Raw genomic sequence first — 57,671 nt, forward strand, 5'->3', positions numbered from 1 at the left:
CAAGAAGTGACCGGAGAGTCCACAGCGAGAGAACACCACGATGCAGTGGCCGGGAACCGATCAGCAGCAACAGGATCGGCTCCCGGCCGCTTTCGGTTCCTCGCCGGTTCGTGCGGCTTCAGGCGAACGTCGACTGACCGTCTCTGCTGCACACGCTCCCACCACTGCGCCCACCCCGCTCGACTCGCTCACCTGGGAAGGGTGTGATCGGTTTCTGCATGCATGGCATGATTGGGCAATGAGTTCTGATCACCAGCCGGCGGATTCCGCCGATCCCGGCGGTGCCCTGCTGATCCGCATCGCCGAGGGTGACCGGTCCGCATTCGAAGAACTGTTCACCACTCACTCCCGCATCCTCATGGCCGTCATCCTGCGAATCGTCAAGAGCCGAACACTGGCCGAGGAAGTCCTCCAGGACTGCTTCACCGAGGTGTGGACCCGGTGTTCGGGCTTCGACCCGGGGCGCGGCAGCGGACGGGCATGGCTGATCACCCTGTGCCGCAGGCGAGCCATCGACTGTGTGCGCAGCGTCCAGGCTCAACAGGACAGAGACTTCGCGGACGGGCTCCGCACCACCGCCGAAGCAAGCGACCAGGTGGAGCAGACCGTCATCGCCCGTGCAGAGTCGGACCGGACCGTCTCGGCTCTGCGGATCCTCCCGGATGAGCAGGCCGAACCGATCGTCATGGCCTTCTACCAAGGCATGACCCACACCCAGATCTCTGAGAATCTCCAGGTGCCCCTGGGTACCATCAAGTCACGGATCAGGGACGGAATGAAGAAGCTGCGAGAAGAGTTGGAGGCAAGCCGATGAGCGCAGATCGTGACTATCTGGCTGCCGGGCTGGCCCTCGGCGGGCTCAGCGACTCAGAACTCACCGAGGCTCAGGCGCTGGCCGATGCCGACGCCGACTTCCGCGCCGAAGTCGCCGCCTATGCCGACGTGATGGCCGACGCGGCCGAATCCGATGAACCGGTCGAGGTCAGCTCGGCGACTCAAGAGGCAATTCTGTCGATCCCCGAGAGCCATGCACAGGAACCGGCACCGGAGACCTCACCCGCTGTCGAGCCTGAGACTTCGTCGGTCGCTGCGGATGCCGCCACCGATGCACCGCCTGCACTGACATCGCTCACCGAACATCGGGAGACACGCCGACCCGTTAACCGCGATGGGGGCCGAGGTGAGCCGCAGTCCGGCCGCAGTTCCTGGTTGCCCTGGGCGGCAGCTGCGGCGGCGATCGTCGTCGCCGCAGGACTCGGCGCCACCGTCTGGCAGCAGAATCAGCGACAGAATTCCTTGGAAGAGGACTTGGCGGCGACTCAGCAGCAGCTCGATGACTCCGCTCGCCTCATGGAAGCCAGCGACCTGAAGACGAGCACCGCAGACATGCCGGAGGGCGGAAGCGTGACTGTGCTCTCCTCCGAGAGCGAGCAGCTCATCCGCCTCAGTCCGAAAGACATCGGGCGGCCACCGGCCGGAAAGTCGATGCAGATGTGGGTCATTGGTGCTGACGGTCCGGAAAGCGCCGGTCTGATGTCGGACGATCCGGTGACCATCGCCGGCGAGACGTTCGCCTCGGGCAGCGTCTTCGGCATCACCGTCGAGCCCGAGGGAGGCTCGAAGCAGCCGACCACGGATCCGGTTGTCGCCATCGACCTCTGAAGCTGTAGGGAGTAGGCTTCCTGGCATCGGCGGCGAAGGAGCTGTTATGTCCGATTTCGAGTGGGATCCGGAGACCTATCTGGCGCTCATGGCCGAGGAGATCCCCGACTACCCGCGTCTGCAGACGGAAGTGGCGGCTGCGGCAGCGACAGGAGCGCCGACGTCGATCCTCGATCTGGGCATCGGCAGCGGGCTGACCGCACAGCGCGTTCTCGAAGCCCTGCCAGAGGCGAAACTGCTGGGCGTCGACGCGAGTTCCGAGATGCTCGCCGCCGCCGAGGCGACCCTCGACCCCGAACGCACCCGACTGCAGTCGGGTCGCCTGGAAGAACCGCTGCCTGTCGGGCCGTTCGATCTGGTCATGTCCATGCTCGCCGTCCACCACCTCGACGGCCCCGGCAAGGCCGACCTCTTCGCCCGCATCGCATCGGTGCTCGAGACAGGCGGGAGGTTCGTCCTCGGTGATCTCGTCGTACCCGCCGACCCAGCGGACGTCGTCACGCCGATCGACTGGATCGACGACACCCCCAGTTCGCTCGATGAGCAGCTGACCTGGCTCGCCGACGCAGGACTGACCACCCATGTGCACTGGCAGCACCGGGATCTGGCCGTCGTCGTCGCTCAGAAGGACTGATCAGGCTTCGCCAGAGCCTTCGCCCCATTGCCTTCTCGCGGCGTCGAGATCCACACGAGTGCCCGGCACCTCACGGAACGACCCTCGGATGAGTCCTCTCAGCGCCTCGGCGTAGATCCCTCGCGCCGAAGTCTCATCGCGGCCGGAGACGATGCGACCGATGGAGCTGCGGGCAAGCAGGAGCACCGCCTCGGCGATGGATCGGGTGCCACCTTCAGGAATCGGGACGAGTCCCCAGACGGCGGCGACCGTCTCATAGATCCGAGCGATTCGCTCGATGTCCTCGGATTCGATTTTCGCCAGAAGCGTACCGACCTCAGAGGTGGGATCGTCGGCAGCGATCGCCTGGAAACGGACGAACGCACGCCACCGGTCTGATTCGAGGAGGATGTCGAGCTCTTCGTCCGCGGCCGAGCAGAGAAACTCAGCTGCGGCCTCGAGACGACCGGGAGTCGAACTCTCCGCGGCCCGCGCAAGCTCGAGCGCACGATCGGCGTTGAGGGTGGCCATCGCGTGCCCGCTCACGCACTGCTCGAGCGCAAAAGCGCCGAACGCCTCCTTGCCCCTCCAGATGCGATAGGCCGAGGCCCGAGAGACCTGCGCTGATTCGAGGATCACCTCCATCGGGATCTCGGGGCGCACCCCCCCGCCATGTTCGGCGACGTAGTCGATGATCGCCTCGGATACACGGATGCGCGTATCAGCCTCACTCCGATGCGTGCGTGCCATCGCCCTCCTTCGATGAATCGACGAACCATCAACCCTTGACTTGAGACATTATGTCTAAATAGAGTGACGAGTGCAATTGAGACACAATGTATCAACCAAATTCAGAACAGGACCGAACAATGAAAGCCATCCGCATTGCCGCATTCGCCGGCGGGACCGCCGCCGTCGCCGCGATCATCACGACCATTGCCAGCGCGGACCAGATCTCACACCTGCTCACCTCCGCGTACTCATACCCGAACCCATCCGGAACCAGCCTCGGCGAAGCGGCCTCATCGACGCTGACTTACCTGTTCGCGGCCGCCGGGGTGGCAGTCCTCGCCTCTCTCATCAGCTTCTCGGATACCGTGTCCCAGTCTCGCGCCGGGCGATGGACCGGGGGCGTGCTGATCGCCGTCGGATTCGCAGTGGCGATCTTCAACGCCGCACAGCCGGAGTTCCCACCCGCCGTGAAGCTCGTCTTCTTCCTTCCGCCTGCCGCGGGAGCACTATGGCTCGGCCTGGCGACACGGAGACGCGCCGAGCCCCGAACGAGCCGAGCATTGTGACCCCCGCCTCAGCGACCGCCTTCGGGCACATCGGCGAATCCCGCGATGAGGACGTCGAGTGCGAATTCGAATCGAGCGGTTGAGGGTCGACGTGAAGCCGCACTGACCGCCTCCGCGAGACGCGGGAAGTCCGCCTCGGAGATTCCCTCGAGATGTGCCGCTTGGCGCAGCTCGCCGCTCATGCCTCCGGCCGGTTCGCCACCCTCGGCTCGCACCACGCCTCTGCGGGCGGCCTTTCCAACCTCGGCATTGAGCGCGGCATGCATGAGAACGAACTCATGGATGGTGTAGATCATGTCGAGCCCGCGGCGAGCTGAGAACCCGGCGGCGCAGAGGAAGTCGACGAGTGCCTCCAACAGAGCAAGGTTTCCGGTGGTCACCGCCGGGCGGGTCATGACGAGATCGACGAGGTTCGGATGCTCGGACAGAGTGTTCAGCTGCGACCGGGCGTACCCCCTCAGAACGTCGTCCCACGGTGATCCGGCGATTTCGACTGGCGGCACGGAAGTCGATATCTGCTCGACGACGGCGTCAAGCAGCGCACCCTTGTTCGGGAAATGGTGGTAGAGCGCCATCGCCTCGACCTTGAGTTCGGCGCCGATCCTGCGCATCGACACAGAGGCCAGACCTTCTTCGTCGGCAATGGCAATCGCGGTCCTCACGATCGATTCCGGCTTCAGACCAGCATGCTGGCCCCGCGTACGCGACGCGCCGGACTCGCTCCGCCTGCCGCTCGAAGTCGCACCTGCTGCGCGATCACCTCGCTTCACCATGGCCGCCTCCCTCACGAACTCTCGGGTTTTCCTCCATTGACCTGCTCTACAGCGTAAAACTAGCATGAGAACTACGTTTTACGCTGTATAACACAAGAGAAAGGGCTCCATCATGAATAGGCAGTATTCTCGTTCGACCTACGTCGCCCTCTGGGTCGGACTCGGACTCACCGTACTGGCCATCGTCAGCGCACAGCTGGGCAGGCCGCTCATCGGCGAACACATCCGCAGCGGCTACCCATCGATGCCCCAGGATGAGATCACGTCAGGCGTGAACTTCTACGCCGCGTCCTTGACGATCGTCGGTGTGCTCGGCGTCCTCGGCTGGGTCGCAACGATCTGGCGAGCACATCGGGGCAGCCGAAGGATTCGGTGGGCAGCCGTGGTGCTCGCTCTCACCGGCACCTCGGTCGCGGCATTCGCCCTTCTCGTCCGGGACACTTCGGGAGACACCGGACTGCCGCCGCTCATCGGCACGATCGGGCTCCTCCCCTGCGCGGCAGGGCTTATCGCGGTCGTCCTCATGTTCACCCGAGCAGCCACCTCGGCGAACAACGATCCACGACGCCTGCACCGCTCACCACGCGCACGAACAGCATGAAAGGAAGAACCATGACACACCCCATCAGCTCCCAGACTCACACCCGACACGACTTGGCCGAGGCGGTACTCGAGGCCCACCGGGCAGGCATGCCCGGCATCATCGCCGAGGTGGTCGACCACGGAGAGACCGTGCGTGAATGCGCAGGGTTCGCCGAGGTCGCAGCGCAGACGCCGATGACGCCCGAGCTCCACCACCGGGTCGGCAGCATTGCAAAGACCTTCACGACGGTGACATTGCTGCGGCTCGTCGAGAAGGGGATCATCGACCTGGACGCTCCGATCGGCGGCTACCTCCCCGAGCTCATACCCGGAACTCGCGGGGAGGCGATCACCGTGCGGATGCTCGCGAATCACACGAGCGGACTCAACGAATACCTACCCGTCATCTATGACTCGCTGCGGGCGTTTCCGAACCTGGCGCAGACGAGTCCGCGCAGCCTCATCGAGCAGCAGTTCACCCGCTTCGACCGACGAGAGCTCATCAACATCGGCGTCGGAGCTCCTCCCGCAGGCGAACCCGGCGGCCTGCCCGGCAGATACTCGAACACGAACTATCTGCTCCTTGCCGAACTCATCGAGTCCGTCACCGGCACTTCTGCCGAAGAGCACATCCGCTCCGAGGTCATCGAGCCTGCCGATCTCCCCGACACCTACTTTCCGGTCGGGTCCGTGCTGGCGGCTGCGCATACTCATCTGTACGAGTCGTGGTTCGGCATGGCCGATCCGCCGGTCGACCTCACCGACTGCGACATGTCGTGGGTGGGTCCCGCCGCCTCATTGGTGTCGACGACGGCCGATCTCAATCGGTTCTTCGGTCTCCTCATCGACGGTCAGCTGCTTCGACCGGAATCGCTCGAACAGATGCAGAGCACAGTTCCGGTGATCTCGTTCGAGGGCACGACGATCGAATACGGGCTCGGCCTGCACCGACGCGAATCCGACGACGGAACCGTCTGGTGGGGACATGACGGTTCGGTGTGGGGCGGAGGAGCGCTCACATTCACCCGGGCGGACACAGGCAAGCAGGTGACGGTGTTCACCAATCGTCAGCGCTGGAACACTCTCGATGAATCCGGGCGCCCGCAGCCGCATCCGATCGACGCGGCGTTGGCTCGTGTCGTCACAGGGAGCATGGGCTGATCCGGTTACCGGCAGCCGCCCGGTCCCGCACGCTCAATCCCTCCACCGACTGCCGGAGCCGCGGCATCTGATTTCCCCACTGCGGCGGATACCGGCCGGGCACGTCACTGTCTAAGCTGGAAGGATGACGGAGGACAGGACGAGAGAACCACGGACCTCGGCACGCCTGTCGGCCGCGGCTCGCAAGCCGAACCGGTCCGACCTCTGGCTCGTTGCCGCCCTCACCGTCGGCTCGCTCATCTTCGCCGTCCTCTATGAGGGCAGCGGGTTCTGGGAGTTCAAAGCACCGCTGTGGGTTGTCTGCGTGCTCTCAATCGCAGTCACCGTTCCCCTGCTGTGGCGTCGTCGTTTCCCGAATTTCGTCGCATGGTTAATCACCACGCTCTACGTCACCGCGCAGATCCTGCAGATGATGGAACCCGGTGTCTCTCAGATCGTTCTCTTCACATCGGTCTACGCGATCGGCGCGTTTCGCTACAGTCAACGCGCAGCTTTCATCTCACGCTGTCTGCTGTGTCTGGCAATTCTCATCTATGTCATCGTCTCGGCGGCCCTGCAGTTCCAGGATCTCGGCGACCTGACTTTCGTCCAGTTCGCCGCGGCTACCGGGGTGACTTTCCTGATCAACACGGTCTTCTTCGGCGGCGCGTGGCTCTTCGGCAACCGCGCGTGGAAGCAGCGTCGACTGCTCGAGGAACTCCGCGCGGCCAACGAAGAAGTCCGCGAGCAGGAACAGCAGCTGACTCGGCAAGCCCTCGACCTCGAACGCGTGCGCATCGCGCGGGAACTCCACGATGGAGTCGCCCACCATATCGCCGGAGTCGGCATCCACGCCGCCGCTGCGCGTCGCAGCCTCGAGAAGAACCCCGACAAAGCCAAGGAATCGCTCCAGGTCATCGAATCCTCAACCCGCGAGACTGTCGACGAACTCCGTGCCCTCGTCTACACGCTGCGCGACACGGACTCGCCGGCCGACGTCACCGCCGCCACGGACGCCACAGCCGCGTCCGGTGGCCAAACGGCTGAAAAACCGGCCGACGCCGCGACGGCCGGATCAACGAAAGGCAACCCCGGCCTCGGCGACCTTCCGGAACTCATCGAATCGGCCCGACGATTCGACCAAACTGTCGAGTACACGACGATCGGGGCCCCTCGCCCGCTCACTCCGATCACCGAGATGTCGATCTACCGCGTGATTCAGGAATCCCTGACCAACTGTTCGCGCTACGCGGGCGCCGGCGCCGAGGTGGATGTGCGGCTGCGTTACGGCAGCACCGATCTCGAGGTGGAGGTCAGCGATGCCCGTTCTGCCGGAAGGCCGGCATCAGCAGCACCCGACAGCGTCCAGGCAGACTCCGGACTTCGTTCCACGAGCGAAGGGCTCGGCCTGGGTATCGTCGGCATGCGAGAACGTATGAATGCTCTCGGCGGCAGCCTCGAGGCAGGGCCGAAATCCCGCGGCGGCTGGATCGTGCGCGCGCGGATCCCCTACCCTCGCAGCACCGCAGGTCACTTGTCCCCCGAATCTCCAGCGAAGGCATCCACATGATCCGCGTCCTCCTCGTCGACGACCAGTCGATGGTTCGCACCGGTTTCCGCACGATCCTCGAAAGCGAGGACGGCATCGCTGTCGTCGGCGAGGCTGAGAACGGGCAGATCGCCATCGATAAGGCGCTCGAGCTGTCACCGGATGTCATCTGCATGGATGTGCAGATGCCGGTCATGGACGGGCTCGAGGCGACAGAGGAGATCGTCCGCCGCGGCGCCGCCGGAGCCGTCCTCATGCTCACGACCTTCGACCGCGACGACTTCCTGTTCCGCGCGCTCGATGCCGGTGCCAGCGGTTTTCTGCTCAAAACCGCCGAGGCTGAACAGCTCATTGACGCAGTGACCGCTTTGGCGGCAGGCGACGGTTTGCTCTCCCCCGAGGTCACTCGCCGAGTCATCGAACGGTCCGTGTCGACCCCGGAACCGACGGCACCAAGCGCGCCTGAACTCGAGTACCTCACCGACCGTGAGCTTGAGGTGCTGCGGCTGGTCGCGACCGGAGCCAGCAATTCCGAGATCGCAGGGAAGCTCTTCGTCGGTGAGGCGACCGTGAAGACGCATGTGTCGAACCTGTTGTCGAAACTGGGAATCCGTGACCGCATCCATGCAGTGATCTGGGCCTACGAACATGGAATCGCGAAGGTCGGGGGCTAGCCACAAGATTCCCCGCGTCGGACCCCGAAGAGACTCAGACCAAAAAAGACGCTGGAGGTGAGCCGCTGAAACAGCGGCTCACCTCCCGGATCATTCAGTCAAGGTCAGACCGACGGCGATTGATCAGTACGACCGTCAGCCCGCCAGTGAGAATCAGCGCCCCAGCTAGACCGAGGTAGAGCGGAATGCCGGCGGAACCGGTGCGAGGAAGATCGCCCCCACTGCTGCCGCCATCGTCACTTCCCTCACTGCCGCGATTTGCACCGTCGGTGCCGACTGAAGCACCTGCGTCGGCATGTGCGGCCTGGTCGGCCCGTGCACCGTCAGAGTCCGCAGCTGCGCTGGATGCAGCGCCGTCAACTGCTGTGTCCGCCGCGGTATCAGACTCGCTCGAGTCCGCCGCGGCGTCAGCCTTGTCCGAATCAGCTGCGGTGTCAGCTTGAGCAGAGTCAGCGGCAGTGTCGGCCTGAGCAGAATCCGCTGCGGTGTCGGCCTTGTCCGAATCAGCTGCAGTGTCCGCTTCGTCCGAGTCCGCAGCAGTGTCGGCCTTGTCCGAATCAGCTGCAGTATCCGCTTTATCCGAGTCCGCAGCGGTGTCCGCTTCGTTTGAGTCAGCAGTAGTGTCGGCCTCATCCGAGTCCGCAGCGGCGTCGGCCTTGTCCGAATCAGCAGCAGTATCCGACTCATTCGAGTCAGCGGCAGTGTCCGCCTCATTCGAGTCAGCAGCAGTGTCCGCTTCATTCGAGTCAGCGGCAGTGTCGGCCTTGTCCGAATCAGCAGCAGTATCCGCTTCATTCGAATTGGCTGCGCTGTCCGCCTCATCCGAGTCCGCCGCGGCGTCAGCCTTGTCCGAATCGGCTGCAGTGTCAGCTTGAGCAGAGTCCGCAGCGGTGTCGGCCTCATTCGAGTCCGCAGCAGTGTCGGCCTTGTCCGAATCTGCCGCAGTGTCCGACTCGTTCGAGTCCGCAGCAGTGTCGGCCTTGTCCGAATCTGCCGCAGTGTCCGACTCGTTCGAGTCAGCGGCAGTATCGGCCTCGTCCGAATCAGCAGCAGTATCCGACTCGTTCGAGTCCGTCGCAGTGTCCGACTCGTTCGAGTCAGCGGCGGTGTCCGCCTTGTCCGAATCAGCGGCAGTGTCCGCCTTGTCCGAATCAGCGGCAGTGTCCGACTCATTCGAGTCAGCGGCAGTATCCGCTTCATCCGAGTCCGCAGCGGTGTCGGCCTTGTCCGAATCGGCTGCAGTGTCCGACTCGCTCGAGTCAGCAGCAGTATCGGCCTGAGCAGAGTCCGCAGCAGTATCGGCCTCGTCCGAATCTGCCGCAGTGTCCGCTTCGTCCGAGTTCGCGGCAGTATCCGACTCGTTCGAATCAGCCGCAGTGTCGGCCTTGTCCGAATCAGCGGCAGTATCTGCCTCGTCCGAGTCAGCAGCAGTGTCGGCCTCATCCGAGTCCGCAGCAGCATCGTCGTCCGCCGCCTCACATTCGGCGAGCTCGTCGGCGGTCATTTCGCGGTCGCGAGTCTCGGTCGAAGTTGTCGACTCCCCCTCGACCCACTCCAAGGTGTCGGGGTCGAAAACGTACTCAGTCGTCGTCACTTCGCGAGACTCGGTCACCGTCCTGGACTCACAGTCTTTATTGGTGACGGTCCATTCAGTGGTGGAGACCTTCGGATCCGGTTGCTGCGGATCACATCCCGGACGAGTTCCGGTCAGGCGATGGAGAAGCACGATCGGGTTGGTCCCGTCCAGCTCCACAGTGGCGTTGAACGAATAGCTTGAGTTCGCTGGCATCGACCCGATTGTTCCGGTCGCACGGTCTGCAGAGACGGACATACTCGCCTGACCCACCGGAACCGTATAGCCATTGTTCTGCAGCTGCCCGTGGGCTGGCGAGGCAATCGCCGGAGCCCCGTCGGCGACGAACTTTCCACCGCTGACGATGCTCACATCGGTCGTCACATTCTCGAGGTCCACCTTCGTCGCCCCGTAGAGCCGCATCGTCGGTTTATCGCCGGCTTTCGGGTGGACTGGCATTCCCCAGCCGTCTGCGTTGATCTCGCCCTGCTTATCCGAGGTCTCGCCGTTGTAATACTTATCCCGCACGGTGATGTCGCCGTCATTGATGTTCCATATCGTGCGCCCGAGGTATTCGACCTGGCAGACGTCGAGTCCGTCGCTCGGTTTCGGCTCAGGAACCTCGTCTTCGTTGTAACCACATTTTTCGCCCGTGGCTTCAGCAGTGAGCTCGGCAGACGCGACGAACTGGTCCGTCTCCTTCAGCGGAACATTGAATGGGAGAGTGAACTGGAAGACTGTGGCTTCGCGTCGGCCCAGATCAGGCACCTCGACCGTCCACGATCCGTCCCCGTTGTCACTTGCTGTTGCGCGCTGCTTCCAGTCGTAGTTTGCGTACGAGCCTCCCCAGGCTTTCATCCTCGAGTTCGTCGATTCAGCGTCGAAGATCGCGGTGACTCCGTTGAGCTCTTCGGGGAGGTCCACCGTGATCTTGATGTTCTTCAGGGCCCTATCAGTGGCGAAAGGCAGCCGCCAGACCTGAGTCTGAGTGTCGTTGGACTGGCTGCCGTTATAGAAGTGGTTGAGCTCGAAGATGCCTTTGCCGCCGATGCGAGGAGTGACCTCCTCGATATATCCGCCATTGCTGAAGTGAGCAGGGTTGCCATCGAGATCGGTCATGAGTCCGGGGTAGTTCGGATCATCATTCTTCAGGTCTGTGTCAAGCACAGACGACGCCTTCCAATGGACGTTGCAACCGTCAGAGACGACACCGAGTTTCGTGCCTGTATTGGTGGCATAAGCGGTCGTGCTCATTCCGAGAACGAGAAATAGGGCCAGTAAGGACGCGACGATGAGCGGCGCGCCCGCAGAACGGGTGCGTTTCATAACAGGGGATTCGATTCTGTGAGAAAGGGAGTCGGAGGGGAGGGAGCGATGATCTGCCACGTATCGGCTGATGCACCTCACTCAGTGTAAAAGGGGGCACCACCACGGGGCCTTCACACGAATATGTCATTTGCATAACTATTTCTGTAATCTCAGTCATTGTGGCTTCCGTGACCGCACCCCTGCGGTCATCTGAGCCAACAGGCACATGGTCGCAGAAGTCGGGCGATAGTACCGAGATCCCGGCGTCCCACCAGTCGAGACTGCGGCAACAACGCGAGTAATATGTGGGTCATCGGACGGCCATTCGGTCGCCCACCGCTCCCCCACCTGACCCCACCACTGCGTTCACGGTCGAACCGACGCATCACAGCTCGTCCCCCTTGGCTGTGTCACTGCGACGACCGGAAAGGTAGCATCCGATGCACAGCTCGGACGATTTCGTCCCCGTCGACCCCGCCTACGACCGTCTTGTGCATTTGGCACCGACGCGCAGCCGAGAATCGAACCAGATCCTCGACCTGCTCCGCTCCGGCCGCTCCGTCATCGTGGTCTGTCTGACCGGCGACGGCGCCCTGGATTTCGGACGGTCGCTGGCTGTTGCTCTTGGTCGCCCCGATCAGTCCCTGCTGCGGATCAGTGCCCACACCACCACCGAGGAGGTCGCGGAGTTCGTCGACGCCGACAGGATCGCCGGGGGACCGAGAATCATGAGCGGGGCCCACCTGCTCACGGACGACACCGCGCACGTGATCGACCAGGCTCTCCACGTCTCTCGAGTACCGGTGGCCTACCTCGTCGATGGTGATCTTCTGCGCACGGTCCATCAGGGCGGCAACAGCGTGCTCAAGCAGATCGCCATGAGCTGGAGCGCCGGTGAAGTCGATCGCATCGATCTGGCGCCGCTCACCGGCAGCGAATCCATGGCACTCGTAGCGGGTCTGTCTGCGACCACTCCACTCGATGACCTGCAGCTGCGCACTTTGGCGGCACTGTGCGGAGGCAGACCCTTGGTCGCGGCCGACCTCGTCGCCTGGGCAGAAGAGGACCCCGACCGAGTTCCCCGCCATTACCCGCACGCCAGCTTCGATACGCCGTTCTTCGGCACCAGGGTGCTGTCGCGACTTGCTCCGCTGTATCCGCGGATGCCTGATTCCACACTCATCGCTGCTCGCCGCCTCGGCGATCTCAGCCCCATGCCCACCCGAACAGCCAAACAGCTCTTCGGGGATTCGGCTGTCTCCCGCCTCATCGACCTGCGTCTGGCCCGAGAGTTCGAGGTCAGCGGTCAGCCGTCGGTGGCGGTCCCACCTCTGCACATCGGTGCCATGGCCAACCAGCTCATCGGAGAAGCCGATTCCGCGGACGAGGAGAAATTCAATCGTCGGCTCGCGATCCTGTGGCAAGCCGGCTATCCGGTCGGTGAAGCTGCGGAGATCGGTCTGGCTCGTGATGTCATCGGTGAGGGCCGCGAGATCGACCGCTCCGATGCAGTGCTCTTACTCAAGGCGGCGCGCACACTCAATCGGCTGGGTGACCCGATGGAAGCATCGATCATGCTCCACCTGGTTGAAGATGTGGCCCGGAACGATGCGCCGATGTTGCTCGAATGGGAGCTACAGACGATCACAGCCCGACTCCTCAGCGGCGATCGAATTGGCGCGATCGCCCTCATCAGGTCCGGTGTCGAGCACGGACCTCTGGGCTGCGAGCGCGAACCGGTTCTGCTCGAGCTGCTCTTCACTGCGGCCGCGGCACTCGCAGGTGAACCCGAGCTTCCTCAGTGGTGGACCGATCACCTGCGAGACGAAGTCGATCCGGTCATTCCGGGTATCGCGAACCTCGTCACCTCGTTCGCCGGGAGTGGCATGACCCGCCTCGATGACGCTCGCGCGGTCGCCGATTCTCAGTCAGCGCCGGATGCTCTGCGCTTCGCCGCATATGCGGCTCTGTGCCAGTATCACCTCAAGACGGACAACGCAGAGGCACTCATCGCAGCCGCTAAGGAAGGCTACGAATACTACGTCGGACTCACCGGCTCCAGCCCCAGGTCACCCACGGGTTTCACCTACACCATGGCCTGGTACTTCATGGTCGGAGCGACGGTGAATTGCCTGTTGGCCGGAATCGAACCACAGCGATCTGAACTCATCACCCGTAAGCTGCTGGAAGCCGCGAGCGGGGCCTCCACCCACAGCGGCTGGCAGCTGAATGCGACGGCATCCTGGTGCATCGGCATCCAGCGCCTGCTTGATGGAGAGACCGATCTGGCCGCACGGGACTATGCGGCCGTCGCAGCCACTGTCACCCCGGCACTGCTGGCGGTGGGATGGGGATTGCGCGACACCCTCGGACGGTGGCAACGCAGCAATGCGCCGTACTATCGCCCGACGTCGGGCGATGGCTCGGTTCCGACGCAGGGCTATCGCTTCCACGATGGATTGGCCGCCTTCCTGCTGGGACCCGGGGCGTCGAATCCCGGCCCGATGCCTGCGTGGATGCATACCGTGTTCGCTCATGCGCGCGTCCTCGACGGCACCATCACCGCCGCCGAGGCGGTCCAGAGTCTTCCGGACGAATCCACCGACCTGAATCTGCCCGGGCCGCGTGCCGCGCGGCGGCATCTCGATGCCTCGGCCGCTGAGGACGCCGAGGCGCTCCTGGCCGCCGGTCTGGAACTGCGGTCCGTCGGATACCGGGGTGCCGCCCGCCACGCCTTCGCCGAGTCCAGGGCTCTGTTCCTCGCTCAACGTCTCAGTTCCCGCGCACGTGTGGCCGGCGAAGCACTCGACGCACTGCGACAGCGGGCTGCCACGCCTCCGGAAGATCCGCAGCCACGTGAGGACACCGCGATCTCCGATGCTGCGGCTCCAGCCGTCACCCTGACCGAACGGGAGCTCGAGGTGTGCCGACTCGTCGCCGAGGGACTGACGAATGTGCAGATCAGTCAACGTCTGGTCCTGTCAGTGCGCACTGTCGAGTCACATGTGCTGCAGGCTCGAGCGAAGCTCGGTGCCGAACGGCGCCGCGACATTCCGAAACACTTGCTCAAGCTCCGCGACACCGGCCGGATCAATGCCGTGGGAAGCGCGAAGGCTTAACCCTCGTCGAACGGGACTGAGCGTCCGCCTCGGCGGGGGTATCGGTCTTCGGCCTCTCGCCCTTCGGGCGGACCGGACGGCCTGACCACCAGACGTAGATTCCGGCTGCCACGAGACCCGTACCCATGATGACGATCCACCAAGGGAAGCCGGGCAGGTCGGATTCCGCGAGCCCGGATTCCTGGTCTGCGGCCGGGGTCGGGTACACGCGTTCAGCGGTGACGAGGATCCGTTGGGAGTTGATGCCCAAGGGCGTGCAGGTAACGAGCGTAACGAGGTCGCGGTCGGAGATCGTGCCCAGAGATTCGGTCTCGTCCGGGTCGACTACTTGGGTGCGAACCACCTGGTAGCTGAGCACCTGTCCGAACGTCGTCAGGGTGAATCGGTCGCCCTTGCCCACCTTGTCGAGGTTGGTGAACATGGTCGCGTCGGCCAGACCTCGGTGGCCGGTGATGACCGAATGGGTGCCGTCCCCGCCGACAGGCAGACTCGTGCCCTCGAGGTGGCCGAGCCCTTTGAGCAGGGTCGCGTCGTCGGTGCCGTGGTAGACGGGCAGGTCCACATCGATGGAGGGGATCCGCAGACGGGTCATCACTCCGGGTCCACCGTCGTCGAGCACATCCTCGTACGCTGGGGCACCCTCAGCCGAGGTCCCTTTCCCCGAAGGCAGCCGGTGGTTCGACTCCAACTGCGCACCGGACTCGAGAGCCTGGTTGTACGTGTGGGCGAGCGCGATCTGACGGGCGTTTTCGACTTTGTCGCCCTCGGCTGTCGTCGCCGATTTTCCGATGATCTTCGACTGGTCGAGCTGGGAGAACCACGCTGCCGCACTCGGGTAGGTCCAGATGCTCAGTCCGGTCAGAGCGATGAGCGCGATGACGAGGGAGAGAATCGGCACGCGCCAGCGGCGCCCGTCGGGGGACGGACGCCGCGTGGACGTGCCCGGCACGGCAGCCTCGGTGGAATGCCTGCCCTCAGGTGAGTGGATCACACCTGGTTCTTGCGGCGGTTGGCTGCGACGACGCCTGCACCGCCGGCGATGAGCATGAGGCCGATTCCGGCGATCATCGCGAGCAGCTTGCCGTCAGCACCGGTCAGCGGCAGTTCGGGGTGGCCCTGCTGGGTGTTGGCGAACTCGTACTTGACGGCTGCGGTGGTGGCGCCGGCCTTCACGGTCACCTCGTTGAGGGAGTCATCGAGGATGTAGCCGGTCGGAGCCTTCGTCTCCTTGACCCAGTACTTCTGCGTGGTGTCATCGTTGTTGCCGACCCACAGTGTGATCGTTGCAGTGCCGTCAGCCGCGGTCTTGACCGAGGCGACCTTGTTCTGTCCGTTCTTGTCGGAGAAGATGTCGAACTCGGCTCCGGCGAGGGTGTGTGCCTTGTCGCCGGCGACGTGCTTGATGATCTGCAGCGAGCCCCAATTCGTGCTCACGGCCGGGGTCTCGACGGTCGAATCGTTGGTGTTGACGAGCGCAGTGTTCTCGATGGTGCCATCACCCTGAGAGGTGACCTTCGTGGTGATGGTGGAAACGACCTTCTGACCGGCAGTGAGCTTGCCGAGTCCGACCTTGGTGAAGTTGATCGTCACGGTCTGACCGTCCCTGACGATGTTGTAGTCGGTGACTTCGGTGAAACCGGCCACTTTGGCAGATACGAATTCCAGGCGCGAGTCGAGCTGGTCGACGATCGAGAACTTTTTGTAGCCGTTGTTCGCGGCCGGGACCGGCGCGGTGATCGTCCAGTCGACGGTCGAACCGATGACGGGCGCAGTCGGGTTGGAGACTTCCTTCGTCGGCTGCGTCTTGTTCACCGAGTTCTTCGGGTAGACGTTGACGTCATAGAGCCATTTGCCGCTCGACTGCGACAGCGGCAGCGTGACGAGGAATGGATCCGTGGTCGAGGTCGCGTTCGTCGGAGCCTTGGTCTCTTCCACGAGGTAGAGACCGAGCGGCAGACCTTCGAAGGTCGCGAGTCCGCCGTTTGCGGTGGTCTTCGCGACGCCGTTGCCCAGCGAGAATCCGCCGGCCTTGACCTCGGAGGCCTTGAGCCCGCTGATGAGGTCCCAGCCTTCAGGGGTCTTCAGGTCGATGGCCTGGCCGCCCTTGGCCGTGACCTGCTTGACAGTGAACTCGGCGCCGTCGAGTGGGGTGCCGAGGTTCGAGGTGTCGGTCTTCACCGAGCCGTCGCCACCGTCGGTGCCGTAGGCGCCGTCGTACTTGTGAACGATGATCGAGCCGGAGCGACCGGTGTCGATGTTGCCCACGTTGCTGTCGGCCTGCGCCGTGCCGGTCATGCCGAGCACGCTCAGCGAGGAGATCGCGGCCACCGCGGTCAGATGCCGCAGAAGACCCAGTTTCTTAGTTTTCATTGTTTCCCTTTCAGTGCTTCCGGTTCCTGCGGCGCAGGCCCTTGAGAAGTGCGATGGCACCAGCGGCTGCGAGCAGAGCTGCTCCGCCGATGAGGTAGATCTGGCTTCCGGTTCCACCCGTGAGCGGCAGCGCCACCTGGGGCTTCTGCTCGTTGGTGTACGACCCGAGCGACTTGTCGAGTTCGGATCCGGAGACCGTGAACGTGTGAGGCGTGGCGTCGAGGATGTATCCGGCCGGGGCTTTCTTCTCCGTCAGCGTGTAGTCGCCCCATCTGAGACCGGTGACCGAGAGCTTGCCCGTTGCCGGGTCCTTGTCGGCTCCGGTGCATTCACTCGCCGAGGAGGCTGCGCAGTCCTCGATCGTGAGCTCGGACCCGTCCGGTCCGGTCAGGGTCCACACCGAACCCTTGAGAGCGGTGCCGGATTCGTCGGTCTTGCCCCAGGTCACGGCACCGGTCTTCGCGGTGTTCGTGACGGTGCAGGTGACATCGTCGCCGGACTTCAAGGTCACCGAGCTCTTATCGGAGGTGACTGTTCCGGAGCCGGAGGACGGCTTGCACAGCCAGTCGGAGGCTTCGTAGCCCTTCAGAGCGCCGGTTTCGGAGAGAGCGTACTTGCCCGCCTTCACCTTTGCCTTGGTCACTTCGATCGATCCTGTCTTGCCTTCGATCGTCTTGTTGCCCGAGGCTGCATCGCCAGCGGCTTTGAGCGTCCAGTCGGTGTCCTTGGCAGTGCCGGCGGCGGCCTTGTTGTCGACCTTCTTCACTAGGGTCAGTGCGGTGTCGCTGACCTTGTTGAGGTATGTGCAGTCGACGTTGTCGCCAGGCTTGATGCCGGTGAGGTCGGTGCTCTTCTCGCTCGTGAGCTTCGTCGTGGTCTTGGACCCGTCGATTCGAGTGATGTCGCAGCTGCCGCTCTTGAACTCAAACCCATCCTGCTGGGTCTCCGAGATCGCAACGGTGGCCCGACCTGTGGTCTTTGAGAACTTCAGCCCCCATTTCGCATTGCCGTTCGCGTCGGTCTTCTGCGCGGCAGTAGTGGGACTCGATGTCACCGAGTCGGTGGTGGCTGTCGCTTTCGCACCGACCGTCCAGTCCTTGCCCGGTTTCTTGTTCTCACCGTTCTCGTCGACGACGTCCTTGTGGATGGAGACGTTGGCAGTCAGCGGAGCATTGGTGATCGTGCAGACCACGGCGTCACCGGTGCTGGGAATGGTCACCGTGCCCGAGGTTCCGGTACCGGAGGAACCCGAAAGTGCCTTGCCATCGACGGCGCACGAGTAGGTGCTGGCGTAGTCATTGAGATTCGTCGTCGAATTGCCCGCTGTCTCCGCAAACGTGAGGTTTAATCCACGCTTCGACGGGATCGGCCCGATTTTGTCGTCCTGGACGTTTATGGCGTTGCCTGTGGTTGTCGCCGGCCCCAATTCGGAGCCGTCTTCTTTGAGCGAGAGAGAAAACTGATCGCCCGGCTTTGATCGTCCTCCTTCGACATATTTCTGCAAAGTGACTGTCGCGGGTGAGGAGCAGGTCGCGAGGTCCGTGCTGCCGAAGCTCGACGCACCCGAGAACCAGTTGCTGTCGGGATTTGTCCAAGCAGGAGTGTTCCAGCGTGAAAAGTTCGCTCCTGCACCGAGGTATCCGTATCCCGCAGCATCAAATGCGACACCGTTGACATCGGGCGTCGTCGAGTATGGCCCCGAAAAGGAGGCTGTCACCGTATTGGATCCGCTCGCAGTATCGAGGTTGTTTTTGGCCACCGAGAAGATGCTCGTCTGGTTGCTCATGCCGCGAACTACGAAAAGATTGCCCTCGCTGTCGAAAGCCATATCTCCGTTGGCGACCGATCCACTGACGATATTTCGATTGGTGTTGATTACACCTTTGCGACTGATCGCCTTGGTCGATGGATCATAAGCATAGATTCCAAACTTCTTGCCGTCGCTGGTAAATCCGCCGAAGAAGAAGACGCCCGTGCTGAGGTCGACAGCACCACCCACGAACTGGAATTCAGTTACTGCGGAACCGGTATTCGCATTGGTCGTCTTCCACGTTCCAGTCAACCTGTCGAGCGAATAGATGGTTGCGGTACCAGCATTGTTCGTTCGTTCATACCCATAGATCGTCGCCCCATCCTTCCCAATGCCAAGACCGTTGAAGCTCGAGAAGTTGCTGGCCGCCACTATTTCAGAAGAGCTGCCATTCTTAACTTCCCGAAGCGCGCCCTTCGCCGAGACCGAATAGACGACGCCAGGCTCGCAGGTGATCGAAACGGGTGCCGCCTGAGCCGGAGCGGCCGGCAGCACAATGGCGCCGCCGGCAGCAACCATGAGCACAGCTGTGAGTGCAGCCCACCAGGCGCGCACGCGCAGACCTAACAGGGTCATACATTCCTCATTTCGAAGTCGAGCAAGATGTTTCAGCTCGCTTCGAATCCCTGACCGCGCACGACTAAGTGCGATCAAGTTCGGGGATGGGGAGAGAGGAGCTGGTCGAACTCCTCCAAGCTATGGAATTGCAGACTCAACTACATTGCTCAGACCCCGCTCTTCAGCAATAGACAGGTAGTCCGAGGCCACCTGAGTAGTTTCGGTTTCGACTACTCAGTAGCTCGACTTTCAATTACTGAAGCATCTGCCCGGCCGCCGGAACACGGACCGATGGCGCGCGGCGAGCAGTCAGTCGCCGACGCTGCGGTCGATCATCTCGCGCACGATGTCCGCGTGTCCCGCGTGCCGGCTGGTCTCCAGGATCACGTGCAGGTACACCCACCGCAACGTCAACTTTCCGCCCGGCGGTACGTAGTCGAGGCTGTGCTGGGCGGCGATCTCTCGGGAGCGGTCGCACTCCTCCAGGTAGGCACCGATGACATCGTGCAGCTTCTCGTCCGGCTCCAACCGCAGGTCGGCCTCAGGGTCTGCGTCGGTCCACGGCGGTGTGGGCAGTTCCGCGGCGGGGATCTGCCCGATCTGCTCAGCGAACGCTCCCAACTCCACCCAACGCAGGTGTTTGATCAAGCCGCCGAGGCTGGTGCCGCTCGGCACTGGGCTGCGCCGAGCATCCTCCTCCGACAGGCCGCTGACTTTGCGCACGACGGCGTCGCGCAGATAATCCAGGAACGTCTCAAGCTGCTCGCGCTCGCTGGCGGCGACTACGCTGCCGAGGATCTCACTCGGTCTCGTCATGGGCTGAATGATACTCGCGTACCGAACCACGCAACAGGGGATATTCGGAGTCTTCGCAAGCGCCGACCGACCCCGATTGCACCCTCGATCGCGAAGAGCCGCGATCCCCCTCACGCAGGGTACCGAATTCACCCTCAAGACTGATCCGCTCAGGCCGGTCTCCGCATAGCGTTGAAGCATGATCACCTTGGAGAACATCAACCGCAGCTTCGGAGACAAGCAGGTGCTGCACGACCTCAGCTTCGACATCGGCGACGGCCGGATGACAGGCTTCGTCGGTTCGAACGGCTCCGGCAAGACCACGACCATGCGGATCATCCTCGGCGTCCTTGCCGCCGATTCCGGGCGCATCCTCGTCGACGGCACCCCTATCACCGCCGGCCACCGCAGCGCGATCGGCTACATGCCTGAGGAACGCGGCCTCTACCCCAAGATGCCGATTATCGATCAGCTGGTCTACCTCGCCCGTTTCCACGGTCTCACCCGCCATGCGGCGAAGAAGCGCGGGCTCGACCTCCTCGAACAGCTCGAGCTCAAGGGCGAGCCCACCGACACCCTTGAATCAGTCAGCCTCGGCAATCAGCAGAAGGTCCAGATCGCCGCGGCTCTCATTCACGACCCGCAGGCACTCGTCCTCGACGAACCGTTCTCCGGCCTCGACCCCGTAGCCGTCGAACGCACCCTGGGCGTCCTCACCGACTTTGCCTCCTCCGGCGCTCCGGTCCTCTTCTCCAGTCACCAGCTCGACCTCGTCGAACGTCTCGTCGACGACCTCGCCATCATCAATGACGGCCGCCTCGTCGCAGCTGGCACCACCGCGGAACTGCGCCGTCAGCGCAGCCTGCCCGAGTGGACGCTGCAGACGGATGCGGACCTCGGCTGGGTGCGTGGTCTGCCCGATATCTCCGTCGTCGAACTCGACGGAAATTGGGCCCGGTTCACAGCTCCGAACGCCGATACTGCCGAGGCGGTTCTGCGCAAAGCGCTCACCGTCTCATCGGTGTCGTCCTTCGCTCCGCACGAAGTCGCCCTCAACCGTCTCTTCCAGGAGGTCACGCAGGCATGAGCACCACCGATACGACCACCGCAGCCGACAGCACCCGCAAGGCTCCAGTCAGCACGAACCGAGCCGGTTTCACCACTGCCATGGGCCTGGTCATCGAACGCGAGATCATGGTGCGAATCAAGTCGAAGGCGTTCATGGTTTCGACGATCCTGAGCATCGTCCTCTTCGGCGTCCTCGTCGGGGTCTCCGGGGCGCTGCCTTCACTGTTCTCCTCCACGGACAAGGTGGCAGTCACCTCGGCGGGGGCGAAAGCCGTCGAGGGAATCGACGACATCGAGACCGTCGAAGTCGCTGACGTCGACGAGGCAAAAGCCCTGATCACCTCCGAGGAGGTCGAATCCGCCGTCGTCGAATCCCAGGATTCGCCGACCGGGGTCGCAGTGCTGTCCCTGCGCTCGGCACCGGAATCACTCATCGGGGCACTCAGCCTCACCCCTGAGGTCGAACTCCTCGATCCCGACGCCCCCGACCCAGCGCTCACCTACTTCATCGGGCTCGGCCTCGGCCTGGTGTTCTTCATGGCGGCGATGACGTTCGGGAACACGATCGCCTCGTCCGTAGTGGAGGAGAAGCAGTCACGGATCGTGGAGATCCTGCTCGCGTCCACCTCGGCGCGGGTGCTCATGTTCGGCAAGGTCATCGCGTGCACGATCCTCGCTTTCGCACAGATCGGACTCACCGCGATCGCGGTTCTCGCGGGCGCTGCCATCAGCGGAAACGACCTGGTGTTGGGCAAGGTCGCCGAACCGATCGCCTGGTTCGTCCCGCTCTTCATCGTCGGCTTCGTCATGGTCGCCGCCCTCTACGCGGCCGCGGCATCGATGGTGTCGCGCACCGAGGATCTGCCGTCGACGAGCACGCCGATCATGATGCTCATCTTCCTGCCCTATATGGGCGTCATCATCTTCTCGTCGAACGAAACGGTCATGGCGGTGCTGTCCTACATTCCGTTCTCCGCGGCGGTGGCAGTGCCGATGCGGGTCTTCCTCGGCACCATCGAATGGTGGGAGCCGCTGGTGTCCCTGCTCATCCTCATCGTCACCACGCTGCTCGCGCTGCTGCTGGCCACGCGGATCTTCGAGCGCTCGATCCTCAAGTCGGGACCGAAGCTGACCTGGGGACAGGCTCTCAAGCGGTGACAGCTTGACCGGCTGAGCGCTGCAGCCTCCTGTGACCTACAGCCAGCCGTTCTCTGCGGCGATCCGCGCGGCATCGGCACGGTTGCGGGCATTCGTCTTCCCGATCGCCGAGGACAGGCGATTCCGCACGGTGCCGGCAGACAGATACAACTGAGTGGCCACTTCATCGACGCTCGCCCCGTCCGCGGCCGCGCGCAGAACATCGGTCTCCCGCGCGGTCAGCGGTGACGCCCCGTGCATCGTCGACTCGACGACGAGTTCGGGGTCGATGACCGACATCCCGGCCATGACCCGGCGGATCCCCTCGGCGAGGTGGTCGACCGGAGCGTCCTTGACCATGAATCCGCTGACCCCGGCGTCCAGGGCGCGTTTGACCCAGCCGGGCCGCCCGTAGGTCGTGACGATGATGACCTTGACCTCGGGAAACGTGTCCTTGAGCGTGGCCGCGACGGTGAGTCCGTCGGGTTCGGGCATGTCCACATCGAGCAGCGCCACATCCGGTCGAGTCGCGGTGATCGCCGGTACGACCTCGGAACCGCGGGCACACTGGGCGACGACCTCGAAGTCGGTTTCCATGCCGAGCAGGGCGGCGAGCGCCTCACGGACCATGGTCTGATCGTCAGCGATGAGCAGCGTCGTCACCGGCCCCACCTTTCTCTGCGTTGAGTCCGGCATCGCCCGCGTCGAGTTCGTCGCCACCTTGGTCCCCGCGGGGACGCGCCAGGTCCGCATCCGGACCTTCGACGATGAGTTCGAAACCGGCGTCGGTCTGCTGCGTCCGCAGCCTCCCGCCGAGTGCGCGGGCCCGACTCCGCAGTCCCTGCAGTCCTGATCCGGCACCCACCTCGCCGAGGTTGAGCTCCGTGACCGGGTGCGCTGGGTCATCGCGGCGACCGTTGTCGTTGCTGATGGTCAATCGATTCCTCTCGAGAACGATGGTGGCCCGTCGGGCTCGGGCATGCCGGAGGATGTTCGTGCTGCCTTCACGCAGGCTCCAGGCGAAGAGTTCTCGCAGCCGTGGGTCGACGACATCGACCGAGGTGGGAGCCTCGACCGTGATGTCGGCGGCGCGCAGCGCACGAGTCGCCTCGACGAGCTCCTCGGCCAGGGAGATCGTCCGTGTCCCCTGCACTGTGGTCCGGACATCGGCCAGCGCACCACGGGCGAGTTCTTCGATCTCGGCGATATGCCGAGCCGCATCAGGCGAGCCGGCCGCTTCGAGTTTCGCGGCCAGCTGCGCCTTGAGCGCGATGACGGTGAGCGAATGTCCGAGCACATCATGAACGACTTGGGACACGCGCAAGCGTTCGGCCTCCCGCTCGAGTCGCCGGTTCTCCTCTTCTGCCGCCCGTGCCGCGCGGGCTCGGTCGCCTGCCATGAGTGCCATGACCATGGCGAACCCGGAGATCGAGATTCCGAAGGTGGAGGACCAATCGTGAGTCCACCCGGGGACGAGACGTTGGGCTGCCTCGGCGACGATGAGCGTTGATGCCGCAATGATGAGGCCGGGAATCACCCGGCGAATCGAGACGACGGAGAGGACGGAGATATAGGCGAGGAATGCCAGCGCCTGCTCACCGACGATGGGAACGGCCACCGCGGTGATGACGATCATTGCGACGATCGAAGCATTGACGATGATGAGCGCCTGGCGGGTACGGCGGGCGTGGGGATCGCGCATCGTGCGGGCGAAGGTGCCGAGACCGACCCCGCCGGCGATCATTCCGCCGTAGAAGATGACCGCGAATGCGACGGTGAGGCTCACGCCCCAGATCCGCTGTGCTCCGCCGAGCTGGAACGATGCGCTCAGGGGGTAGACGAGGAAGACGAGCCAGAAGAACGGAAAGAACCAACTCATGAAGTTGAGCGAACGCAGCCCGACAGGCGAGGACTCTGCCCTCGCCTCGCCGGAGGTGTCGTGCGTGGTCACTGTGGTCCTTCCTCGGTCACTGTGCCCTGGCCGTCATGCTGGTCGTCGTGTTCGCGTCGTTCACTTATGCGGTGTCGTGGCCCGTTCGCGACCATTGGCCTCACACTCGTGCGGTATCTCGGCGCAGGGCCCAGGCCGAACCTGCCACGAAGATCCCCAGCCACACGATCGCGCTGACGATCGCCCAATGATCGTAACCCCCGCCAAGCGGTGCGCGGGCGATTTCGCCGACCCCGTACGCCGGGGTGAAGCGGGCGATCGTCTGCAGGGTGTCGGGCCAGATCTCGAGTGGAACGAAGAGTCCGCCGATGAGCGAGAGGATGCCGAGGACCATGCTGGCCACCTGGATCGCGTTTTCGGCCGGCAACAGGTATCCGAGCATGACACCGAAAGCGGCGAAGACACCGGAGGCGAGGATGACGAGGAGACCGGAGGCGATGAGTGTGCCCAGTGGTGCGTGGACACCGGTGACGGCGGCAAGGACGAAGACGACGATGACGGACACCGCGCCGAGAGCCATGGACACGATCACTTTGATGAGGATGTAGGCCGCCGGATGCAACGGCGTCAGTGCGAGCTGCCGGCTCCACCCGAGCGCGCGTTCGATGGCGACCTGCGCACCACCCGTGGTCGTAGCGATCATCGCCCCATACGTGGCCAAGGAGACCGAGATGTAGAGCGCGGCGTCCGTGCTGCCGAGCATCTCGCCCTTGTTCGTCAGGCCGAAGATGAGGTAGAAGACCGCGGGCATGATCATCGTGAAGATCAATGTGCGCCGGTTGCGCAGCTTCCGCAGCAGTTCGAGGCGCAGCAGGGTGACTGAGAATCCGCCGAGGCGGGGCACCCGTCGGTTCTCCAGCGAGGTGAGGAACGTCGCCGAGGCGGCGGTGCGGGTTTCGGTGTCAGTGAGCGAGTCAGTGTGGGCTGCGGATTCGGGGTGGGCAGCGGTGTCGGGGCGAACGGACATTTCAGGCTCCTTTCGAGGTAAGGCTGATGAAGGCGTCTTCAAGCGAATGGGAGGTGATCTCGAGGTCGGTGCACGCGTTCTCGAAGAGCATCTTCGCGGCTGCATCCGAGTCTGTGGTGCGCATCTTCAGACGTTTGGCAGCGACGTCGATGGATTCGACACCGGCCAATCCGCCGAGGCGGTCGAGCAGGTCATTGACGCCCGATTCGGTGGTGTCGTCGGTCATCGGCAGGGTTGCGCTCACGGTCTTCGCGGCGGTCATGCCGCGGATCTCGTGGGCGGGTCCGTCGGCGACGACCCGGCCGTCTGCGACGAGGACGACGCGGTCGGCGAATTCATCGGCCTCTTCGAGGTAGTGGGTGGCGAAGAGGATTGTCTTGCCGGTCAGTGCGTCGGCGCGCATCTGGTGCCAGAAGTCGCGGCGGCCGGTGACGTCCATTCCGGTGGTCGGTTCGTCGAGGACGATGAGGGCGGGGTCCGGCAGCAGGGCCATGGCGAAGCGCAGGCGCTGCTTCTGCCCGCCGGAGCATTTCTTCACCACCGAATCGGCGATGTCGGTGATCCCGGCGCGTTCGAGGACGAGGTCCGTGTCGAGGGAGGAGGCGAAGATCGCCGAGGTGTAGTCGACGGTTTCGCGGACGGTGAGGTCATCGAGCAGTCCACCGGTCTGCATCACCGAACTGACGAGCCCGAGCGCGACCGCTCGCCGAGGCGGCATCCCGAAGATCTCGACAGAGCCGTCATCTGGTCGGCTGAGTCCGAGGAGCATGTCGATCGTCGTTGTCTTACCAGCCCCGTTGGGTCCGAGGAAGGCGACGACTTCGCCGGGGCGAATGTCGAGGTTGAGGCCGTCGACGGCTGTCAATTCGCCGAAGCTCTTGGTCAGGCGGTTCAGGCTGACAGCTGCAGGGGTCGCGGCGGATGTCCGGGTCGGAGGGGCTGTGTGAGTCGCTGTCTGTGAAGTCATGTCCACAGACTAGAAATCGGAGCAGGTGTGTACAGATGCCATTTGTCACCGAGGCGGGGGTGCCATTTGTCATCGGTTCGCAGAACTAATGCGGAGACGCAGAGACCGAACTGCGAGTTAACTCAGGCTTCACGTTCCCTCCACTCGCCTTGTGTGAATGCTGAGTAGGTTGGAGGCCGTCTGCTCGCACACGACGCTCACGCACTCGTCCGAGCCCTGCCTCCGGCACCGCTCGAATCGTTACGACGCCTCCTCTTCGGTGAGCGCCTGTGCACCTCAACGAAAGGACTGCACATGGCCAGGACAACCCTGCGACTCGCCGCGGCAACCGGCGCGCTCAGCCTCGCACTCTTCGGATTCGCAAGTCCCGCCTCGGCGGCAGGAATCGACGAACCCGGCGGAGCCCGCCAACTCGACGGCGACAACACCGACGCCATCCGCGACGCGGTCGAGGACTCCGGCGCGAAGAACGTCATCCTCCTCATCGGCGACGGCATGGGCGATTCGGAGATCACCGCCGCCCGCAACTATGCGAAGGGCGCCCATGGTCGCTTCGACGGCCTCGACGAACTGCCGCTGACCGGGCAGTACACGACCTACGCGGTGGACAGAGACTCCGGCAAGCCGGACTATGTCACTGACTCCGCGGCCAGCGCCACCGGGTGGTCATCAGGCACGAAGACCTACAACGGCGCTCTCGGCGTCGACCGGACAGGCAAACCGCACAAGACTCTCATCGAGATGGCCCGCGCCAAGGGCATGAAGACCGGCGACGTCTCGACCGCGGAGATCCAGGACGCGACTCCGGCCGCGCAGCTCGCCCACATCAGCCAGCGCGGCTGCTACGGCCCCGAGGAGACTGCCAAGGACTGCGCGGGCGAGACTCTGGAAAACGGCGGTCTCGGCTCGATCAGCGAGCAGATCCTCAATGCTCGTGCCGATGTCACCCTCGGCGGCGGTTCGGCGTCCTTCGAGCAGAAGGCCACCGCCGGCGATTGGAAGGACAAGACGCTGCGTGAGCAGGCGGAGGAACGCGGCTACCAGCTCGTCGACGACTCCGACTCACTCGACTCCGTCACCGAGGCGAACCAGGATGCACCGGTGCTCGGTCTCTTCACAGAGGGCAATTTCCCCGTTCGCTGGGAGGGACCGAAGGCCACGCACGGAGGTGGCACCGAACCGGCCGTGAAGTGCAAGAACAACCCGGAGCGCACCTCGGACGTGCCGAAGCTCGACCAGCTGACGAACAAGGCTGTCGATCTGCTCGACAATGACAAGGGCTTCTTCCTCCAGGTCGAGGGGGCGAGCATCGACAAGCAGGATCACGCGGCCAACCCGTGCGGTCAGATCGGTGAGACCGTCGACCTCGACGAGGCGGTCAAGGCCGCCCTCGACTTTGCGAAGGAAGACGGCGAAACTCTCGTCATCACCACCGCCGATCACGCTCACACCAGCCAGATCGTCAGTGCCGGTTCGGACACCCCGGGTCTCACCCGGACCCTGACCACCGCCGACGGCTCGGAGATGACGATGAATTACGCGACCGCTGACGAAGAGGAGTCACAGGGCCACACCGGCACGCAGCTGCGTATCGCGGCCTACGGACCGGGCGCGGCCAATGTCGTCGGGCTGACCGACCAGACCGACATGCACTATACGATCGCCGACGGTCTGGGACTCGACCCCGACGCCGAAGTGCCCGGCGACCCGGGCGACGACGCGAACAGCAATGACGACTCGGCCGGTTCCGACGACTCGGCCGGTTCCGACGATGCCGCGGGATCGTCCGATGCCGGTGGCACTGACGGTGCGGCAGGTACCGAAGACTCGAACGCATCCGAGGACGCCAACGGCTCCTCCGATTCCGCTGGCGGCGGCGCCGGTGCCAATGGCGGCTCCGAAGGCGGCGAAGGCAATGCCTCGACCGGCGGAGGAGACGAAGGTCCGGGACTGGCCGGAGGTGGCGGCGGAACCCTGCCGCGCACCGGAGTCGAGATTGGTGCCGCGATCTTCTTCGGCGTGGCCGCGATCATCGGCGGATCGGCTCTGATCCGCATGGCCAAGCGCCGCGGAATCCTCCCCGCCTGACACCAGCCCGACCACAGCCCGACCGCGAACGGTGCCGGACTCTTCCCAGCGAAGCGTCCGGCATCGTTCGTCGTCTCCTCAGGTCGACCTGGCAGAGTGGGCCCATGGAACCCATCGAACTTCCGCTGACCACCGACCGACTGCGGCTGCGCACCTATGTCGAATCCGACGCCGAGGATCAGCTGCGGATATTCTCCCGCGAGGACGTCTCCCAGTTCCTCCTCGAAGATCCCTGGACCGCCGAGGTGGCCCGGACCAAGGTCTCAGAACGCATGCAGCGCACGGGGCTCGAGACCGAATCCCGTGCCCTGGCCCTGGTCATCGAGACGGCCGACGGTCTCGATTCTCTTGACGGTTCGCACGTCATCGGCGACATCGCTATCTGGCTCGACAACGACAGTGAGCAGAAGGCCGAGATCGGCTGGATCCTCGATCCGGCCGCCAGTGGCCACGGGTTCGCCACCGAGGCGGCCATCGCGGTCCTCAATGTCGCCTTCGACCACTACGGCCTCCACCGGGTGTTCGCGCAGATGGATTCCCGGAACACCGCCTCGGCGAATCTGGCTCGCAGGATCGGGATGCGGGAGGAAGCGCACCTGCGCAAGGACTGGTGGTCGAAAGGCGAATGGACCGACACCCTCATCTTCGGGATGCTCTCCAGCGATCGGCAGACAGCCTGACTGTTCCGTTCCAGACGCCGGTCCGACCCGATTTTCTGAGATCTCGGACTCTTTGTGCCAGCTTCCGTATTCGCCCGCCGCCTCGGTGTGAGAATCTGAGGTGGCCGTGGAGCCGGGTCCGCCGATCACATGGGCACGCAGCCACGGTCAGTCGAGAGAAGAGGACAGCAGACACCGATGGCTCCAGCCGACAAGGACCGCAACGAGGCGCTCCCCAGCGACGCAAACGCTGACGGACATGAAGAGAACGCCGGCCTGAAAAGAGGCCTGACCGCCCGACACATTCGCTTCATGGCCCTCGGTTCCGCCATCGGCACCGGCCTCTTCATGGGATCTTCGGAGTCGATCCAAGCCGCAGGACCGGCAGTGCTGCTCGCTTATATCATCGGCGGTGCCGCCGTCTTCATGGTCATGCGCGCCCTCGGCGAACTCGTCGTCCGCCACCCCGTCTCCGGCTCCTTCGGCCAGTATGCCTCCCGCTACATCCACCCCTTCGCAGGCTTCCTCGTCGGCTGGACCTTCGCCTTCGAGATGGTTCTCGTCGCCGTCTTCGACGCCACCGCGATCGGCGTGTACATGGGCTTCTGGTTCCCGGGCGTCCCCCGCTGGATCTGGGTGCTCGCCGTCGTCTTCTTCATCGCCGCGATCAACATGATCGGCGTCAAGGTCTTCGGTGAACTCGAATTCTGGTTCGCACTCATCAAGATCGTTGCGATCATCGCCCTCATCGCCGCCGGAGTAGCCATCATCATCTTCGGCTTCGGCATCGCTGACCACGACCAGATGGGCCCGCAGGCTCTGTTCGACCACGGCGGCTTCTTCCCCCACGGATTCTGGGGTCTGCTCTCATCGTTCACCATCGTGATGTTCGCCTTCGGCGGCATCGAGATCATCGGCGTCACCGCCGGAGAAGCACAGAATCCGAAGCAGGTACTGCCGGCCGCCATCAACTCGGTGCCGGTGCGCATCCTCCTCTTCTACGTCCTCACCCTCGGCGTGATCATGTGCATCCTGCCGTGGAACCAGATCACCTCCGAGATCAGCCCCTTCGTCGCGATCTTCGACTCCGTCGGCTTCAGTGCAGCGGCCGCCATCCTCCAGGTCGTCCTCATCACGGCGGCCCTGTCGGCCATCAACGCCGACATCTTCGGCGCAGGCAGAATGCTCCACGGCCTCGCCGAACAAGGGCAGGCTCCGCGGTCCTTCGCCCGCACCTCGCGCAATGGCGTGCCCGTGATGACCGTGGTGACGATAATCGTCGCGCTGCTGGCAGGCGTCGTCCTCAACTACCTCTACCCCGACCAGGCCCTGTTCCTCCTCGGAGCGCTGGCCACCTTCGCCACGGTGCTCGTGTGGCTGATCATCCTCGCTTCCCATATCCGGATGAAGAAGGTGATCGCCGAGGAGGCTCGCCTTCCCAGCGAATTCCCCATGCCGCTGTGGCCGGTGGGATCGTGGATCACCGTCGCGTTCATCGTCTTCGTCGTCGTCATGGTCGGCATCGTCCCCGACTCGCGACCGGCCCTGTGGGTCGGTCTGCTGTGGGTCGTCGCGCTGTGGCTGTGCTATATCGCCTTCGTCCGCGGTCGCGGCCGCCGACCCTACGAGCTCACCGACCGCACCGAACCCATGAGGTCCGGAAAGAACTGACGACCCTGCTCGCAACTCTCCGCGCTGTCGCCACGCCTCACGGCGTCCGACGCCGCAGAGTCAGCGAGCCGACGATGATGGCTCCGACGATCCAACAGGCGATGAAGAGCACCCGCAGCCAGATATAGGCGTCATCCTCGCTGCCGGTCGATACGGCATCCAGCGCATCGATCGCGTGAGAGAGCGGCAGCCAGTCGCCGATCACCTCGAGCACATCCGGCAGCTGATCACGGGGCAAGAAGATTCCTCCGAGCAGGATCTGCGGGAACACGAACACAGGCATGAACTGCACGACCTGGAACTCCGTGCGGGCGAAGGCGCTGGCCAGCAGGCCCAGCGCCGTGCCGAGCAGGGCGTCGGCGATCGCGACGACGAAGAGCAGCCCGACCGAACCCTCGATCTCCAGACCGCACACCAGAGTCGCGTAGCAGACGGCCACGGCCGTCTGCACCACGGCGAGCAGCCCGAATGCCAGGGTGTATCCGAGGATGAAATCGCCCCGCCCCAACGGCATCGACAGCAGCCGCTCCAGCGTTCCGCTCCGACGTTCGCGCAGGGTCGCGATGCTCGTGACGAGGAACATGACGATGAACGGGAAGAGCGCGAGCATCGCCGGGCCGATGTCGGCGAATACCTCGGTCTCGTCGAAGATCCACGCCACCAGGCCGATGAGCAGGCTGGGCACGATGAGCAGCAGGGCGATCGTGCGCGGGTCGTTGCGGATCTGGGTGAGCACACGCCCCGTCGTGGCCAGGGTGCGCATCGGGTTCATCGCCGACCTCCCTTCTTCGTCCCGCGGCCCCGCCGATCATGGCTTGGTCTACCGTTGCCGTTCGCGTTCCGGGAGAGCAGATGGGTCCCCGGCCGGCGTCCGTGCCCGGCAGGTCCTTCACCGGCCGTGTCCTTCTCGATGATGTCGAGGAACGCCTCCTCCGCCGAGGCGGCCCCTGTGCCGGCGAGCAGATCGTGCGGTGTCGTGTCCGCGATGATCGCGCCCTCCCGCATGAGCAGCAGCCGGTCACAGCGTGTGGCCTCATCCATGACGTGGCTCGACACAATCAGCGTGGTCCCCTCCTCGGCGAGCCCGCGGAAGAGATCCCACAGATCATTGCGCAGCACTGGATCGAGTCCCACCGTCGGCTCATCGAGGACCAGCAGGTCTGGAGAACCGAGCATTGCCGCGGCGAGGGACACCCGGTTGGCCTGACCGCCAGAGAGCGTCCGGGCCAGCTGATCGGCCTGCCCGATGAGGTCCGTGCGTTCGAGCACCCGGTCGACATCGGTTTTCGGAGCTCCCTGCACCCGTGCGAAGTAGCGCAGATTCGCCCGCACACTGAGGTCCTCGTAGATGCTCGCCGACTGGGTCATATAGCCGACGCGATGCCGCAGATTCGCCGAACCGGCAGGTCGGCCGAGCACCTGCACACGTCCGCCCGCGACGATCTGCACGCCGACGATCGCCCGCATCAGCGTCGTCTTCCCGCTGCCGCTGGGACCCAGCAGACCGACGATCGCACCCCTTGGCACATCTAGATCCAGTGAGTCGATGACGGTGGAACGTCCCCGCCGAATTGCCAGCCCTCGTGCTTCCACCGACTTATTCATCATGTGCTGAATATGACATCCGAGAGTGCTCCGGTCAAGGGTTCTCACGGAGAGATTTCATGACCGCCGCCCTGCCGCCGATGAGCGGTACGTGCACGACCGCCATTCGGGCTCACATCGAGTCGCCGACTCCATCGAGATGCCCCTGCACCGCCGGCGCCAGGCGCGCGGTGAGGTCGTCGACCGGCATCGATGCCAGCGGTTCGAGTTCGAGGACGTGACGAAACATGAGCGCACCCGCCATCTGCGTGAGGACGAGCGTGGCCCGCAAATCTGCTTCGGCGCGGTCGACGCCTCCGTCCGCGATCCTTCCCGCCACTGCTCCTTTGAGCTCGCGCAGGAGAAATTGCCTGATCAGTCGGCCGGCTGCCGAATCGCTCACCGCAGAACGCAGAACGGTCACCCCGATCGACTTCACGCTTGTCTGCTCCCAGGCGCTGAGCACCGTGTGCACGAGAGACTCGCCGAGGCGGTCGACCGAGACGTCCAAGGCCGAGCGGATGATGCGGTCCGGCCGCACGGGAAGCTTGACGACTTCCGCGAAAAGGCCGGCCTTGGACTCGAAATAGTGGTGGACGAGTGCGGAGTCGACCTGGGCACGACGGGCGATGCCGCGGATCGACGCCTTGTCATAGCCCTTCTCGGCGAACTCGGCCGAAGCGGCATCGGTGATCGCTGTCCGTGCGTCACTGCCGCTTTCCTTAGGTGGGCGCCCCCTCCGGCGGGGCCCCGGCTTCACATCCGCCATGCTCCCCAGAGTATCGTGAGGCCCAGTTGCAAAAGGTCTGCACAACGGTCCTCCGAACCGAGCAAAGGTCTGGGAAACGGGCCTCTGTTTGGTCAGAACCACCTCGGCGGGGGTCCTAGCGTGGATGTAGCAGCAGTCGTATGAAAGGTTTTTCGGTTCACATGTTCAGGCAGTCGTCGAAGTTGGCCAATGTCCTCTATGACATTCGAGGACCCGTCCTCGAAGAGGCCCAGGCGATGGAAGCCGCCGGGCACACGATCCTCAAGCTCAACATCGGCAACCCTGCCCCCTTCGGATTCGAAGCCCCCGAGGCGATCGTCCAGGACATCGCCGCGAACCTGCCGGTGACGCAGGGCTACTCCGACTCGCGGGGAATCCTCTCCGCCCGCCGCGCCGTCGTCCAGTACTACGAGACCCGCGGCATCCACAATCTCGGCACCGACGAGGTCTTCCTCGGCAACGGAGTCAGCGAGCTCATCACCCTCAGTCTGCAGGCCCTGTGCAACCCGGGGGACGAGATCCTCGTGCCCGGACCCGACTACCCGTTGTGGACCGCCTCGGTGGCGCTGTCCGGCGGCACCCCCGTCCACTACCGCTGCGCGGAAGAAGACGCCTGGCAGCCGGACCTGGACGACCTCGAATCCCGGATCACCGAACGCACCCGCGGAATCGTCGTCATCAACCCGAACAACCCGACCGGTGCGGTGTACTCGAAGGAGACGCTGCAGAAGATCGCCGACATCGCCCGCCGTCACGGTCTCATCGTCTTCTCCGACGAGATCTACGAGAAGATCACCTACAACGGCGTCGAACTCGTCAACATGGCCACTCTCACCGGCGACGACGTTCTGTGCCTGACCTTCTCCGGACTGTCGAAGGCCTACCGGGTCGCCGGCTACCGTTCCGGCTGGCTGGCGATCACCGGACCGCTGGAAGAGGCGCACAGCTACCTCGAGGGCATCAAGCTGCTCGCGAATATGCGCATGTGCTCGAACGTTCCGGCCCAGCACGCAATCCAAGCGGCCCTGGGCGGGAAGCAGTCGATCGACGACCTCGTTCTGCCGACCGGCCGCCTCGGCGCGCAGATGCAGGTCGCCTACGAGGGGCTCAACTCGATCGACGGTGTCTCGGCCCACCGGGCTGACGGTGCGCTGTACATGTTCGCAAAGCTCGATGTCGAGAAGTTCGGCATCACCGACGACGAGCAGTTCGCCCTCGACCTGCTGCGCGAACAGAAGATCCTCGTCTCCCACGGCACGGCCTTCAACTGGCCCAAGCCCGACCACTTCCGACTCGTCACCCTGCCGTCCGTCGAGGTGCTCACCGAGGCGATCGAACGCCTCGACACGTTCCTCTCCGGCTACCGGCAGGTCGCTCCGACGACGTGCGAGCTGCCCGTGGTGCGCGAGCCCGAGCACGCGGGAGCACCTGCGGCCGGCTGACGGCCACGACCGCTCAGGCGAAGCACCCATCCGATGCCGGGTGCGGCGGAGGCACCGAGCCCCTGCGACACTGGTCTCATGACAGAGATCGATGATGAGTCGGGGACCGTGTCCGCCACCGCCGTGGCCGAAATCGTCAGAGCTCTCTCCCGCGGGATAGATCTCGACCGGGCGGCCCTATCCCGTGGTCTCGGGGACCACCACGACCTCATCGAATCCTTCTCCGATCTGTCGGCGACCATGACCCGGTGGAAGCAGAAAGATCGCGAGCGTTCGGCTCTTTTGGAGAGCGCTTCAGAGCTCATCCGTGTGCGAGACACCGAGAAGCTGCTGCAGAAGCTCGTCGACCGTGCCCGAACACTCATCGGATGCGATATCGCCTACCTCTCCCAGTACTATCCGGAGACCGACGACCTGCGTGTTCAGGCAAGTCGCGGAGCGATCTCGGCGAATCTCAAAGAACTGCGTGTGCCTCCCGGCGTCGGACTGGCAGGACAGGTCGTGCGCGATCGCGCCGCACAGTGGACGTCGAACTACGATCTGACCCGGCTGCCGCACGAAAGACGCGTCGACTCCGCGGTGAAGGCCGAGCGCATGGAATCACTCCTCGGAGTGCCGATGGTCGTCGACGGCGAAGTCCTCGGCGCCCTCTTCGCGGCCAACCGCTACCCACATGACTTCACTACCGACGAGATCACCCTGCTGTCGGCTCTCGCGGACCACGCTTCCGTGGTGCTGAAGACGGCGCAGCTGATGGGAGACCTCGCAGAGGCGGCCCAAGCCTCCGCGGAAGCCGAGGAGACGGCAGCCGCGCAGGCCAGCACCCTCCAACGGCTCGTCGAGGTCGAGGAGCAGCTGACGCAGCTCGTCCTGCAGGGACAAGGAGTCCCCGCAGTTCTCGACGCTATCTCCGAATTACTCGAGGCCGACGTGATCGTCGTCGACAGCGGGCGTCTGGGCTCTCCGAGATTCCCCGCCGATGAGGCGTTCTTCGACGGCATCACGGTGGACGATGCTGACGTCCGAACGGCACTGAGTCACAGCCGGGCGACTGGCCGAAGCGCACAGGTCGCTGGTGCACAGCACATGTACGTCGCCTCGGTGGCGTCTCACCGCCGACAGCACAGCGCACTGTTCGTGCGTTTCAACGACGAACCGGCGGACGGCGACGCGAACATCGTCGCCCAGGCGGCGCAGACGCTAGCGCTCATCCGAATGAACGAACAAGCCCGGGCTGATGCCGAGAACCGAGTCCGTGGAGAACTCGCAGTCGACATCATTGCCGGCACTCGTGATCTCAGTGAGCTCGAGGCCCGTTCCCGAACCGGCAGCTTCAGCCTCTCCGGACCCTGGAGACTCATGACGATTCAGGGCGACATCGAAAACGATGACCGCATCGCCGCTCGCCTAGTCCGCGTCGAGCCGCGCATTCTCATGACGCAGCGATCCCCCGGGATCACGGTGCTCCTCCCCAGCGCCGTGATCCGCGACAGGCCCACCCTGGACACTCTGTTCGAAGAGTCGGGCTCCCTCGACAGTTCGCTGGTGATCATCTCCGACACCGATTACGACAGGAATCAGCTGCGCACTGCCGAGGACGAAATGTGGTCGTGCATCCGCATCCTCAATTCCCTCGGCATCAGCGAAGGAACCTTTCCCACGGAAGATTTCGCGCCTTACACCGCAATGTTCGGCACCGCGCCGGAGCAGACGGAGAGATTCATGCAACGGATGCTCGAGCCGCTGCGCCGATGGGACCGAACCCATTCAGCCGAGCTGATCTCGACGCTGCGGGAATACTTCGAGTCCGGGATGAACATCCGCAGAACCGCGATTCAGATGTCAGTGCATGTCAACACCGTCAAGCAACGGCTTGAGAGAGCCGATCTCGTGCTCGGTCAGGAGTGGAGGACACCGGAGCGGGCGTTCCGCCTCCAGGTCGCGCTCCGCCTGGACAAGCTGAAGTCATCTTCCTAAGCTTCCATGTCTGGAACAGCCATAGCTGAGCGATATTCACATCCGAAAAAGACATGGCAGATTCCCGCGTGCATTGTTTGACTGATATCTGCGGAGGAACTCCGACCGACAGGCGATGTCGGCCAATGACGACCTGACTGGAGATACACGATGGCAGTGAACAGCCGAATTGCCGACTTCCGAAATATGTCGGTCGATGATCGCAGGAAAGCCGTCGCAGCCTCGACTGGGCTCGACGCCGAACTGTTCAGCCAGCTCGATGCGGACGCTTTCGGTCCCGAAGACGCCGCCAACCTCAGCGAGAACATCTTCGGCGTGTTCTCGCTTCCGCTCGGCGCAGCCACCAACTTCACGATCAACGGCACCGACGTGCTCGTACCCATGGCAACCGAAGAGGCCTCGGTCATCGCCGCCGCCAGCAACGCAGCACGAATGGCACGTCCGCACGGCGGTTTCTTCACAAGCTCGACCGAGCCCGTCATGCAGGCACAGATCCAACTCATCAACGTGGCGGACCCGCAGGCCGCGCGCACACGTGTTCTCGAACGCCAAGCAGAGATCATCGACCTGGCCAATGCGCAGGATCCCAAGCTCGTCGAGGTCGGCGGCGGGGTCAAGGGCATCGAGGTCCGCCTCGTCGAGGCACGGACGATGACGTATGTTCTCGTCCACCTCCTCGTCGATGTTCGAGACGCAATGGGGGCGAATGCGGTCAACACGATGGCTGAGGCGGTCTCCGGAACCGTGGCAGCGATCGCCGGAGGTGACGCGCTCCTGCGCATCCTCACCAACAAGGCGGACCGTCGACTGTCTCGGGCACGGGCAGTCTTCGACAGGGATCTGCTCGGCGGAGACGAGGTCATCGACAACATCCTCCACGCATACGAACTCGCCGCAGCCGATCCCTATCGAGCGGCCACTCACAACAAGGGCATCATGAACGGCATCTCCGCGGTCGTCCTCGCCACCGGGAACGACACCCGCGCGGTCGAGGCCGGAGCGCACTCCCATGCGCTCGTAGACGGCCGCTACTCTTCCCTCTCGACGTTTGAGAGGAATGCCGACGGCGACCTGGTCGGCACCCTCGAGGTGCCCATGCCGGTCGGCCTTGTCGGGGGTGCCACCAAGGTCCATCCCGCCGCGCGCACAGCACTGCAGATCGGCGAAGTGGCGAGCGCACAGGATCTCGCCGAGATGATCGTCGCCGCCGGCTTGGCGCAGAACCTCGCGGCACTGCGAGTTCTCGCCACCGAGGGCGTGCAGCGCGGACACATGTCACTTCATGCGAAGAACCTCGCGGCCTCTGCCGGAGCGAACGCCGAGGAGACAGCGATCATCGTGGACCGCCTGATCAAGGAGAGGGCCTTCCGGTTCGACAGGGTCCAGTCAATCCTCGACGAACTCCGCTCCGGTGTGTCGCGATGACGGCACAGCTTCCACAGCAGTTCGCGTCGTCGAACCTGCCGACCGAAGTCAGTATCTGCGAAGTCAGCGCTCGAGATGGTCTGCAGTCGCAAGCACGTACACTGCCTGTCTCAACACGGCTCGAACTGATTCGGCGGCTCTCCGGAGCCGGCCTGAAGACCATCGAAGCCGGAAGCTTCGTCTCTCCGCGGGCCGTTCCCCAGATGGCCGACACCCGATCGGTGCTCGCCGGGCTCGACCTGGACTCCGAAGTCGCGTTCCCCGTCCTCATCCCAAACCAGCGCGGTCTCGATGATGCCGTTGCGGCGGGAACGAAGGATGCCTCGGTCTTCATCAGCGTCACCGAATCGTTCGCGCAGGCCAACCTCGGCGGTTCCCTTCAGCACACCACCGATCGCAGCCTCGAGGTGGCACGCGCAGCGACTGTGGCGGGCCTGCGAGTGCGCGGCTATCTGTCGATGGTCTTCGGGGACCCCTGGGAAGGCGCGGTCGATCCTGATCGCGTCGCTACGGCTGCGCGTCGCCTCGTCGATGCCGGCTGCCTGACGATCTCGCTCGGCGATACCATCGGCACCGCGACTCCCGGTCATGTGACCGCTGTTCTTGATAGCCTGGTCGGCGCCGGGATTCCGATCGATCGGATCGCCCTGCACACCCACAACACCTATGGCCAGGCGCTTGCGAATGTCTATTCCGCGCTTCAAGCAGGTGTCAGTCAGTTCGACGCATCGGCAGGAGGGATCGGTGGCTGCCCCTTCGCCCGCACAGCTTCCGGAAACCTGGCCACTGAGGATCTTCTCTGGATGCTTCAGGGGCTGGGCATCTCCACCGGCGTCGACAACGAGGCCGTGGCTTCGATCAGCCAGTGGCTGGGCGAGCAGCTCGGCATTCCGCTTCCATCCGCAACATCCTCGGCCATCCTCGGCCGGTAGTTCCATCGTTCACGTTCCCGACAGCCGTCGGCCGACAGAAGGCAGGCAATGATGCCGCAATTGCTCGAGGTGTGGAATGACACCGTCGACCCCAGACATCTCATCGGCGGTATCGCCATAGCCGTCGGGACAGCAGTCCCGGCCTACCTCATCGCCGATCATCTCTTCGCTGCCGGAGACGATGAAGCGCTGGGTCACTCCTATGCGCTCCTCGTCGGCATCGTCGGCTGCATCGTCGGCGCCGTGATCTCCGGATTTCTGTTCAAACCCAAGAGAGTGATCACCACCTCGGCGGCCGACACCCGCAACCGGCAGGAGATCATCGACGAGGTCGTCGAGGAATACGGGGATCTCGGCGACCCCCGCGACCTCGGTCCGGCGGTTCAGGCAGAAGTCCGAGCCCTCGGTCTCTTCGACGCCCTCGTCGACAACCATGAGGCGCGCATCCGTGAGAAGGGTGGGCACCAGTGACCGCGGAACTCATCGAACCAGTACTGTGGGCCGTCGGGATGGCGCTTCTCTCCGGGGTGCTCTTCACCGGAATCGGACTGATCTCGGGCACGGACGAGACGGCGATCGTGGCACCGCTGGCGCTGCTTGTCATCCTCATCGGGGTGCCTCCTGCCGGGGTGCTCGCGTTCTTCCTCGCCGCGATCATTGCCAAACACATCTCCCACGCCGTGCCGACAACTCTCCTCGGAATTCCCGGTGACACCACGGCAGTGCCGATGCTGCGTGAGGCGCAGCTGCTGAGGTCTCTCGGAATCCCGCATATCGCACTTCAGAAGGCGATCTCCGGAGGAGTCGTCTCAGTTGCCATTGCCATTCCGCTGTCGATCGTGTTCGCCCTCGTACTCACCCCTTTCGCCGAGGCGATCGGCGCTGCCGCTCCCTGGATCTTCATCGCCGCGGCCGTCCTCGTCGCCTATACCTCGAAGGGCAAGCTCGCTGCAGTTGCGGGGCTCGTCCCGTTCGTCCTGCTCATCGTCGGCTTGCAGGCCTTCATCATGGAGCAGAAGGAAGCGACCTTCACCACTTCGTTCTTCCTCGGCATCGCCACCGGGCCGCTCATCTTCGACCTGTTCGCTGCGCTCTCCCCCGCCGGACGCCGCTCGATGCAGCAGTCGGGCAAACGGGAATTCAATCTTGCTCCCGACGTCCGGCCCGCAGGGGGATCGAGGATGCCGAACCCCTTCAGGGTGCTGACCGGAAAGCAACTGGCATACACCAGCGGTTCAGCGGCGATCACCAGCGCGACCTTCGTCTTCTCCCCCGTGGCCATGGCTGTGCTCATGGGCGAGATCGTCGGAAGCCGGGTCAAGAACGGGTACGAACGACTCACCACCGTCATCACTGTCCGCAACGGAACCACAGAGTCGACCTATATCGCCGAGACTCTCATCCCGCTCATCGCGATCGGCCTGCCCCTGTCACCGATGGCAGCCGGTCCCGCAGGACCGCTGTTCAACGCTCCTCCTGTTTATACACTCGATACCGAGGCAGGGACGACGAACAACCTCCACGACCTGCTCACGACCGGACAGTTCGCGCTCTTCTCCGTGATCGCGGCGGTCATCGCGGTCGCCATCGCCTACCCATTCGTGATGACGAACGCTCACCGAGCGGCGACCTGGGTGATGCGATCGGTCTCCCACGAGGCAATCATCGCTGGGTTCGCGGCTCTCATCTGCGTCATCTGCCTCTACGAAGGCGGTCTGCTGGCGCTCGGAGTGACGATCACCGTCGGCCTCGTCGGGGGACTCTTCAACCGGTTCATCGGCATGCACGCCGGCGTCCAGTTCATGGGCTACTACGTCGCGGTGCTCACCGTGCCCGCGATCCTCGCGCTGTGAGGCACGTTCTGACCGCCGCTCTGAAACCGCAGCATCACCGCCACTGCCGCGTGACGGTACGGACGTCGGCGACCACCTCGGTGATGGCGGAATTGTGCGCATCGACGATCGGATCGTGACGCGCGCGCCCCTGTGGTCGCGAGGACCGGGAGACGAGCAGGACGTCACGGCGGCAGTCGCTGAGCGGCATCGGGATGACGGTGATGTCCGGGTCGGTCGACAGTGATGACTCGGGGATCATCGCCACCGCCAGACCGGCCGAGATCATCCGGTTGATGGCCGCATAGTCATCCATCCGCATCCCCACGCGGGGTTCGAAGCCCGCGGACAGACAGAAGGAGCGGACCACCTCGTCGATGGCGTCACCGGGGTCGATGCTGAACGCCCAGGTCTGCGACACGAGCACGGCGAGGTCGGGCATGCCGTGGGAATCGCGCTCGATCGGCCCGATCGAGCGCGGCACGCACAGGAACAGCCTCTCCGAATACAGGTGCGCGGCAGTCAGCGTCGCCGGGATCCACGTCCGGTCGAGATCGGTCGACACGAGAAGCGCGAGGTCGAGGTCCCCGGACTCGAGCCGGGAGACGAGCTTCGCGTGCTCGTCCATCGTCACATCCAGGGCCGCGGTGAGCACGTCGGTCCGGTCACCGGCGACCGCCTCGTCACGGGTCTGCCACCTCGGGCGAGCCTGCAGCTGATCGTGGAGGCGCGGGATGACGCGAGCACCGACGGTGGGCACGGCCCCGATGCGCACCGGCACGGCCTGAGATTCTCGCCAGAGAGCCACCTCGGCGCCGAGGCGCTGGCACAGTCCGAGGATCTCCACGGCTCGGGTCACCACGAGGCTGCCCACGGTCGTCGGCTGTGATCCGCGCGGTGTGCGATCGAGCAGAGTCGCGCCGAGGGCACGCTCGAGATTGCGCAGATGATGATTGACCGTCGGCTGGCTCCACTGCAGCGCGGCAGCGGCCGCGGCGACGGATCCGGTGTCGGCCACGGCGCGCAGAGCGGTGAGGCCGCGGGTATCGAGTGGTTCCATTGATCTCCCCCATTGAGTTCAATACTGACTATAGAGCAACAGAGGAAAGTTGCTATTCTCTCGTACCTGCTCGCCTCCTTAATCTGGACGCATGACCGTGCACCAGGACTCCCCCATGCCCCCGGCCCCGCACTCCTCCTCGGGGTCGCCGATGCATCCTGCCCTCACGCAGTCACGCGCGCCCTATGCCGAAGCTCTGGCGCACGCGGCCGACCGCAACTCGCTGTTCCTGTCCACCCCCGGACACGGAGGCACGACCGAGGGCATCTCCGCAGGTCAAGCCGAATTCTTCGGCGAGCACACCCTCTCCCTGGACATCCCCCCGCTCTTCGACGGAATCGACCTCGGCGTCGACACCCCGAAGGACGAAGCCCTGCAATTGGCCGCCGAGGCCTGGGGCGCCCGCCGCACCTGGTTCCTCACCAACGGCTCCTCGCAGGGCAACCGCATGGCCGCCCTGGCCATCGGCACCCTCGGGTCCGGCGTCGTCGCCCAGCGCAGCGCGCATTCGAGCTTCATCGACGGAATCGTGCTGGCCGGGCTCAACCCCGGCTTCGTCTACCCCAACGTCGACGAAGTCAACGGCATCGCCCACGGTGTCACCCCCGACGCCCTGCGCCTGGCCATCCGCAATCACCCCGAGCCGGTGACCGCCGTCTACCTCGTGACCCCGAGCTACTTCGGCGCTGTGGCCGACGTCGAAGCCCTCGCCGAGGCGGCCCACGAAGCAGGCGCGGCACTGATCGTCGACGCCGCCTGGGGTGCCCACTTCGGATTCCACCCTGACCTGCCGGCCTCCCCCGTCACCCAGGGCGCCGACATCGTCATCATGAGCACGCACAAACTCGCAGGCTCGCTCACCCAGTCCGCGCTCCTCCACCTCGGCGACACCGAATTCGCCGATCGCCTCGAACCGGCGCTGGCCCGGGCCTTTATGATGACCGCTTCGACGAGCGAGAACGCCCATCTCATGGCTTCGATCGACCTCGCCCGCCGCGCACTCATGACCTCGACCGAGGCGATCACGGATTCGCTGGAGAACATCCGCCACATCCGTGCGCAGATCGAAGCCACCGACCGCTACCACCTGTTGTCCGGCGAGTTCCTCGGTCATGCCGATGTCGTCGACATCGACCCGTTCCGCCTGCCCATCGACATCACAGCCACCGGACTCGACGGTCACACGGTGCGCAAACGCCTGGCCGAGGAATTCGACATCTTCCCCGAGATGTCGACGGCGACCACCCTCGTCGCCCTCATCGGCATCGGCAAGTCCCCGGACATCGGCCGCCTCATCGATGCCCTGGAGACCCTGCGACTCGAAACCACGGACTCCGCCATGGCGACGAGCCCGGCAGCCTCCCTCCCGCCGCTGCCCACGGCCGGCCGGTTGGCGATGACACCGCGTGAGGCGTACTTCGCCGATTCCGAACTCGTCACCGCCGCCGAGGCGGTCGGACGGGTGAGCGTGAGCTCGCTGGCCGCGTACCCGCCCGGCATCCCCAATGTCCTGCCCGGCGAGGAGATCACCGCCGACACCGTCGACTTCCTCCAAGCCGTGGCGGCGAGTCCGTCCGGCCACGTCCGCGGCGCCGTCGATCCCGGCCTCGCGACCTATCGCGTCGTCAGGAACTGATCTTCGCGCAGTCACCGTCCACCCCGTGTCCGCCGGTCGCTGCCGACAACGCCACTGGACAAGTGCCACTGCGAATTAGGCAACATCTTTCTTGCGTATTTTCTGGACCACTGGACGAATTTCAACGAAGGCAACTACCCTCGGGCGCATTCGGCGTGAACTGTGTCACAATTTTTATTGACACTCCCTGAGTACCAAGCAAGGATGTTCTGCATTGTCGAAATCCGACAGCAACTGCCGCGCAGAGTTCGCACCATTCCGGCGACTCGGCCCTGCAACTTGCCTAGCAGCAGCTGAAACGAGGAACCACTGATGTCAGAAGGCCACGACAGACCCGCGCAGAAAGACAAGAAGCCGACCCGCAAGGAACGGCGTGCAATAAAGAAACAGAAGCGGTTCGAGGCCGATGACTGCATCGTCGTCGAAACCAAATCGATCCGCACCGCCATCGGCGGCACCACAGTCGGCAACTTCATGGAATGGTTCGACTTCGGCGTCTACGGCTACCTGGCGGTGACGATGACCTCCGTCTTCACCGAAGGCATGGACCGACAGATGGGTCTGCTCGTGACCCTCCTCGGCTTCGCCGTGTCCTTCCTCGTCCGCCCGCTCGGCGGCATGGTGCTCGGACCGCTGGGTGACAAGATCGGCCGCCAGAAGGTCCTGTTCTTCACGATGGCCACGATGGCCACCGCCACCGCCCTCATCGGCGTCCTGCCCACCGCGGCCCAGGTCGGCCTGTGGGTGATCGTCCCCCTCTACCTGCTCAAGATGATCCAGGGCTTCTCCACCGGCGGCGAGTACGCCGGTGCCACCACCTATGTCTCGGAGTTCGCTCCGGACAAGTCCCGCGGCTACTGGGCCTCCTGGCTCGATGTCGGCTCTTACCTGGGCTTCGCCGCCGGTGCCGGAACCGTGGCTCTCACGACCGTGATCACCACGTCCATCAACGGCGAGAACGCCATGCTCGACGGCGGCTGGAGGATCCCGTTCCTCATCGCCATCCCGCTCGGCGCCGTCGCCATCTGGTTCCGTCTGAAGATCCCGGAGACCCCGAGCTTCGAATCGAGCGAGGAAGCCGGCCGCGACGTCAAGGTCAAGGACGACAAGTACGCCCGCCACGGCCTCATCGGCGTCATCCGTCACTTCTGGAAAGAGATCCTCATCGGCATCGCCGTCGTCGCAGGCTCCCAGACGGTCGGCTACGCGCTGACGAGCTTCATGCCCACCTACCTGGAGGAGACCGTCAAGGTCTCGAATGTCCAGGCGGCCGTGGCCACGATCCCGGTCCTCGTCGTCATGTCGCTGTGCCTGCCGCTCATCGGCAAACTCTCCGACAAGATGGGCCGCAAGTTCGTCTTCCTGGCAGCAGCCATCATGACGATCGTCCTCATCGTTCCCGCGTTCGCCGTCATGCAGATCGGTGAGATGTGGGCAGTGATGGTGGCTCTGTTCATGGTCGCCCTGCCCGCCGGGTTCTACATCGCCTGCCTGGCCTCGACCCTGCCGGCGCTGTTCCCGACCGCGTCGCGCTACGGTGCGATGGGCCTGACGTTCAACCTCGGCGTCTCTCTGTTCGGCGGCACCACGCCGCTGTTCGCCCAGGCGCTCATCGATGTCACCGGCAACTCGTACATGCCCGCGTTCTACATCATGTTCTTCTCGGTCGCCGCACTCGTCGCCGTGCTGCTCATGAAGGAATCGGCGCACCGACCGCTGCCGGGCTCGTTCCCGACGGTGAACACCCACGAGGAGGCCGAGGAGCTGGCTCGCACTCAGGCCGACAACCCGGATATGGACATCGAGTCCATGCCGATCGTCGACATCGACCCCGACAAGGCACCCGCCTGATCGAGGTGAGAACCTGATCGACTGCGATACCTGATCGAGTGAAACGACACTGGGCCGTCCCGTTTCGGGGCGGCCCAGCGTCGTTTCGTCGTTTCTCGGCTCGCACTACAGCCGATTGAGACAACCAGCCCACTCTGAGCTGAGCAGCCCATGTTCGAAACTGGGCTACTCAGCCGAAACTGGGCTGTTGTGACAGTGACGAATCAGCCTTCGCCGTCGGCTGTGGCCGGGACGCGTTTGAAGAAGTAGAGGTTCGACGTGACGAGGTCGGCCGCCTCGGCGGCGTCCCCGGACTCGATGAGGTCGACGATCCTCGGCAGCTCGCGAGCGGAATCGACCGCGATGGCCCCGATCTGATCCTGGTGCCGGTAGAGGCGTGACTGATCGCGCAGGCGCAGGCTGATCGCGGCGGCACGCCCGCCGAGGCCGTGCTCGAGCAGAGCCTCATGGAACCTGCGGTCCTGCGTGTAGAAATCGGCAAACTCGCCGGCCTCGGCCGCGTCCACGGTCGCCTCGGCGAGTTCGCGCAGTCGGACGATCGCCTCGGATTTGGTCGCTGCCTCGCCGGTCTCGGTCACCGAACCGTCCGTCACCGCCTGCACACCGTCAGCTCTCAGGCCGCGACCGACGATGTCATCGCTGCCGGCCTCGGCCAGACTGCGGGCGGCGGGGACAGCGAGAAGAACGCGGATGGCGATGATCTCCTCGAGGTCCGCCTCGGTGATGGTGACCAGACGGAAGCCGCGATTGGGCACGGCCTCGACGGTCCCCTCGGTGACGAGCGCCATCATCGCCTCGCGCACCGGGCTGAGTGAGATGCCGAGCTGCTTGGCCAGGCCCGCTGCCGAATAGATGCGATCCTCGGCGAGCTCACCTGAGGTGATGGCATCGCGGATGATGCCCAGTGCCTGCTCGCGCAGCGATTCGGCCTGCGGTCTCACTCGCTCCATCGCACACTCCCCTTCGAATCATGGTCGGCGACTATTGACAGCATAACCGCGAGATCGCACCATTGAACTAAGTAGTCGGTAACCGATTACCCACCCGGACTCCCCACGGAGTCGAACCCACAGTGACGTTCCTGCAATGAAGGAGGAACCCATGACCGCCGACCCCGCAACCGGCACACCCGCACCGACCACGTCTGCGACCGACGTGTCCGCCGATCCGCTGCTCCAGCCCTTCGAACTCGGCAGACTCACGCTGCGCAACCGCATCGTCTCGACCTCGCACGAGCCCGCGTACACCGAACTCGGCATGCCGAAGGACCGCTACCGCCTCTATCACCGGGAGAAGGCCCGCGGCGGTGTCGGCCTGACGATGATCGGCGGTTCGGCCATCGTGTCGAAGGACTCCCCTGCCGCGTTCGGCAATATCGACCTGTCCACCGACGAGGTGGTTCCGTGGCTGTCCGCGATCGCTGACGACTGCCACGACGAGGGCGCGGCGATCATGATCCAGGCGACCCATCTGGGCCACCGATCCTCGAACTTCGCCGGCGACTGGCTGCCGCTGGTCTCGGCCTCTCGGACCCGGGAGGCTGCGCACCGGTCGTTCACCAAGGCGCTCGAGGACTTCGATATGGATCGCATCGTCGCGGACTTCGCGTCCGCCGCCGAACGCGTCGCCGCCGCCGGATTCGACGGACTCGAGGTCATGCACGCCGGTCACCTGCTCGATTCCTTCCTCGCCCCGTGGCTCAACGACCGCGACGACGAGTACTCCGGCGGACTGGAGAATCTCATCAAGTTCCCGATGCGCATCATCGACGCCGTGCGTGCATCAGTTCCCAACGACTTCGTCCTCGGCATCCGCATGGCCGTCGACGAGCGCCGCGAAGACGGCATGGACGAAGCGAGGGCCACCGAGATCCTCCGGACCTACACCGATCACGGCATCGATTTCCTCAACCTCAACGTCGGGATGATCAACTCGGACCGTCAGCTCGCCGAGGCGATCCCCGGCATGGGCACCCCCTCGGCCCCCTGGCTCGAGACCTGCCGTCGCATCCGCGAGGCCATCGACATCCCCGTCCTCCACGCCGCACGCATCTCCGACGCCGCGACCGCCCGGTTCGCGATCGCCGATGGCTGCCTCGACCTCGTCGGGATGACCCGGGCGCAGCTGGCCGACCCGCACCTGGCGCGCAAGGTGGCCGAAGGACGTGAGGACGATATCCGTCCCTGCGTCGGCGCCAACATGTGCCTCGACTCCATCTACACCTCCGGTTCGGCCACCTGCATCCACAATCCCGCTACCGGCCGGGAGGCCGATCTGCCGCAGGAGGTTCCCCACGACGTCACGACCGGGCCCAAACATGTCGTCATCATCGGCGCCGGTCCGGCCGGGCTCGAAGCCGCCCGTGTCGCGGCCGTGCGCGGTCACCGGGTGACCCTGCTCGAGGCCGAGGACACCCCCGGCGGGCAGGTCCGCATCGCCGCTCGCTCGCAGCGCCGCCGCGATCTCATCGGCATCATCGACTGGCGTGTCCAGCAGTGCAGGAAGCACGGCGTCGACCTGCGACTGAACACCTTCGCCGAGGCGGACGACATCCTCGCACTCGACCCTGACGTCGTCATCGTCGCCACCGGAGGGGTTCCCGATGCCGGGTATCCCTTCCGTGAACAGGGCCCGAGCTTCGACGTCTGGGACGTCATGGACGACCGACTCAAGTCGAAGCAGCGGGTGCTCGTCTTCGACGACCATGGGTTCTATCCGGCGCTCGACGCCGTCGAACGCCTGGCCCGAGCCGGCCAGCAGGTCACCTATGTCAGCCCCGAACGCACGATCGGCATCGACGTGGGGTCGATGAACTCTCCCGCCTATCTTCAGGTGTTCTCCGAATTCGGAGTCGAGGTCCGCCTCGGCGAACGGTTGGCGACGAAGCCGCGGATCGAGGGGAAGGAGATCGTGGCGGTGCTGCGCAACGACTATTCGGATCGGGAGGCGGAGGTCGTCACCGATGCGGTGGTCGTCGATTTCGGGACGACGCCGAACGATGAGGTCTATTTCGAGCTCAAGTCGCGGTCGGCGAACCACGGGGCGACGGATCTTGAGGCGTGGGTACACGGACGCCCGCAGCTGGAATACTTCGGCGCGACGAGCACTCACCCAGGTGCGACGGCAGTCGCGGAACCGACGACCGCAACCACCTCCGCTGAGGCGGGGCACCCATTCACGCTGTACCGTATCGGTGATGCCGTCGCCTCCCGCAATGTGCATGCGGCGGTGCTGGAAGGACTGAGAGTGGGAATGGGGCTGTGAACACGATCTGCACGAGCGTGGACTTCCATACCGCCGGCGAACCGTTCCGAATCGTCGCCGAACCCCCGGCCGAGATCCCCGGCGCGAGCGTGTCGCAGCGTCGGGAACTGGCCGTGCCGGGCTCGGAAGTCGATGATCTGCGCAGGCTGCTGTGCTTCGAACCGCGCGGTCATGCGGACATGTACGGCGGATTCATCACCGAACCCGATGACGACGGGGCCGATTTCGGGGTCCTGTTCTGGCACAAGGACGGCTTCTCCACGGCCTGCGGCCACGGGACGATGGCGCTCGGCGCATGGGCAGTGTCCTCCGGGATCGTCGCCGTCGATCCGTCCGGGACCACGGAGGTCACGATCGACGTACCCTCGGGTCGAGTGCGCGCGCATGTGCACACGGACGCCGAGGGGAGGGCCACCTCGGTGGACTTCGTCAACGTGCCCAGCCGGCCCGTCGCCTCTGGCATCACGGTGGATACGAGCCTGGGCCCGGTGTCGGTCGATCTCGCGTGGGGTGGGGCGATCTATGCGCTCGTCGATACCGCGCAATTAGACACTGCGGCCGGTTCCGCCCAGGCCGACGAGGTGGGCCGCCTCGGTGAGGTGAGTTGCGAAGTCGTGCCCGAGAACCTCACCGCGCTCATCACCGTGGGCCGGGAGATCAAGGCGGGTCTCGCCGATCATCCGGACACCGTCCACCCCGAGGATGACCGGCTCTCCGGGGTGTACGGCACGATCTTCGTCGACCGGTTCGGCACGCTGCCCAGCGGCGAACTGCATCAGCGCAATGTCACGGTCTTCGCCGACGGTCAGGTCGACCGATCGCCGTGCGGATCGGGAACGGCGGCTCGAGTCGCCGCTCTCCACGCCGCCGGTGAGCTTCGCCCGGGGCAGACGCTCGTCCATGAGTCGATCGTCGGCACTCGATTCCGGGCGCGAGTGCTCGAAGAGACCGATGACGGCGTCGTCCCGGTCGTCACCGGCAGCGCCTACCGGGTGGCCACCTCGACGTTCGAGGTCGACCCGCTCGATGATCTCGTGCCCGGGTTCGTGCTGCGCTGAGTCTCTGCTCCTCCTCGATCAGTGTTCGAGGATGATCTTTCCGGTCGTCGCCCGGGATTCGAGTGCTGTGAAGGCGGCGGCCACCTCGGCGAGGGGGAATCGGTCGCCGATGTGAACGGTGAGGTCTCCGCTGCGGATCCATTCGAAGATCTCGTCGGTGCGCGAGCGCAGCTCCTCGGGCGTCCTGACGTGGTCAACGACGGTCGGTCGGGTGAGGAAGAGGGAGCCGGAGGCGCTGAGGGTGTTGACGTCGACGGCGGGAACGGGGCCGCTGGCATTGCCGACTACAACGAGGGTCCCGCGCGTGCGCAGGGCCTTGAGGTCGCCTTCGAAGGTCGTCGCGCCGACGCCGTCGAAGATCACCGAGGCTCCTTCTCCATCTGAGACCTCCCGGACCTTCTCAGCGAAGTCGTCGTAGCCGAAGACGTGGGCGGCGCCATTGGCCCGGGCGATCTCGGCCTTCTCTTCGGTCGAGGTCGTGCCGATCACGGTGGCGCCCTTGGCCGCGGCGATCTGCGTGAGCATCTGCCCGAGCCCGCCGGCCGCGGCATGGACGACCACGACGTCGCCGGATGCGACCGGGTAGGTGTCAGTGATCAGGTAGTGGGCGGTGATGCCCTGCATGAGTGCCGCAACAGCGGTCTCATCATCGATGTCATCCGGCAGCGGCACGGCTTTGTCCGCCCTGACGAGGGCAGTGGATGAGAAGCTGCCCTGTCCACCGGTCATCCAGCCGACGCGATCGCCGACGGAGAAGCCGTCGACTCCGGCGCCCACGGCGGTGACCGTGCCGACCCCTTCGACTCCTGGGGCGAACGGTGCTGTGACCGGTGTCCCTCCGCGGCGCTGGACGACGTCGAGGAAATTCACCCCGGCCAGACTCAGGCCGACCTGCAGCTGACCATCGGCCGGCGCAGCGGCACCCGCTGGTGAGCCGTCGGTGACCTCGTACTTCTCGGGTCCCCCGTGTTCGTTGACGATGATCGATGCCATTGCTGCCTCCTCGAAGTCGAATCCGATCCGGACTATAGTCCGTATATGGACGACATTAACGGACCGCAGTCCGGTTATGGAAGAGGAAACGAGAAATTCCTCCCTTTGGTCCCCTCGCAGGCTCCGCTGCGCGCCGATGCGCAGCGCAATCGGAGAAAGATCCTCGATGCCGCGACCGACCTCGTGGCCGACAAAGGAGTGGACGGGCTGACGATGGATGAGCTGGCACGACTGGCAGGAGTCGGCAAGGGCACCCTCTACCGCAACTTCACCGACAAACCCGGGATCGCCTCGGCTCTGCTCGACGACCGGGTCCGGGACATGCACGCCCGCATGCTCGAGGGCCCTCCGCCTCTGGGCCCGGGCGCTCCGGGAGGCGAGCGCCTCACCGCTTTCGTCGATGCGTACCTGCGGCACATCGCCGGCAACCTCGACCTCGTCCTCCTCACCGAGAGCAGCTCGCCGAAAGGCCGGTTCGACCGGCAGAGCTACCCCTTCTGGCGACGTCACGTGGAGATCCTCATCGCCGAGATGTGGACGGCCACGGCTCCCGAGCCGACAGATGCGAATCCGTCCGATCCGGTCCGGACTCGCGCCGAGGCGGTCATGGCGGTCCTGTCCGCCGCGCAGCTCGATCAGTGGCTGAACAGGCAGGGCCGCACCCTCGAGGAGCTCATTCCGCAGATCCAGGCGATCGTCTCCGCCATCGCCGCTCCATAGAGGTCGACACGCCGATTCCCGCATCGCAACGACAAGACCTGTTGCGAATAGAATGACAGGTGTAATCCAGGTCACACTGCGAAGGGGTGGGTGTGGGCAAGTACATCCTCCGGCGTGTGCTGCTGATGATTCCGATCGTTCTCGGTGTCGCCACGCTGGCCTTCATCCTCATGAAGCTGGCACCGGGCGATCCAGCAGCCGCATACCTCGGCGATAAAGCCACTCCGGAGAACGTCGCTCAGCTTCGTCAGGCCTGGGGCCTGGACGAACCGATGATCATCCAGTACTTCCAGTTCCTCGCAGGCCTCCTCGTCGGTGACTTCGGGCAGTCGTTCATCTTCCAGACATCCGTCCTCGAGCTGCTGAAGCTCCGGATGCCGGCCACCCTGCTGCTCATGCTCGTGTCTCTGGTGTTCGCTGTCGTCATCTCCGTCCCGCTGTCACTGTGGGTGGCCGCAAAGAGATCAGCCGCCTCGGCGATCGTGTCCAGGGTCTTCGCCGCCACCGTCCAGGGCATGCCGGCGTTCTTCGTCGGCACCCTGCTCATCCTCGTCCTCGGCGTGAACCTGGGAATCTTCCCGGTCGGCGGCTACGGCAGCAACTTCGGTGAGCACCTCTACTCCCTCGTCCTGCCCGGACTCGCTGTCGCGTTGACGATCTGCCCCGTGCTCATCCGCAGCCTCACGGCGGCACTGAACGATTCGATGTCGGCCGAGTACACGAACTTCGCCCTGTCGAAGGGTCTGAGCCGGAAGCGGACGGTCATCGACTATGCCTTCCGCAACGCCGGAATCACAGGTGTTTCGATCCTCGGCATCCAGGTCGGCCACCTCGTCGGCGGTGCCCTCGTCGTAGAGAACGTCTTCGCGATCCCCGGTGTCGGCTCGCTCCTCATGGAAGCCGTCCTCGCTCGCGACTACGACGTCGTGCAGGCGCTGACTGTGATCTTCGGTGTCCTCGTCGTCCTCGTCTACCTGCTCACCGATGTCGTCTACAGCATCGTCGATCCGCGCGTGCGGCTGGGGGCATGATGAGCGAACCGATGACCTCCCCCACGGCGACCGGAGCCGGTGGCCCCAATGGGAAACCGCCACGGACTCGCGGCGGCACTGCGTCCCGAGCGACGCCGACCGCGCGGTTCACGCTTCCCCTGCCGGCATTCCTGCGACGGCACAATCTGCAACTGTGGATCGGTGCGGTCATTCTCGGTGCGATGGTGCTGCTGCTCGCCGTCGGACCGCTCTTCGTCACCGACGACCCCAATCGGCAGGACCTGCTCAACACCTTCGCCCCGTCCTCGGTCGCGCACCCGTTGGGCACCGATCAGCTCGGACGAGACGTCCTCTCCCGTTTCCTTCACGGCGGTCGCGTCGACCTCATCGTCGCTGTCGTCGCCGTCATCGTGCCCTTCATCCTCGGTACGGTCCTCGGTTCGCTGGCCGGGTACTTCGGTCGCTGGGTCGACATCGTCATCATGCGCCTGGCCGATATCGTCTCGGCCTTCCCGTTCTACGTCCTGGTCATCGTGCTCGTCTTCGTCATGGGCAACGGAATGGGCAGCATCTTCGTCGCCATCAGCGCCGTGTCCTGGGTGGCCTACGCCCGCATCGTCCGCGGCGAGGTGCTCGTCCTGAGAGAGCAGGAATTCATCTCCGCCTGTCGTGCCTCGGGTCTGAGCACTCCCCGGATCCTCACCCGCCACATCATTCCGAACACCGTCAGCCAGGGCGTCATCTATGCGATGAGTGACATCGTGCTCAACATCGGCGTCGTCGTCACCCTCAGCTACTTCGGCATGGGCATCGTCCCACCGACCGCCGACTGGGGTCAGATGATGAATGACGGTCAGCAGTACATGGGCACCGGCAACTACGGCCTCATCCTGTGGCCGGGGTTCGCCGTCGTCATCGTGTCCTTCGCGCTGGCGCTCATCGGCGACGGACTGACGAACACGCTGAAGCCGAAGAGGTGACCATGCCCATCCTCGAAGTGGACTCCCTCACCGTCGACATCGACGGAGAGGCCGGACGGCGTCGGATCCTCGACGACGTGTCGATCAGCCTCGAGGCCGGTGAGCCGATGGGTCTCGTCGGCGAATCGGGATCGGGCAAGTCGATGACGCTGCGCAGCATTCTCGGAATGCTCCCGCCCGGCGCCTCCGTCGTCGACGGAGAGATCCGGTTCGACGGTCGCAATATCCTCAGCTCCGGGCCGGGCGGACGATTCGACCAGCGCATCCGCGGCACCGGCATCTCGATGGTGTTCCAGGAACCGGCCATCGCGCTCAACCCGGTGATGAAGGTCGGCCGCCAGATCACCGATGCCATCGCCGAGCGCAGAGGACTGTCGAAGAAGCAGGCTCACGACCTCGCCGTTGAGCTCATGGACCGTGTCGGCATCACCGACCCCGACCGCAGAGCCAGGCACTACCCGTTCCAACTCTCGGGTGGCATGCGTCAGCGTGTGATGATCGCAGCGGCGTTGGCGCAGGAGCCGCAGGTGCTGCTCTGTGACGAACCGACGACGGCGCTCGACGTGACGATCCAGACACAGGTGCTCGATCTCTTCCGCACCATGCAGCAGGACGAGGGTCTCGGTCTGCTCTATGTCACCCATGACCTCGCGGTCGTCGCTCAGCTGTGCTCGTCGATCAGTGTGATGAAGGACGGGCAGATCGTCGAACACGGTGTGCTGCAGGAGGTCTTCGACGATCCCCAGGAGGAGTACACGCGTCGACTGCTGACAGCGACTCCGCGCATCGATGAGGACGTTGACGATGCGGGCCTTGCCGAGGAGACACGATGACCGAGACTCAGCCTTCGTCGGCACCGGTGCGCGGTCTGCGTGCCGAGAACGTCACCGTCACCTTCGGACGTGGTGACCGCGCCTTCACCGCGGTCGATTCCGCCGACCTGCAGGTCCGCCCCGGCGAGATCGTCGGACTCGTCGGCGAATCGGGTTCGGGAAAATCGACGCTGTCCCGAGTCATCTGCGGACTCCAGCGCGACTACGACGGCACGGTGAGCGTCGACGGTCGGGAGTTCGCACAGAAGCGCACGAGCGCACAGTGGCGGATCGTGCAGATGGTCTTCCAGGACCCCTTCGCCTCCCTCGACCCCCGTTATACGGTGCGGGCGACCCTCGCCGAGGTGATCCGCCATCATCGTCTCGCCTCCGGTGCCGCTCTGCGGGCCAGGTGTGCGGAGCTCATGGAGATGGTGCGGCTTCCCGAGGAGTTCCTCGACCGCACCCCGACCGCTATGTCGGGAGGGCAGAGGCAGAGGGTGGCGATCGCCCGAGCGCTTGCAGTCGAGCCCAGCATCATCGTCGCCGATGAGGCCGTCTCCGCCCTCGACGTCAGTGTTCAAGCTGAGATCGTCGCACTCTTCGCCCGACTGCGCGAGGAACTCGACCTGTCGATCCTCTTCATCTCCCATGACCTGGCGGTCGTCAAGAAGCTGTGCGAGCGGATCTACGTCGTCCACAACGGACGTCTCGTCGAAGAGAACACCACCGAGGAGATCTTCACGTCCCCGCGCGACGACTACACGAAGACACTGCTGAAGGCGATACCCACCTTCGACAGCGCTTACCTCGATCGGATCCGAAGAGGGGAAGGATGATGGCCAAGAGATTCGCAGCGGTGACTGCCGCGCTCTGCGCCTGCCTCCTGGTCCTCGCAGGGTGCAGTTCATCAGGAGAGAAGACCGCCCGGCCCGGAGGCGACCTCGTCTTCGCTCGCGCCGCCGATGCCACAACTCTGCTGCCGCCCACGACGACCCAGAATGAAGACATCTGGACGCTCCAGCAGGTCTACGAGACTCTCACGCTCAACAAACCCGACGGGTCCGGGGTCGAACCGGGGCTGGCAACCGATTGGGAGGAATCGAAGGACAAGATGTCCTGGACCTTCCACCTGCGCGAGGGAGTGAAATTCCACAGCGGCAAGACCCTCGACGCCGACGATGTCGTCTTCTCCCTGAACTATGCGCGGGATCAGGAGGATGAGAACAATCTCTGGGCAGCCGAATTCGACCCGATCAAAGACGTGAAGAAAGTCGATGACCACACGGTGCGCATTGACCTGAAGCAGCCGTGGGGTCCCCTGCCCAGCTATATGGCGCTGTTCGCGGCATCGATCTACCCCGATGACTTCGGCGGACACGACGCCGAGTACATGGCAGCGCACGCAGACGGCACCGGGCCGTTCGAGGTCGGCAGTTGGAATAAGGGACAGAGCCTCGAGCTGGTGAAGAATCCGGACTACTGGGAGGACGGCGTCCCCTCTCTGGATTCCGTGACCTTCAACGTCGTCGCCGATGACAACACTCGTCGCCTGCAGCTGCAGGGCGGCCAGGCCGACATCAATCAGGAGCCTGCTCCATTGAGCATGAGTCAGCTCTCGCGCTCACAGGACATCAATGCCCAGGCGTTCACCTCAACGAAGATCCTCTATTTCAACATCAACAACAAGGAGAAGGGCCTCGACGATCCCAAGCTGCGACGTGCCATGTCGTATGCGGTCGATCGCAAGTCCATCGTCGAGGTGGTCTACGCCGGTTACGCTGAGCCCGCGACCTCGTTCATCTCACCGGGCCTCGCCGGTCATGCGGACAAGGTCGACAGCAGCCAGTTCGACATGGAGAAGGCCAAGCAGCTGGTCAAGGAGTCGGATCATCCAGACGGTATCGACATCACCATCCAGATTCCCTCGGGTGTCGCCGATCGTGAGCTACTGGCGCAGATCGCCCAGCAGGCGTGGCAGGACATCGGCCTGACCGTTCACGTCCAAAAGCTCGACGACGCGACTCTGACGACGAACCGCACGAACGGAGACTTCCAAGTTCAGGTCAGCTATGCGACCTCCGACGTCTCCGACACCTCGCAGATGATCAACTTCCTCGCCGTCACCGACGACTCCGGAATCCGCTCCGGCTACGCGAATCCCAAGGTGGAGAAATGGGCGGAGGAGGCCGTGGCCGAAGAGGATCCGGAGAAGCAGAACGAGCTCTACGCCCAGATCCAGCAGCAGGTCGCCGACGAGGCCCCGATCGTACCGATCGCCTACCAGCGGGCCCTGTACGGAATGAGCCGGGATGTCGTCGGCTTCGAACCCTACGTGCTGGGCACCTATGGGCTGAAGGAGACGAAGCTCAAGCACTGAGCAGGCAGCTCACCTGTCGACGACGATATCGGTCAGCGGGGTCGAGCAGCAGGGCAGGAACTTGCCCGCGGCGATCTCCTTCGGCCGGATGCCTCCGGCGTGCTTCATCTCGACCTCCCCGCTGATGAGCACAGACTTGCAGGTTCCGCACGCGCCTTCCGAGCAGGATGAGGGCACGGACAGTCCGGCGTCCAAAGCAGAATCGAGGACGGTCGTGGTCTCGTCACAATCGACTACGCGCCCGGAGACCGCGAACTCGACGAGGTGGCTCACTCCAGTGCCGCCGCCGACGCCGGCTCCGACAGCTTTGGCTCTCGCACCTGACTTGGCCAAACGGTCGGCAGGTGACGTGGCGAAGACGAACGACTCCTCATGCATTCGCGCCGACGCCACCCCCGCCTCGGCGAGCAGGGGCCGCACCGCCTCCATATACGGACCCGGCCCACATACGAAGGTTTCGCGGTCGGCCGCGTCGGGGACCACCTCGGCGAGGGTGGACGCATCGATCCGACCCCGCCGACCGGCCCAGGGCTCGGCCCCGGAATCCCGGGAGCACAGAATGGTGACGCTGACTCCGGCGACCTCGGCGAGCTGTTCGAGCTCGGCACGGAAGATGATGTCGATCGGCGACGAGGCGCTGTGGACGAAGACGATGTCCGTGCCGAACCCTCCCTGTCTGGCTAACAGGCTGCGCACCATCGACATGATCGGGGTGATTCCGGAGCCGGCGGAGAGGAAGAGGTGTCGTTCGGCCTGGTGGAAGCTCGTGCTGAACAGTCCATAGGGCCCGTCCACGTGCAGCTGATCGCCGACCCGCACGTTGTCGTGCAGATGGGTCGACACCTCTCCCCCGGGCACGCGCTTGACCGTGATGGTGAAGATGTTCGTGCCGAAGGGCGCCGAGGAGATCGAGTAGCAGCGTTCGAGGCCGAGCTCGGGGATGCGCATCGTCACGTACTGACCCGGCGCGAAGTCGACGGCGGTCATCCAGCCCGCCCGCAGCTCGAAGGTCTTCACATCATGGGTCACCTGGGTGATGCCGGTGACCTCGACGGGGCCGGTGAGCAGTTCGGGATCGAGCTGAATTTCGGCGAGCACGGGACCAGCTGATTCTGCCGACACCCGGTCGATCGGCGCGGCGAGCGCGGGCTCGACTGCCGTATCGAAGACCGGCGGGGCAGCGGCCGCGGTTGCGGGTCGCTTGCCCCGAGTGGGCACTCGGAACGTCGCCTTGCCCACGGGCGTGGATGCAGCCTGGGCGAATGTCGAATGGCGGTACCTCATCGTCGCTCAGCTCCTTCCAACTGCACGGTCCGCTGTTCTCTATGGGCCTTGAGCCGTTCGATGTACCAGGTGACGAAGTCATCGACCTGCGATTCGGTGGGTGCGTAGGGACCGGGCACATATGCCGGCGACGAGATTCCCAGGTGCCCGCGTTCGCAGAAGGTCGCGTCCTGTTCGTTCGTCTTGAGCCACACCGTCGTGAGGTTGTCGAGCTCGTAGTCGACGCCCTCCTCCGCATCGGCGTGGACGAGCCAGGTCGTGCGCACCAGCGTCTTGTCCTCGGCCAACGGCAGCAGGCTGAACGTCACCACGTGGTCGCCCATCGCGTGGAACCACATATTCGGCTGC

Annotated in this window: 50 protein-coding genes (1 of these 50 running past the window's edge); 31 read left to right on the plus strand and 19 right to left on the minus strand. The window is 64.5% G+C overall.

What is annotated here, in order from left to right; all coding sequences use genetic code 11:
- Positions 1–238 precede the first annotated feature (238 nt).
- From KTJ89_RS12350 to KTJ89_RS12360, 3 genes are read left to right on the plus strand one after another with little or no spacing between them, the layout of a single operon-like run.
- Positions 239–814 carry a sigma-70 family RNA polymerase sigma factor gene (locus KTJ89_RS12350; RefSeq protein WP_259357935.1) on the plus strand — a complete coding sequence of 192 codons (576 nt, stop codon included), beginning with the start codon at positions 239–241 and terminating at the stop codon, positions 812–814.
- Positions 811–1,662 carry an anti-sigma factor gene (locus KTJ89_RS12355; protein ID WP_259357936.1) on the plus strand — a complete coding sequence of 284 codons (852 nt, stop codon included), beginning with the start codon at positions 811–813 and terminating at the stop codon, positions 1,660–1,662. The genes KTJ89_RS12350 and KTJ89_RS12355 overlap by 4 nt, the downstream gene beginning before the upstream one ends.
- Before the next feature lie 46 nt (positions 1,663–1,708).
- Positions 1,709–2,296, plus strand: a complete 588-nt coding sequence (locus tag KTJ89_RS12360) for a class I SAM-dependent methyltransferase (protein ID WP_259357937.1) — start codon at positions 1,709–1,711, stop codon at positions 2,294–2,296.
- Here KTJ89_RS12360 and KTJ89_RS12365 read toward each other — a convergent pair whose 3' ends face one another.
- On the minus strand, positions 2,297–3,025 hold the full coding sequence (locus tag KTJ89_RS12365) for a hypothetical protein (protein ID WP_259357938.1): 729 nt from the start codon (positions 3,023–3,025) through the stop codon (positions 2,297–2,299).
- Positions 3,026–3,144: 119 nt separating this feature from the next.
- Between KTJ89_RS12365 and KTJ89_RS12370 the strand changes: the two genes are divergently transcribed.
- A complete protein-coding gene (locus tag KTJ89_RS12370) occupies positions 3,145–3,573 on the plus strand; it encodes a hypothetical protein (protein WP_259357939.1) in 429 nt (142 codons plus the stop codon).
- A gap of 8 nt (positions 3,574–3,581) precedes the next feature.
- Here the strand turns inward: KTJ89_RS12370 and KTJ89_RS12375 are convergent, their stop codons facing one another.
- On the minus strand, positions 3,582–4,235 hold the full coding sequence (locus KTJ89_RS12375; RefSeq protein WP_259357940.1) for a TetR/AcrR family transcriptional regulator C-terminal domain-containing protein: 654 nt from the start codon (positions 4,233–4,235) through the stop codon (positions 3,582–3,584).
- Positions 4,236–4,458: 223 nt separating this feature from the next.
- Between KTJ89_RS12375 and KTJ89_RS12380 the strand changes: the two genes are divergently transcribed.
- The 4 genes from KTJ89_RS12380 (at position 4,459) to KTJ89_RS12395 (ending at position 8,291) form a co-directional block, all read left to right on the plus strand.
- Positions 4,459–4,947 carry a hypothetical protein gene (locus tag KTJ89_RS12380; RefSeq protein ID WP_259357941.1) on the plus strand — a complete coding sequence of 163 codons (489 nt, stop codon included), beginning with the start codon at positions 4,459–4,461 and terminating at the stop codon, positions 4,945–4,947.
- Positions 4,948–4,958: 11 nt separating this feature from the next.
- Complete coding sequence (locus KTJ89_RS12385; protein WP_259357942.1) at positions 4,959–6,089, plus strand: serine hydrolase domain-containing protein; 1,131 nt, start codon at positions 4,959–4,961, stop codon at positions 6,087–6,089.
- Between the two features lie 124 nt (positions 6,090–6,213).
- Complete coding sequence (locus KTJ89_RS12390; protein ID WP_259357943.1) at positions 6,214–7,638, plus strand: sensor histidine kinase; 1,425 nt, start codon at positions 6,214–6,216, stop codon at positions 7,636–7,638.
- Positions 7,635–8,291, plus strand: a complete 657-nt coding sequence (locus tag KTJ89_RS12395; RefSeq protein WP_259357944.1) for a response regulator — start codon at positions 7,635–7,637, stop codon at positions 8,289–8,291. The genes KTJ89_RS12390 and KTJ89_RS12395 overlap by 4 nt, the downstream gene beginning before the upstream one ends.
- A 94-nt stretch (positions 8,292–8,385) precedes the next feature.
- On the opposite strand, the gene KTJ89_RS12400 is transcribed toward KTJ89_RS12395, so the two are convergent.
- The gene (locus KTJ89_RS12400; RefSeq protein ID WP_259357945.1) at positions 8,386–11,031 is read right to left on the minus strand and encodes a fibronectin-binding protein FnbA; all 2,646 of its coding nucleotides are present in this window, start codon (positions 11,029–11,031) and stop codon (positions 8,386–8,388) included.
- 581 nt (positions 11,032–11,612) lie between these two features.
- Between KTJ89_RS12400 and KTJ89_RS12405 the strand changes: the two genes are divergently transcribed.
- The gene (locus KTJ89_RS12405; RefSeq protein ID WP_259357946.1) at positions 11,613–14,291 is read left to right on the plus strand and encodes a helix-turn-helix transcriptional regulator; all 2,679 of its coding nucleotides are present in this window, start codon (positions 11,613–11,615) and stop codon (positions 14,289–14,291) included.
- Here KTJ89_RS12405 and KTJ89_RS12410 read toward each other — a convergent pair.
- The 3 genes from KTJ89_RS12410 to KTJ89_RS12420 are packed head-to-tail and all read right to left on the minus strand — an operon-like array spanning position 14,263 to position 18,165.
- Positions 14,263–15,282 carry a class C sortase gene (locus KTJ89_RS12410; protein ID WP_259357947.1) on the minus strand — a complete coding sequence of 340 codons (1,020 nt, stop codon included), beginning with the start codon at positions 15,280–15,282 and terminating at the stop codon, positions 14,263–14,265. The two genes, KTJ89_RS12405 and KTJ89_RS12410, sit on opposite strands and share 29 nt — an antisense overlap.
- On the minus strand, positions 15,279–16,661 hold the full coding sequence (locus KTJ89_RS12415) for a SpaH/EbpB family LPXTG-anchored major pilin (protein ID WP_259357948.1): 1,383 nt from the start codon (positions 16,659–16,661) through the stop codon (positions 15,279–15,281). Before KTJ89_RS12415 ends, KTJ89_RS12410 begins: the two co-directional genes overlap by 4 nt.
- Positions 16,662–16,671: 10 nt before the next feature.
- The gene (locus KTJ89_RS12420) at positions 16,672–18,165 is read right to left on the minus strand and encodes a SpaA isopeptide-forming pilin-related protein (protein ID WP_374990282.1); all 1,494 of its coding nucleotides are present in this window, start codon (positions 18,163–18,165) and stop codon (positions 16,672–16,674) included.
- 37 nt (positions 18,166–18,202) lie between these two features.
- On the opposite strand from KTJ89_RS12420, the gene KTJ89_RS12425 reads away from it, so the two are divergent.
- Positions 18,203–18,577, plus strand: a complete 375-nt coding sequence (locus tag KTJ89_RS12425; protein ID WP_259357950.1) for a hypothetical protein — start codon at positions 18,203–18,205, stop codon at positions 18,575–18,577.
- A gap of 761 nt (positions 18,578–19,338) precedes the next feature.
- On the opposite strand, the gene KTJ89_RS12430 is transcribed toward KTJ89_RS12425, so the two are convergent.
- Positions 19,339–19,845, minus strand: a complete 507-nt coding sequence (locus tag KTJ89_RS12430; RefSeq protein WP_259357951.1) for a DinB family protein — start codon at positions 19,843–19,845, stop codon at positions 19,339–19,341.
- Between the two features lie 178 nt (positions 19,846–20,023).
- Between KTJ89_RS12430 and KTJ89_RS12435 the strand changes: the two genes are divergently transcribed.
- Both KTJ89_RS12435 and KTJ89_RS12440 read left to right on the plus strand, forming a co-directional pair.
- On the plus strand, positions 20,024–20,911 hold the full coding sequence (locus KTJ89_RS12435) for an ABC transporter ATP-binding protein (protein ID WP_259357952.1): 888 nt from the start codon (positions 20,024–20,026) through the stop codon (positions 20,909–20,911).
- Positions 20,908–22,050, plus strand: a complete 1,143-nt coding sequence (locus KTJ89_RS12440; protein ID WP_259357953.1) for an ABC transporter permease — start codon at positions 20,908–20,910, stop codon at positions 22,048–22,050. The genes KTJ89_RS12435 and KTJ89_RS12440 overlap by 4 nt, the downstream gene beginning before the upstream one ends.
- 36 nt (positions 22,051–22,086) lie before the next feature.
- On the opposite strand, the gene KTJ89_RS12445 is transcribed toward KTJ89_RS12440, so the two are convergent.
- The 4 genes from KTJ89_RS12445 to KTJ89_RS12460 form a co-directional block, all read right to left on the minus strand.
- Positions 22,087–22,692, minus strand: a complete 606-nt coding sequence (locus tag KTJ89_RS12445; protein ID WP_259357954.1) for a response regulator transcription factor — start codon at positions 22,690–22,692, stop codon at positions 22,087–22,089.
- Complete coding sequence (locus KTJ89_RS12450; protein WP_259357955.1) at positions 22,670–23,980, minus strand: sensor histidine kinase; 1,311 nt, start codon at positions 23,978–23,980, stop codon at positions 22,670–22,672. Before KTJ89_RS12450 ends, KTJ89_RS12445 begins: the two co-directional genes overlap by 23 nt.
- 100 nt (positions 23,981–24,080) lie before the next feature.
- Positions 24,081–24,947 (minus strand): ABC transporter permease, encoded by an 867-nt coding sequence (locus tag KTJ89_RS12455; protein ID WP_172173426.1) that lies wholly within the window; start codon positions 24,945–24,947, stop codon positions 24,081–24,083.
- Between the two features lies 1 nt (position 24,948).
- Complete coding sequence (locus KTJ89_RS12460; RefSeq protein WP_172173423.1) at positions 24,949–25,914, minus strand: ABC transporter ATP-binding protein; 966 nt, start codon at positions 25,912–25,914, stop codon at positions 24,949–24,951.
- Between the two features lie 294 nt (positions 25,915–26,208).
- Here KTJ89_RS12460 and phoA point away from each other — a divergent pair, with 294 nt between their 5' ends.
- The 3 genes from phoA (at position 26,209) to KTJ89_RS12475 (ending at position 30,332) form a co-directional block, all read left to right on the plus strand.
- Positions 26,209–28,002, plus strand: coding sequence for an alkaline phosphatase (gene phoA, locus KTJ89_RS12465; RefSeq protein ID WP_172173420.1), 1,794 nt, complete (start codon positions 26,209–26,211; stop codon positions 28,000–28,002).
- A 104-nt stretch (positions 28,003–28,106) separates the two neighbouring features.
- On the plus strand, positions 28,107–28,682 hold the full coding sequence (locus KTJ89_RS12470) for a GNAT family N-acetyltransferase (protein WP_172173417.1): 576 nt from the start codon (positions 28,107–28,109) through the stop codon (positions 28,680–28,682).
- Positions 28,683–28,859: 177 nt separating this feature from the next.
- Positions 28,860–30,332, plus strand: coding sequence for an amino acid permease (locus KTJ89_RS12475; protein WP_374990281.1), 1,473 nt, complete (start codon positions 28,860–28,862; stop codon positions 30,330–30,332).
- 37 nt (positions 30,333–30,369) lie between these two features.
- Here KTJ89_RS12475 and KTJ89_RS12480 read toward each other — a convergent pair whose 3' ends face one another.
- The 3 genes from KTJ89_RS12480 to KTJ89_RS12490 form a co-directional block, all read right to left on the minus strand.
- Positions 30,370–31,104, minus strand: coding sequence for an ABC transporter permease (locus KTJ89_RS12480; protein WP_259357956.1), 735 nt, complete (start codon positions 31,102–31,104; stop codon positions 30,370–30,372).
- Positions 31,101–31,940: an ABC transporter ATP-binding protein gene (locus KTJ89_RS12485; RefSeq protein WP_259357957.1), complete on the minus strand. Its 840-nt coding sequence runs from the start codon at positions 31,938–31,940 to the stop codon at positions 31,101–31,103. The genes KTJ89_RS12480 and KTJ89_RS12485 overlap by 4 nt, the downstream gene beginning before the upstream one ends.
- 109 nt (positions 31,941–32,049) lie before the next feature.
- On the minus strand, positions 32,050–32,685 hold the full coding sequence (locus KTJ89_RS12490; RefSeq protein ID WP_259357958.1) for a TetR/AcrR family transcriptional regulator: 636 nt from the start codon (positions 32,683–32,685) through the stop codon (positions 32,050–32,052).
- Between the two features lie 161 nt (positions 32,686–32,846).
- Between KTJ89_RS12490 and KTJ89_RS12495 the strand changes: the two genes are divergently transcribed.
- The 6 genes from KTJ89_RS12495 to KTJ89_RS12520 all read left to right on the plus strand — a co-directional run bounded on the left by KTJ89_RS12495 (position 32,847) and on the right by KTJ89_RS12520 (position 40,314).
- Positions 32,847–34,127, plus strand: a complete 1,281-nt coding sequence (locus tag KTJ89_RS12495; protein ID WP_259357959.1) for a pyridoxal phosphate-dependent aminotransferase — start codon at positions 32,847–32,849, stop codon at positions 34,125–34,127.
- A gap of 78 nt (positions 34,128–34,205) precedes the next feature.
- Positions 34,206–36,104 (plus strand): helix-turn-helix domain-containing protein, encoded by a 1,899-nt coding sequence (locus KTJ89_RS12500; protein WP_172173402.1) that lies wholly within the window; start codon positions 34,206–34,208, stop codon positions 36,102–36,104.
- A gap of 150 nt (positions 36,105–36,254) precedes the next feature.
- The gene (locus KTJ89_RS12505; RefSeq protein ID WP_172173399.1) at positions 36,255–37,529 is read left to right on the plus strand and encodes a hydroxymethylglutaryl-CoA reductase, degradative; all 1,275 of its coding nucleotides are present in this window, start codon (positions 36,255–36,257) and stop codon (positions 37,527–37,529) included.
- Positions 37,526–38,461, plus strand: coding sequence for a hydroxymethylglutaryl-CoA lyase (locus KTJ89_RS12510; RefSeq protein ID WP_172173396.1), 936 nt, complete (start codon positions 37,526–37,528; stop codon positions 38,459–38,461). The genes KTJ89_RS12505 and KTJ89_RS12510 overlap by 4 nt, the downstream gene beginning before the upstream one ends.
- A gap of 48 nt (positions 38,462–38,509) precedes the next feature.
- Entirely contained in the window at positions 38,510–38,932 is a 423-nt protein-coding gene (locus KTJ89_RS12515) for a hypothetical protein (RefSeq protein WP_172173393.1), read from the plus strand.
- Positions 38,929–40,314 carry a tripartite tricarboxylate transporter permease gene (locus KTJ89_RS12520; protein ID WP_172173390.1) on the plus strand — a complete coding sequence of 462 codons (1,386 nt, stop codon included), beginning with the start codon at positions 38,929–38,931 and terminating at the stop codon, positions 40,312–40,314. Before KTJ89_RS12515 ends, KTJ89_RS12520 begins: the two co-directional genes overlap by 4 nt.
- A gap of 34 nt (positions 40,315–40,348) precedes the next feature.
- Here KTJ89_RS12520 and KTJ89_RS12525 read toward each other — a convergent pair whose 3' ends face one another.
- Positions 40,349–41,353 carry a LysR family transcriptional regulator gene (locus KTJ89_RS12525; protein ID WP_172173387.1) on the minus strand — a complete coding sequence of 335 codons (1,005 nt, stop codon included), beginning with the start codon at positions 41,351–41,353 and terminating at the stop codon, positions 40,349–40,351.
- Between the two features lie 91 nt (positions 41,354–41,444).
- On the opposite strand from KTJ89_RS12525, the gene KTJ89_RS12530 reads away from it, so the two are divergent.
- Together KTJ89_RS12530 and KTJ89_RS12535 are read left to right on the plus strand one after the other, a co-directional pair.
- Positions 41,445–42,989 (plus strand): aminotransferase class I/II-fold pyridoxal phosphate-dependent enzyme, encoded by a 1,545-nt coding sequence (locus tag KTJ89_RS12530; protein WP_310650291.1) that lies wholly within the window; start codon positions 41,445–41,447, stop codon positions 42,987–42,989.
- A 312-nt stretch (positions 42,990–43,301) separates the two neighbouring features.
- Positions 43,302–44,840, plus strand: a complete 1,539-nt coding sequence (locus tag KTJ89_RS12535; protein ID WP_259357960.1) for an MFS transporter — start codon at positions 43,302–43,304, stop codon at positions 44,838–44,840.
- A 203-nt stretch (positions 44,841–45,043) separates the two neighbouring features.
- Here KTJ89_RS12535 and KTJ89_RS12540 read toward each other — a convergent pair whose 3' ends face one another.
- Entirely contained in the window at positions 45,044–45,790 is a 747-nt protein-coding gene (locus KTJ89_RS12540) for a GntR family transcriptional regulator (protein ID WP_259357961.1), read from the minus strand.
- Between the two features lie 151 nt (positions 45,791–45,941).
- Here KTJ89_RS12540 and KTJ89_RS12545 point away from each other — a divergent pair, with 151 nt between their 5' ends.
- Positions 45,942–48,104 carry an oxidoreductase gene (locus tag KTJ89_RS12545; RefSeq protein ID WP_310650292.1) on the plus strand — a complete coding sequence of 721 codons (2,163 nt, stop codon included), beginning with the start codon at positions 45,942–45,944 and terminating at the stop codon, positions 48,102–48,104.
- Positions 48,101–49,162 carry a proline racemase family protein gene (locus tag KTJ89_RS12550; protein ID WP_310650293.1) on the plus strand — a complete coding sequence of 354 codons (1,062 nt, stop codon included), beginning with the start codon at positions 48,101–48,103 and terminating at the stop codon, positions 49,160–49,162. Before KTJ89_RS12545 ends, KTJ89_RS12550 begins: the two co-directional genes overlap by 4 nt.
- 18 nt (positions 49,163–49,180) lie before the next feature.
- Here the strand turns inward: KTJ89_RS12550 and KTJ89_RS12555 are convergent, their stop codons facing one another.
- On the minus strand, positions 49,181–50,155 hold the full coding sequence (locus tag KTJ89_RS12555; protein WP_259357962.1) for a quinone oxidoreductase family protein: 975 nt from the start codon (positions 50,153–50,155) through the stop codon (positions 49,181–49,183).
- 45 nt (positions 50,156–50,200) lie between these two features.
- Here KTJ89_RS12555 and KTJ89_RS12560 point away from each other — a divergent pair, with 45 nt between their 5' ends.
- The 6 genes from KTJ89_RS12560 (at position 50,201) to KTJ89_RS12585 (ending at position 56,039) form a co-directional block, all read left to right on the plus strand.
- Positions 50,201–50,875 (plus strand): TetR/AcrR family transcriptional regulator, encoded by a 675-nt coding sequence (locus KTJ89_RS12560; protein WP_259357963.1) that lies wholly within the window; start codon positions 50,201–50,203, stop codon positions 50,873–50,875.
- A gap of 92 nt (positions 50,876–50,967) precedes the next feature.
- Entirely contained in the window at positions 50,968–51,906 is a 939-nt protein-coding gene (locus tag KTJ89_RS12565; protein WP_259357964.1) for an ABC transporter permease, read from the plus strand.
- Between the two features lie 11 nt (positions 51,907–51,917).
- Positions 51,918–52,847, plus strand: a complete 930-nt coding sequence (locus KTJ89_RS12570; RefSeq protein WP_139909407.1) for an ABC transporter permease — start codon at positions 51,918–51,920, stop codon at positions 52,845–52,847.
- A 2-nt stretch (positions 52,848–52,849) separates the two neighbouring features.
- Complete coding sequence (locus KTJ89_RS12575; protein ID WP_259357965.1) at positions 52,850–53,680, plus strand: ABC transporter ATP-binding protein; 831 nt, start codon at positions 52,850–52,852, stop codon at positions 53,678–53,680.
- The gene (locus KTJ89_RS12580; protein ID WP_259357966.1) at positions 53,677–54,498 is read left to right on the plus strand and encodes an ABC transporter ATP-binding protein; all 822 of its coding nucleotides are present in this window, start codon (positions 53,677–53,679) and stop codon (positions 54,496–54,498) included. The genes KTJ89_RS12575 and KTJ89_RS12580 overlap by 4 nt, the downstream gene beginning before the upstream one ends.
- The gene (locus tag KTJ89_RS12585; RefSeq protein WP_259357967.1) at positions 54,495–56,039 is read left to right on the plus strand and encodes an ABC transporter substrate-binding protein; all 1,545 of its coding nucleotides are present in this window, start codon (positions 54,495–54,497) and stop codon (positions 56,037–56,039) included. Before KTJ89_RS12580 ends, KTJ89_RS12585 begins: the two co-directional genes overlap by 4 nt.
- 9 nt (positions 56,040–56,048) lie before the next feature.
- Here the strand turns inward: KTJ89_RS12585 and KTJ89_RS12590 are convergent, their stop codons facing one another.
- The gene (locus KTJ89_RS12590) at positions 56,049–57,323 is read right to left on the minus strand and encodes an FAD-binding oxidoreductase (RefSeq protein ID WP_259357968.1); all 1,275 of its coding nucleotides are present in this window, start codon (positions 57,321–57,323) and stop codon (positions 56,049–56,051) included.
- Positions 57,320–57,671 carry the 3' portion of an aromatic ring-hydroxylating oxygenase subunit alpha gene (locus KTJ89_RS12595; protein ID WP_310650295.1) on the minus strand. The gene runs 1,019 nt beyond the window's last position, so 352 of the gene's 1,371 nt are visible here — the last part of the coding sequence; its start codon lies beyond the right edge, outside the window; it ends in the stop codon at positions 57,320–57,322. The genes KTJ89_RS12590 and KTJ89_RS12595 overlap by 4 nt, the downstream gene beginning before the upstream one ends.

The organism is Brevibacterium sediminis, assembly GCF_024895295.1.
GTDB lineage: Bacteria > Actinomycetota > Actinomycetes > Actinomycetales > Brevibacteriaceae > Brevibacterium > Brevibacterium sediminis.

Coding starts and splice junctions, on each gene's coding strand:
- KTJ89_RS12590 (WP_259357968.1), bottom strand. CDS start 57,323: ATGAGGTACCGCCATTCGACATTCGCCCAGGCTGCATCCACGCCCGTG.
- KTJ89_RS12365 (WP_259357938.1), bottom strand. CDS start 3,025: ATGGCACGCACGCATCGGAGTGAGGCTGATACGCGCATCCGTGTATCC.
- KTJ89_RS12545 (WP_310650292.1), top strand. CDS start 45,942: ATGACCGCCGACCCCGCAACCGGCACACCCGCACCGACCACGTCTGCG.
- phoA (WP_172173420.1), top strand. CDS start 26,209: ATGGCCAGGACAACCCTGCGACTCGCCGCGGCAACCGGCGCGCTCAGC.
- KTJ89_RS12455 (WP_172173426.1), bottom strand. CDS start 24,947: ATGTCCGTTCGCCCCGACACCGCTGCCCACCCCGAATCCGCAGCCCAC.
- KTJ89_RS12480 (WP_259357956.1), bottom strand. CDS start 31,104: ATGAACCCGATGCGCACCCTGGCCACGACGGGGCGTGTGCTCACCCAG.
- KTJ89_RS12575 (WP_259357965.1), top strand. CDS start 52,850: ATGCCCATCCTCGAAGTGGACTCCCTCACCGTCGACATCGACGGAGAG.
- KTJ89_RS12415 (WP_259357948.1), bottom strand. CDS start 16,661: ATGAAAACTAAGAAACTGGGTCTTCTGCGGCATCTGACCGCGGTGGCC.
- KTJ89_RS12395 (WP_259357944.1), top strand. CDS start 7,635: ATGATCCGCGTCCTCCTCGTCGACGACCAGTCGATGGTTCGCACCGGT.
- KTJ89_RS12525 (WP_172173387.1), bottom strand. CDS start 41,353: ATGGAACCACTCGATACCCGCGGCCTCACCGCTCTGCGCGCCGTGGCC.
- KTJ89_RS12495 (WP_259357959.1), top strand. CDS start 32,847: ATGTTCAGGCAGTCGTCGAAGTTGGCCAATGTCCTCTATGACATTCGA.
- KTJ89_RS12360 (WP_259357937.1), top strand. CDS start 1,709: ATGTCCGATTTCGAGTGGGATCCGGAGACCTATCTGGCGCTCATGGCC.
- KTJ89_RS12555 (WP_259357962.1), bottom strand. CDS start 50,155: ATGGCATCGATCATCGTCAACGAACACGGGGGACCCGAGAAGTACGAG.
- KTJ89_RS12475 (WP_374990281.1), top strand. CDS start 28,860: ATGGCTCCAGCCGACAAGGACCGCAACGAGGCGCTCCCCAGCGACGCA.
- KTJ89_RS12380 (WP_259357941.1), top strand. CDS start 4,459: ATGAATAGGCAGTATTCTCGTTCGACCTACGTCGCCCTCTGGGTCGGA.
- KTJ89_RS12390 (WP_259357943.1), top strand. CDS start 6,214: ATGACGGAGGACAGGACGAGAGAACCACGGACCTCGGCACGCCTGTCG.
- KTJ89_RS12385 (WP_259357942.1), top strand. CDS start 4,959: ATGACACACCCCATCAGCTCCCAGACTCACACCCGACACGACTTGGCC.
- KTJ89_RS12355 (WP_259357936.1), top strand. CDS start 811: ATGAGCGCAGATCGTGACTATCTGGCTGCCGGGCTGGCCCTCGGCGGG.
- KTJ89_RS12585 (WP_259357967.1), top strand. CDS start 54,495: ATGATGGCCAAGAGATTCGCAGCGGTGACTGCCGCGCTCTGCGCCTGC.
- KTJ89_RS12405 (WP_259357946.1), top strand. CDS start 11,613: ATGCACAGCTCGGACGATTTCGTCCCCGTCGACCCCGCCTACGACCGT.
- KTJ89_RS12350 (WP_259357935.1), top strand. CDS start 239: ATGAGTTCTGATCACCAGCCGGCGGATTCCGCCGATCCCGGCGGTGCC.
- KTJ89_RS12505 (WP_172173399.1), top strand. CDS start 36,255: ATGGCAGTGAACAGCCGAATTGCCGACTTCCGAAATATGTCGGTCGAT.
- KTJ89_RS12500 (WP_172173402.1), top strand. CDS start 34,206: ATGACAGAGATCGATGATGAGTCGGGGACCGTGTCCGCCACCGCCGTG.
- KTJ89_RS12485 (WP_259357957.1), bottom strand. CDS start 31,940: ATGATGAATAAGTCGGTGGAAGCACGAGGGCTGGCAATTCGGCGGGGA.
- KTJ89_RS12430 (WP_259357951.1), bottom strand. CDS start 19,845: ATGACGAGACCGAGTGAGATCCTCGGCAGCGTAGTCGCCGCCAGCGAG.
- KTJ89_RS12530 (WP_310650291.1), top strand. CDS start 41,445: ATGACCGTGCACCAGGACTCCCCCATGCCCCCGGCCCCGCACTCCTCC.
- KTJ89_RS12580 (WP_259357966.1), top strand. CDS start 53,677: ATGACCGAGACTCAGCCTTCGTCGGCACCGGTGCGCGGTCTGCGTGCC.
- KTJ89_RS12370 (WP_259357939.1), top strand. CDS start 3,145: ATGAAAGCCATCCGCATTGCCGCATTCGCCGGCGGGACCGCCGCCGTC.
- KTJ89_RS12435 (WP_259357952.1), top strand. CDS start 20,024: ATGATCACCTTGGAGAACATCAACCGCAGCTTCGGAGACAAGCAGGTG.
- KTJ89_RS12490 (WP_259357958.1), bottom strand. CDS start 32,685: ATGGCGGATGTGAAGCCGGGGCCCCGCCGGAGGGGGCGCCCACCTAAG.
- KTJ89_RS12540 (WP_259357961.1), bottom strand. CDS start 45,790: ATGGAGCGAGTGAGACCGCAGGCCGAATCGCTGCGCGAGCAGGCACTG.
- KTJ89_RS12470 (WP_172173417.1), top strand. CDS start 28,107: ATGGAACCCATCGAACTTCCGCTGACCACCGACCGACTGCGGCTGCGC.
- KTJ89_RS12535 (WP_259357960.1), top strand. CDS start 43,302: ATGTCAGAAGGCCACGACAGACCCGCGCAGAAAGACAAGAAGCCGACC.
- KTJ89_RS12460 (WP_172173423.1), bottom strand. CDS start 25,914: ATGACTTCACAGACAGCGACTCACACAGCCCCTCCGACCCGGACATCC.
- KTJ89_RS12570 (WP_139909407.1), top strand. CDS start 51,918: ATGACCTCCCCCACGGCGACCGGAGCCGGTGGCCCCAATGGGAAACCG.
- KTJ89_RS12510 (WP_172173396.1), top strand. CDS start 37,526: ATGACGGCACAGCTTCCACAGCAGTTCGCGTCGTCGAACCTGCCGACC.
- KTJ89_RS12515 (WP_172173393.1), top strand. CDS start 38,510: ATGATGCCGCAATTGCTCGAGGTGTGGAATGACACCGTCGACCCCAGA.
- KTJ89_RS12560 (WP_259357963.1), top strand. CDS start 50,201: ATGGACGACATTAACGGACCGCAGTCCGGTTATGGAAGAGGAAACGAG.
- KTJ89_RS12440 (WP_259357953.1), top strand. CDS start 20,908: ATGAGCACCACCGATACGACCACCGCAGCCGACAGCACCCGCAAGGCT.